General features: G+C 39.7%; 50 protein-coding genes, 2 pseudogenes and 1 other annotated feature (2 of these 53 running past the window's edge). Of the genes and pseudogenes, 21 read left to right on the top strand and 31 right to left on the bottom strand.

Annotation, left to right across the window (positions count from 1 at the left end):
• Positions 1-834 carry the 5' portion of an MDR family MFS transporter gene (locus I2F89_RS02915; RefSeq protein ID WP_195513430.1) on the bottom strand. Its footprint begins 639 nt before the window's first position, so 834 of the gene's 1,473 nt are visible here — the first part of the coding sequence; it begins with the start codon at positions 832-834; its stop codon lies beyond the left edge, outside the window.
• A 134-nt stretch (positions 835-968) separates the two neighbouring features.
• On the opposite strand from I2F89_RS02915, the gene I2F89_RS02910 reads away from it, so the two are divergent.
• Positions 969-1,436, top strand: coding sequence for a MerR family transcriptional regulator (locus I2F89_RS02910; RefSeq protein WP_010736380.1), 468 nt, complete (start codon positions 969-971; stop codon positions 1,434-1,436).
• A 189-nt stretch (positions 1,437-1,625) separates the two neighbouring features.
• Here I2F89_RS02910 and I2F89_RS02905 read toward each other — a convergent pair whose 3' ends face one another.
• On the bottom strand, positions 1,626-2,174 hold the full coding sequence (locus I2F89_RS02905) for a PadR family transcriptional regulator (protein WP_065096533.1): 549 nt from the start codon (positions 2,172-2,174) through the stop codon (positions 1,626-1,628).
• A 103-nt stretch (positions 2,175-2,277) separates the two neighbouring features.
• Between I2F89_RS02905 and I2F89_RS02900 the strand changes: the two genes are divergently transcribed.
• Both I2F89_RS02900 and I2F89_RS02895 read left to right on the top strand, forming a co-directional pair.
• Positions 2,278-2,811 carry a phenolic acid decarboxylase gene (locus I2F89_RS02900; RefSeq protein WP_023519065.1) on the top strand — a complete coding sequence of 178 codons (534 nt, stop codon included), beginning with the start codon at positions 2,278-2,280 and terminating at the stop codon, positions 2,809-2,811.
• Between the two features lie 264 nt (positions 2,812-3,075).
• A complete protein-coding gene (locus I2F89_RS02895) occupies positions 3,076-4,755 on the top strand; it encodes a hypothetical protein (protein WP_065096534.1) in 1,680 nt (559 codons plus the stop codon).
• Between the two features lie 144 nt (positions 4,756-4,899).
• Here the strand turns inward: I2F89_RS02895 and I2F89_RS02890 are convergent.
• From I2F89_RS02890 to I2F89_RS02860, 7 genes and pseudogenes are all read right to left on the bottom strand, one after another.
• Positions 4,900-5,126, bottom strand: a pseudogene (locus I2F89_RS02890) (Txe/YoeB family addiction module toxin).
• Positions 5,127-5,148: 22 nt separating this feature from the next.
• Positions 5,149-5,418: a type II toxin-antitoxin system Phd/YefM family antitoxin gene (locus I2F89_RS02885; RefSeq protein ID WP_065096535.1), complete on the bottom strand. Its 270-nt coding sequence runs from the start codon at positions 5,416-5,418 to the stop codon at positions 5,149-5,151.
• 194 nt (positions 5,419-5,612) lie between these two features.
• Positions 5,613-5,843 (bottom strand): annotated as a pseudogene (locus I2F89_RS02880) (DUF3788 family protein); the annotation flags it as partial.
• Positions 5,844-5,864: 21 nt separating this feature from the next.
• A complete protein-coding gene (locus I2F89_RS02875) occupies positions 5,865-6,032 on the bottom strand; it encodes a hypothetical protein (protein WP_161641511.1) in 168 nt (55 codons plus the stop codon).
• Positions 6,033-6,137: 105 nt separating this feature from the next.
• Complete coding sequence (locus I2F89_RS02870; protein ID WP_019723813.1) at positions 6,138-6,545, bottom strand: GNAT family N-acetyltransferase; 408 nt, start codon at positions 6,543-6,545, stop codon at positions 6,138-6,140.
• Between the two features lie 269 nt (positions 6,546-6,814).
• A complete protein-coding gene (locus I2F89_RS02865) occupies positions 6,815-7,645 on the bottom strand; it encodes an endonuclease/exonuclease/phosphatase family protein (RefSeq protein ID WP_161641513.1) in 831 nt (276 codons plus the stop codon).
• A 127-nt stretch (positions 7,646-7,772) separates the two neighbouring features.
• Positions 7,773-9,935, bottom strand: a complete 2,163-nt coding sequence (locus I2F89_RS02860) for a PTS transporter subunit IIBC (protein ID WP_195513428.1) — start codon at positions 9,933-9,935, stop codon at positions 7,773-7,775.
• Positions 9,936-10,219: 284 nt separating this feature from the next.
• Between I2F89_RS02860 and I2F89_RS02855 the strand changes: the two genes are divergently transcribed.
• From I2F89_RS02855 to I2F89_RS02840, 4 genes are all read left to right on the top strand, one after another.
• Entirely contained in the window at positions 10,220-12,514 is a 2,295-nt protein-coding gene (locus I2F89_RS02855) for a glycoside hydrolase family 65 protein (RefSeq protein ID WP_086335408.1), read from the top strand.
• The gene (gene pgmB / locus I2F89_RS02850; protein WP_074800418.1) at positions 12,507-13,172 is read left to right on the top strand and encodes a beta-phosphoglucomutase; all 666 of its coding nucleotides are present in this window, start codon (positions 12,507-12,509) and stop codon (positions 13,170-13,172) included. The genes I2F89_RS02855 and pgmB overlap by 8 nt, the downstream gene beginning before the upstream one ends.
• A complete protein-coding gene (locus tag I2F89_RS02845; RefSeq protein ID WP_086335407.1) occupies positions 13,165-14,175 on the top strand; it encodes an aldose epimerase family protein in 1,011 nt (336 codons plus the stop codon). The genes pgmB and I2F89_RS02845 overlap by 8 nt, the downstream gene beginning before the upstream one ends.
• A gap of 64 nt (positions 14,176-14,239) precedes the next feature.
• Complete coding sequence (locus I2F89_RS02840; RefSeq protein WP_074800424.1) at positions 14,240-15,256, top strand: LacI family DNA-binding transcriptional regulator; 1,017 nt, start codon at positions 14,240-14,242, stop codon at positions 15,254-15,256.
• Between the two features lie 626 nt (positions 15,257-15,882).
• On the opposite strand, the gene tyrP is transcribed toward I2F89_RS02840, so the two are convergent.
• The 3 genes from tyrP to tyrS all read right to left on the bottom strand — a co-directional run bounded on the left by tyrP (position 15,883) and on the right by tyrS (position 20,967).
• A complete protein-coding gene (gene tyrP / locus I2F89_RS02835) occupies positions 15,883-17,301 on the bottom strand; it encodes a tyrosine-tyramine antiporter (RefSeq protein ID WP_074800427.1) in 1,419 nt (472 codons plus the stop codon).
• A 244-nt stretch (positions 17,302-17,545) separates the two neighbouring features.
• Positions 17,546-19,420 carry a tyrosine decarboxylase gene (tdc, locus tag I2F89_RS02830; RefSeq protein ID WP_074800430.1) on the bottom strand — a complete coding sequence of 625 codons (1,875 nt, stop codon included), beginning with the start codon at positions 19,418-19,420 and terminating at the stop codon, positions 17,546-17,548.
• A 290-nt stretch (positions 19,421-19,710) separates the two neighbouring features.
• Entirely contained in the window at positions 19,711-20,967 is a 1,257-nt protein-coding gene (gene tyrS, locus I2F89_RS02825; protein ID WP_010736393.1) for a tyrosine--tRNA ligase, read from the bottom strand.
• A gap of 95 nt (positions 20,968-21,062) precedes the next feature.
• Positions 21,063-21,266 (bottom strand) — a binding site (T-box leader).
• 316 nt (positions 21,267-21,582) lie between these two features.
• Here tyrS and I2F89_RS02820 point away from each other — a divergent pair.
• On the top strand, positions 21,583-22,737 hold the full coding sequence (locus I2F89_RS02820) for a hypothetical protein (protein ID WP_086335405.1): 1,155 nt from the start codon (positions 21,583-21,585) through the stop codon (positions 22,735-22,737).
• 123 nt (positions 22,738-22,860) lie between these two features.
• Here the strand turns inward: I2F89_RS02820 and dhaL are convergent, their stop codons facing one another.
• From dhaL to dhaM, 3 genes are read right to left on the bottom strand one after another with little or no spacing between them, the layout of a single operon-like run.
• Positions 22,861-23,466: a dihydroxyacetone kinase subunit DhaL gene (gene dhaL / locus I2F89_RS02815; protein WP_074800552.1), complete on the bottom strand. Its 606-nt coding sequence runs from the start codon at positions 23,464-23,466 to the stop codon at positions 22,861-22,863.
• A 14-nt stretch (positions 23,467-23,480) separates the two neighbouring features.
• Positions 23,481-24,464 (bottom strand): dihydroxyacetone kinase subunit DhaK, encoded by a 984-nt coding sequence (gene dhaK / locus I2F89_RS02810; protein WP_074800438.1) that lies wholly within the window; start codon positions 24,462-24,464, stop codon positions 23,481-23,483.
• Position 24,465: 1 nt separating this feature from the next.
• The gene (dhaM, locus tag I2F89_RS02805; RefSeq protein WP_161641520.1) at positions 24,466-24,864 is read right to left on the bottom strand and encodes a dihydroxyacetone kinase phosphoryl donor subunit DhaM; all 399 of its coding nucleotides are present in this window, start codon (positions 24,862-24,864) and stop codon (positions 24,466-24,468) included.
• 193 nt (positions 24,865-25,057) lie between these two features.
• Here dhaM and I2F89_RS02800 point away from each other — a divergent pair, with 193 nt between their 5' ends.
• A complete protein-coding gene (locus I2F89_RS02800; protein WP_019722737.1) occupies positions 25,058-25,378 on the top strand; it encodes a heavy metal-binding domain-containing protein in 321 nt (106 codons plus the stop codon).
• Between the two features lie 74 nt (positions 25,379-25,452).
• Here I2F89_RS02800 and nagE read toward each other — a convergent pair whose 3' ends face one another.
• The 4 genes from nagE to I2F89_RS02780 all read right to left on the bottom strand — a co-directional run bounded on the left by nagE (position 25,453) and on the right by I2F89_RS02780 (position 30,713).
• Entirely contained in the window at positions 25,453-27,447 is a 1,995-nt protein-coding gene (nagE, locus tag I2F89_RS02795; protein ID WP_195513426.1) for an N-acetylglucosamine-specific PTS transporter subunit IIBC, read from the bottom strand.
• A 269-nt stretch (positions 27,448-27,716) separates the two neighbouring features.
• Entirely contained in the window at positions 27,717-28,499 is a 783-nt protein-coding gene (locus tag I2F89_RS02790; protein WP_195513424.1) for an LPXTG cell wall anchor domain-containing protein, read from the bottom strand.
• A gap of 237 nt (positions 28,500-28,736) precedes the next feature.
• On the bottom strand, positions 28,737-30,392 hold the full coding sequence (locus I2F89_RS02785) for an FAD-dependent oxidoreductase (RefSeq protein ID WP_195513422.1): 1,656 nt from the start codon (positions 30,390-30,392) through the stop codon (positions 28,737-28,739).
• A gap of 3 nt (positions 30,393-30,395) precedes the next feature.
• Complete coding sequence (locus tag I2F89_RS02780; RefSeq protein ID WP_195513420.1) at positions 30,396-30,713, bottom strand: rhodanese-like domain-containing protein; 318 nt, start codon at positions 30,711-30,713, stop codon at positions 30,396-30,398.
• A 165-nt stretch (positions 30,714-30,878) separates the two neighbouring features.
• Here I2F89_RS02780 and I2F89_RS02775 point away from each other — a divergent pair, with 165 nt between their 5' ends.
• On the top strand, positions 30,879-31,139 hold the full coding sequence (locus I2F89_RS02775; RefSeq protein WP_010736403.1) for a metal-sensitive transcriptional regulator: 261 nt from the start codon (positions 30,879-30,881) through the stop codon (positions 31,137-31,139).
• A gap of 166 nt (positions 31,140-31,305) precedes the next feature.
• Here I2F89_RS02775 and I2F89_RS02770 read toward each other — a convergent pair whose 3' ends face one another.
• A complete protein-coding gene (locus I2F89_RS02770) occupies positions 31,306-32,121 on the bottom strand; it encodes a Cof-type HAD-IIB family hydrolase (protein WP_195513418.1) in 816 nt (271 codons plus the stop codon).
• A gap of 73 nt (positions 32,122-32,194) precedes the next feature.
• On the opposite strand from I2F89_RS02770, the gene I2F89_RS02765 reads away from it, so the two are divergent.
• Positions 32,195-33,142: a LacI family DNA-binding transcriptional regulator gene (locus I2F89_RS02765; RefSeq protein WP_029593972.1), complete on the top strand. Its 948-nt coding sequence runs from the start codon at positions 32,195-32,197 to the stop codon at positions 33,140-33,142.
• 266 nt (positions 33,143-33,408) lie between these two features.
• Here the strand turns inward: I2F89_RS02765 and I2F89_RS02760 are convergent, their stop codons facing one another.
• The 3 genes from I2F89_RS02760 to I2F89_RS02750 all read right to left on the bottom strand — a co-directional run bounded on the left by I2F89_RS02760 (position 33,409) and on the right by I2F89_RS02750 (position 36,744).
• Complete coding sequence (locus I2F89_RS02760) at positions 33,409-33,780, bottom strand: DUF7006 family protein (RefSeq protein WP_074800460.1); 372 nt, start codon at positions 33,778-33,780, stop codon at positions 33,409-33,411.
• Between the two features lie 373 nt (positions 33,781-34,153).
• Entirely contained in the window at positions 34,154-34,705 is a 552-nt protein-coding gene (locus I2F89_RS02755) for a CDP-alcohol phosphatidyltransferase family protein (protein WP_019723866.1), read from the bottom strand.
• 119 nt (positions 34,706-34,824) lie between these two features.
• Entirely contained in the window at positions 34,825-36,744 is a 1,920-nt protein-coding gene (locus I2F89_RS02750; RefSeq protein ID WP_195513416.1) for an endonuclease MutS2, read from the bottom strand.
• A 415-nt stretch (positions 36,745-37,159) separates the two neighbouring features.
• On the opposite strand from I2F89_RS02750, the gene I2F89_RS02745 reads away from it, so the two are divergent.
• On the top strand, positions 37,160-37,537 hold the full coding sequence (locus I2F89_RS02745) for a DUF1093 domain-containing protein (RefSeq protein ID WP_195513414.1): 378 nt from the start codon (positions 37,160-37,162) through the stop codon (positions 37,535-37,537).
• Positions 37,538-37,768: 231 nt separating this feature from the next.
• Here the strand turns inward: I2F89_RS02745 and I2F89_RS02740 are convergent, their stop codons facing one another.
• The gene (locus I2F89_RS02740) at positions 37,769-38,749 is read right to left on the bottom strand and encodes an AraC family transcriptional regulator (RefSeq protein ID WP_074800472.1); all 981 of its coding nucleotides are present in this window, start codon (positions 38,747-38,749) and stop codon (positions 37,769-37,771) included.
• Between the two features lie 122 nt (positions 38,750-38,871).
• Between I2F89_RS02740 and I2F89_RS02735 the strand changes: the two genes are divergently transcribed.
• From I2F89_RS02735 to fucO, 6 genes are all read left to right on the top strand, one after another.
• Positions 38,872-40,050 (top strand): MFS transporter, encoded by a 1,179-nt coding sequence (locus I2F89_RS02735; protein WP_081355930.1) that lies wholly within the window; start codon positions 38,872-38,874, stop codon positions 40,048-40,050.
• Between the two features lie 40 nt (positions 40,051-40,090).
• Positions 40,091-41,539, top strand: a complete 1,449-nt coding sequence (rhaB, locus tag I2F89_RS02730) for a rhamnulokinase (RefSeq protein ID WP_195513412.1) — start codon at positions 40,091-40,093, stop codon at positions 41,537-41,539.
• A 15-nt stretch (positions 41,540-41,554) separates the two neighbouring features.
• Positions 41,555-42,811 carry an L-rhamnose isomerase gene (gene rhaA, locus I2F89_RS02725; protein WP_195513410.1) on the top strand — a complete coding sequence of 419 codons (1,257 nt, stop codon included), beginning with the start codon at positions 41,555-41,557 and terminating at the stop codon, positions 42,809-42,811.
• A gap of 609 nt (positions 42,812-43,420) precedes the next feature.
• Positions 43,421-44,245 carry a rhamnulose-1-phosphate aldolase gene (gene rhaD, locus I2F89_RS02720; protein ID WP_195513408.1) on the top strand — a complete coding sequence of 275 codons (825 nt, stop codon included), beginning with the start codon at positions 43,421-43,423 and terminating at the stop codon, positions 44,243-44,245.
• A gap of 17 nt (positions 44,246-44,262) precedes the next feature.
• The gene (locus tag I2F89_RS02715; protein ID WP_108145506.1) at positions 44,263-44,904 is read left to right on the top strand and encodes a sugar O-acetyltransferase; all 642 of its coding nucleotides are present in this window, start codon (positions 44,263-44,265) and stop codon (positions 44,902-44,904) included.
• 5 nt (positions 44,905-44,909) lie between these two features.
• Complete coding sequence (gene fucO, locus I2F89_RS02710) at positions 44,910-46,061, top strand: lactaldehyde reductase (RefSeq protein WP_195513407.1); 1,152 nt, start codon at positions 44,910-44,912, stop codon at positions 46,059-46,061.
• Positions 46,062-46,173: 112 nt separating this feature from the next.
• On the opposite strand, the gene I2F89_RS02705 is transcribed toward fucO, so the two are convergent.
• The 7 genes from I2F89_RS02705 to I2F89_RS02675 all read right to left on the bottom strand — a co-directional run bounded on the left by I2F89_RS02705 (position 46,174) and on the right by I2F89_RS02675 (position 55,205).
• Positions 46,174-46,890, bottom strand: a complete 717-nt coding sequence (locus I2F89_RS02705) for an MIP/aquaporin family protein (RefSeq protein ID WP_010736418.1) — start codon at positions 46,888-46,890, stop codon at positions 46,174-46,176.
• A 1-nt stretch (position 46,891) separates the two neighbouring features.
• On the bottom strand, positions 46,892-48,715 hold the full coding sequence (gene glpO / locus I2F89_RS02700) for a type 1 glycerol-3-phosphate oxidase (protein WP_071866587.1): 1,824 nt from the start codon (positions 48,713-48,715) through the stop codon (positions 46,892-46,894).
• 16 nt (positions 48,716-48,731) lie between these two features.
• The gene (gene glpK / locus I2F89_RS02695; protein ID WP_071866586.1) at positions 48,732-50,228 is read right to left on the bottom strand and encodes a glycerol kinase GlpK; all 1,497 of its coding nucleotides are present in this window, start codon (positions 50,226-50,228) and stop codon (positions 48,732-48,734) included.
• A 112-nt stretch (positions 50,229-50,340) separates the two neighbouring features.
• Positions 50,341-51,801 (bottom strand): helix-turn-helix domain-containing protein, encoded by a 1,461-nt coding sequence (locus I2F89_RS02690; protein WP_195513405.1) that lies wholly within the window; start codon positions 51,799-51,801, stop codon positions 50,341-50,343.
• Positions 51,791-53,089, bottom strand: coding sequence for an NAD(P)/FAD-dependent oxidoreductase (locus tag I2F89_RS02685; protein ID WP_195513403.1), 1,299 nt, complete (start codon positions 53,087-53,089; stop codon positions 51,791-51,793). The genes I2F89_RS02690 and I2F89_RS02685 overlap by 11 nt, the downstream gene beginning before the upstream one ends.
• Before the next feature lie 275 nt (positions 53,090-53,364).
• Positions 53,365-54,042 carry a response regulator transcription factor gene (locus I2F89_RS02680; protein WP_195513401.1) on the bottom strand — a complete coding sequence of 226 codons (678 nt, stop codon included), beginning with the start codon at positions 54,040-54,042 and terminating at the stop codon, positions 53,365-53,367.
• A gap of 23 nt (positions 54,043-54,065) precedes the next feature.
• Positions 54,066-55,205, bottom strand: coding sequence for a sensor histidine kinase (locus I2F89_RS02675; RefSeq protein WP_195513400.1), 1,140 nt, complete (start codon positions 55,203-55,205; stop codon positions 54,066-54,068).
• A 176-nt stretch (positions 55,206-55,381) separates the two neighbouring features.
• On the opposite strand from I2F89_RS02675, the gene I2F89_RS02670 reads away from it, so the two are divergent.
• The 3 genes in view from I2F89_RS02670 to I2F89_RS02660 are tightly spaced (each overlapping or abutting the next) and all read left to right on the top strand, a layout consistent with a single transcriptional unit that may run on beyond the window.
• Positions 55,382-56,632, top strand: coding sequence for an efflux RND transporter periplasmic adaptor subunit (locus I2F89_RS02670; protein WP_272017943.1), 1,251 nt, complete (start codon positions 55,382-55,384; stop codon positions 56,630-56,632).
• Positions 56,616-57,290, top strand: a complete 675-nt coding sequence (locus I2F89_RS02665; protein WP_195513396.1) for an ABC transporter ATP-binding protein — start codon at positions 56,616-56,618, stop codon at positions 57,288-57,290. Before I2F89_RS02670 ends, I2F89_RS02665 begins: the two co-directional genes overlap by 17 nt.
• Positions 57,287-57,671, top strand: partial view of an ABC transporter permease gene (locus tag I2F89_RS02660; protein ID WP_195513394.1) — the 5' end (the start) only. The gene runs 821 nt beyond the window's last position; 385 of the gene's 1,206 nt are visible here — the first part of the coding sequence; the start codon lies at positions 57,287-57,289; its stop codon lies off the right edge, out of view. The genes I2F89_RS02665 and I2F89_RS02660 overlap by 4 nt, the downstream gene beginning before the upstream one ends.

The following is a 57,671-nucleotide window of genomic DNA, read 5'->3' as shown; positions in this document are numbered from 1 at the left end:
TAGGATCGCTGCAATCGTAAAGGTTGGTGATTTAAAAACGCGCAACTCTAAGAATGGATGTTCTAAATGTAATTGGCGCCAAGCAAATGCGGCGATGAAAATCACACCAACGATCAAGAAGCTGATTACTTTCGTACTTCCCCAACCGGCGTCTCCTACGCTTGAAAATCCGTACAGCAAACTACCAAATCCAATTGTTGAAAGAATGGCAGAGAAAATATCGATACTTGGATTTGATAAAGGAATCACACTCTTCATCAAAAAGAACGCAAGTACTAAAACAAGAACGACGATTGGAATAACCATTCCAAATAAATCGCGCCAATGATAGTTATCAATGATATAACCAGATAGTGTTGGGCCTAATGCTGGGGCTAATCCGATAACGATCCCAGACATTCCCATAGCAGAACCTCTTTTTTCTGGTGGGAAGATCGATAGCATGATATTTTGCAATAATGGCATAGATACCCCTACTCCACACGCTTGGATCAATCGTCCAATCAATAATGTACTAAAGTTAGGAGCAGTAAAACAGGTGATCGTCCCAATCAAAAAAATCGTCATAGCAGACAGATATAATTTTCTAGAACTGAACTTATTAATCAACCAAGCAGTAATCGGAATCATGATCCCGTTCACTAGTAAAAAGCCTGTTGTCAACCATTGCACATCAGAAGCTGAAATATCAAAAGCTTTCATCAATGTTGGAAAAGCAGTTGTCAATAAGGTCTGATTCAAGACCGTACAAAATGTCCCAATCAATAACACGACAACTAATAGTGTACGATTATATGGTTTTCCGTAAATATCTACGGGTTGATTCTTACTCATATTTCTCCTTCTTTCTGAATGTTTTCTGAAATCACTAAGATACTTTATTCCTATTTTTAACTTTTGTCAACCTACTTGACACGATAGTCAACAAAAGTATAATTAAGGGAACGACCAACAAAGGAGTGTGACGAATGGTGGGAGCTTCACTTAAACAATTATTGGAAAATGACCATTTATTAGTAGGCATCAGTGAATTGAGTGAGATCGTCGGAGTTTCACCACGACAATTGAGATACTGGGAACAAAAAGGCTTTATCCAATCCGTTACTGCTGACGCGAATTGTTCAAGAAAATACCGATTACCGACAGTGGTCAAAGTTGAGATCATCAAAAAATTTTTAGATGAAGGGTACACGTTGACCAAAGCCGCTGAAAAAGCTCAGGAACGTTTAAACAAAATGCACCATGTCCGAAAAGTTTTCTCAAAGTCCATCAAGGACATCCAATTGATTGATGAACGTTATACACTCCTTTTAATTGGCGACTTCAATGATCTGGAACAGCTATGTATTATTCATGACGAAGAAACGGATGAACTATCTTATAAGATCCTTCCAGCAGATGAAACGATCGATCCTAAAAAAGTACTGGAAAAATAAGAAAAGATCGCAGGTTGATTTTTTTACTCCATTAAAACTTGTAGCCGACATGCTACAGTTAAATAAAAAGCCACCACGAGGTCTAGACAGAAGTGTTCATCCTCGAGAAATAAGGCGCCATCCACGAAAATTGTTTTTCAAATTTTTGTGGATGGCGCCTTTTTAAGTTGTTTGTCATAAACTTTCCATTTATTTTCTTATTTCTTGTTCCAATACTTGTGTCAACCAGTTGATATATTCGGTTTCTCGATTGATTGCGTGAGACAAGATCAGATAATGGCCATAATTTTCATGTTGGTCTTTTTCTGTCGGGAAAATCACTTGTTGTCGGACGAATAAATGCTGTCTTTTTTCTTCATGAAGCTCCTTTTGCTGTTCAAGAATCTCGATCCATGTTGGATCATTGATATCTTTCACAAAATACAGTTTCAAGACAAATTCGTCTCGATTGACTGGAAGTTCATTTGGCGAGGTATGGATCCATTCGTTTAACAAAACACGCCCTTCTTCAGTCAGCTGATAAATTTTCTTTTCTAGCTTGACTCCAGTGATCCCTACTTCATGTTTGATGATTCCTAGTTCTTCCATTTTGGCCAGTTCAGGATAGATCTGACTATGCTTTGCCTGCCAGAATTCACCGATTTCATTTTTGAATGCTTGATTCAATTCATACCCCGTTTGATTTTTTTTGCTCAGTAATCCCAGTAATATATAGCGTAATGTATTTTTTCTAGCCATCAAAATTTCCTCCTTGACATTCTCTCAAAATCATTCTATCATAATCACGTAATCAGAAACATGTAAATTATTACATGTTTTAATTTAAAGGGAGATGTTTTACATGAAACAATTCAAAAACTTAGAAGATTTTATTGGAACTCACTTTATCTATACGTATGACAATGGTTGGGAATATGAATGGTATGCAAAAAATGACCACACCGTTGACTATCGTATTCATGGCGGAATGGTCAAAGGGCGTTGGGTCAAAGATCAAGAAGCAGATATTGTAAAATTAACAGATGGTGTTTTTAAAATCACTTGGACTGAACCAACTGGTACAGACGTTGCTTTAGACTTTATGCCAAATGAGAAAAAACTCCATGGCACGATTTTCTTCCCTAAATGGGTCGAAGAACATCCAGAGATCACTGTCACTTTCCAAAACGAACATATTGCGGAAATGGAAGCTGCTCGTGAAAAATATGAAACATATCCAAAACTAGTCGTTCCAGAATTTGCGACAATTACTTATATGGGTGATGCGGGTGTTGATAATGAAGATGTCATTAGCGAAGAACCTTATGAAGGCATGCCAAAAGACATTCGTGAAGGCCGTTACTTCGACGAAAACTACCGTCGCATCAATAAATAATCACTCTACCTCACTCGTATAAAATCAAAAGCCACTCCTTCAATTGATGAAGACCAGTGGCTTTTTGATCATTATAAACGGAGGCTTTTGTTTCTACCCTTTATTTTATTGTAAATAAATGTGGTCATTTAACTTTTCCAATTGATTTCTTTATGATTTACATAAATAATTTCATGTTATTTTCAAATTTTTTCTAATTCCTTGCCTCTCTTTTCATTAACCTTTATGATAAGTTTAGTTATTATATGAAAAGGAGCCAAACAGTTGAAAAAATATAGACCATATTTTTTGATTTTTATTTTCGCAATTATTTTCGTATTGCCAAATATATTATCACACAAATTGATCATCGGGGCTGATGCGCCATTTCATTACAATCGTTTTTATGATGCAGCCCAACAAATTATTCACGGAGACTTACACTACTTCCCATCGATGTATGGCTTTCAACAAAGCGGTCGGATCGTCAATGCAATCTACGGTCCCTTATTCTCATACTTTCAAGGGTTGATCGTACTCGTTGCTAGAAGTTGGTATCATTACCAGATTTTATCGAATTTTATCCTCTTCCTTATCGCAGGTTGGTCCATGTTGACTTTGTTGCGTTATGTAAAAGTACGTGAATGGGTAAGTGTACCGGTTTCAGTCCTGTTCATGACGACCTATTCGATCCAATATTGGGCTGTTAATCAAGGTTTTACGAGCTGGGGAACAGTATTTTATCCTTTATGTATGATCCCGCTCGTTGATTTCATCGTGCATAAAAAATTCCCTGTACTTAAAGTAACTGCAGCGATTGCATTGATGACGCAGATCCATCTGCTATCTTCTGTGATGCTAGTATTGATGTATATTCCTTTTTATGGGTATTATTTCTTCACACAAACCAACAAGGGAAAAGCTCTTTTACAATTAGGGAAATCAATTTTGCTTTACTTTATCCTAACGGCAAACATCTGGGTAGGTATGGCGATGGTTTACAGTGGGAATGAGATTCTTCCACCTTTCGTCAATCGACGCATGACAGAGAAATCAATCAATCTTGAGGGAAGTTACTGGTTGAATTATCCGAAAATCCTACCTGTCGTTTTATTTGCTGGATTTTTATGTTTCTTATTGTTCCGAAAAAGAGAAGAACTGTTTCCAAAACTTTTGTTGCGCACAAGTGTTGTGTTCTTCTTACTTTCAACCAGCCTGATCCCTTGGAATACATTAGTTGAAAACGAAGTACCATTTATTAGCTTGATCCAGTTTCCGTTTCGTTTCTTTGTCCCATTTACCTTGCTTTTCTTACTTTACTTTGCGATTGTCGCCAATCGTTGGGAAAACAAAACCTGGTTACGGATAGCTGCGACCTTACTGATCCTGATCAGTTCTGTTCAGACCATCCAAAACTTATACCGTCACCTCGATAAATGGGAAGATGAAACCTTTGTCAGTCGTCATACGTATTTGTTCGATACACCTGATGAAGCAAGAAAAACCTTCTATAGTCGTGATATGTCGAAAAGTTTATTTGTTTTCCAAAAGACAACACCAGACTATTTGCCGATCTATAAACAAACGACAGCGAATAAATACGATCGCTACAATGAAGAAATTTTGGAAAATGAAACAACGTTTATCAAATCCCATCCTGATGGTCGGTTGAGCATCAAATGGAAAAACACTGGTGAACCAACTGTTCATGTACCAGTCATTGTTTATGATCGCACCGTCTTGATGCAAAATGGACAGAAATTAACGGATATTGAATTGACCGATATCGGGACACCGATCGTCAAGCAGCATAATGGCATCAACGAAATCATTCTCTATTATGACCTTCCAGTCTATTTCTACTTCGTTGTTGCTGCGACTATTGCCGGTTGGCTATCCTTTTTAGGCATCTATCTTTCACAAAAGTTTAATTTTAGAAAAGAAAAAAATGTGAAAATCAGCTAGACTATCATTTTTTTAGAACGTTCAAAACATATATGATAAATTGACGACTAAGCGGGGCTGTGACAGATTGACTACCACAGCCCCACTTATGTTTTAAAATTTGAAAGTATGAAAATCATCCTTTCTCTGCATACAATCGATTGGTTAGTAATGATCTATTGCAGAATAAATAAAGATCGTCTCATTCTCAACTCTATATATCAGACTGTGTTCATCTGTAATCCTTCTTGACCATTCCCCCGATAAATCATACTTTAGCGGTTCAGTTTTTCCTAATCCCGTAAAAGGAGAAAGAGCGATATCCTTTAGTAACTTATTAATTTTTTTATGATACTTTTGTTTCCTTGCTCATACCAATAAGGATAGTCCACCTAAGAATCATCAGATCAAGCATTAATCATCAGATTCAACCTCGATTAAATCATGTGTCTTAAACGAAACTCTAGAAAATTGTTCATCTCCTCGATGAATTTTTTCCATCACGTAACTATTAGAAAGTGTTCTTAATGTTTCTTGCATAGAGTCATAGTCTCTTTTTGACAAGACAACCACTGTGTCCTCCACATCTTTACTTGTTACAATCAGAGTTTCTGCGTCTTCATTGACTTTCTTCATGTAACTACGTAAATTTTGTCGGAAATTAGAATATGCGACTGCTTCCATGACTTTTCACTCCCCCTTAGTATTATCTGAATTAATTGTACAATTAATCAAATGAACATTCTTTTAAATTTTTATTTTAATAACTTTAAATTTCATTCTCTAGTACCCCGTAAGATATATTCTCCATATTTTCTATATGGTTACTCTGCCGCTTACTTATAAATACGTTTGTTTCTTCTTTATTTTTTAAATAGCTATCTGATCGCCACAATCTTCATCAAATCGTTGATGTCTGCTTCTGTCTTTAATTCAAATAGCAAGGGCCAACTAGATGGACCGAATTTTTTTCTTTTTTTCCAGTTTTCTTGGATCTCCGGTTGTAATTCGGCCTGTAGCCGTTCCATTTCACTCACTTTCTTATCGGTTATCGTCATTGTTACGATCAAGCCATTCTTTTTAAAAATAATATCAAATAGCCACTTTTTTTTATGCCAATAACCAAATTGTCAACTATCCCAAAATCTCAACTCACGTTTCACCTCATAACGATTATTTAATATCTCTTCTATCTTAGGTAGTCGTCCGTAAGCATCCTCACTAGTAAACATTTTTATTGATTCTTCTGTGGGTTCATTCTGTTTATCTGATAAAACTTCCGCTTTATTTCGTTTCATAACCTCATTCTCCTTAATCATAGTATTCATTGACAAACACTAAAACCATTTCTTTGAAATAGTTATCAAAATAGTGAAATACTTTAATTATCCTATCTTCAACAACTAAAACTCTTTGTAAAACGATACGAGATTACCTTTGTCGCAAGAAACAAATCCAAATCCCTCATAAAAGTGCCTTACATCTGGAGCATCTTCAGTCAAAAGAATTTTCTGTCTTACGTCTTTATATTCCTGTAAAATCTCAGCCAGTAAATAAGTTCCTATCTTTTTATTTTGGTAATCAGGATGAACTAAGAGATCTTGAATATATATAATTGTCTGACCATCACCAACCACTCTGATCAATCCTACTAATTTATCTTGATGCCAAGCAGTTATTACGGATAAGGAATGAGCGATTGCTTTTTCTAACCTATCTAAATCATTCGTATAACTAGTCCATCCCACACTGGCATATAGATTTTCAAGTTCACTTTTATGTATCTGTGCATTGGTCTGATAATTTATCATGGATTTTCACTCCTATTTATTTTAGCTTGCTCTTTTTATATCGTTACTTCGATTATATCAATATTCCTTCTAAACAGCTTGGTATAACTGCAAAGCAAGGCTACTTATCTCAATTTTTATCTGGCTATTCTAATATTGGTTTAAAAATGTTTTTCTAGACCACCAATAATAGTCAGCAATGCTATAAAAGCACATCTTTTTAAAACAGCTGACTGTTTTTAAAAGATGTGCTTTTTTATTATTCGCCTTTTTCTATTTTCACTCTCACTTTATAGATCCATTTCCACAGACACTCCAAAATGATCGCTCACGATCGGGCCATTCGTCCCATCAAAGACGCGCGTATACGTACTGACTTTACTCTCCGTTGGAACGAAAATATAGTCGATTCGCAGTGCTTCTGTATTGTTTTCCCAACCATCGATTTTTTTCTCGATCGTGGCTTCTTCAGATTTTTGTTCGGCTAAAACATATGAATCTTTGATCTTCAATTGGTTGTCTTCATTAACTAAGCGATACCCTTCCTCACCTGCTGGATTATTAAAATCACCCATCAACAAGCAAGGTATTTGATAAGTTAGGAGTTCTTTCTGTAGGAATTGCCACTCGTAGGCAAAGCCCGTTTCTATATCTGACCACCAAGAGAAATGACAGCTTGCGACAACGAGTGATTGATTGTCAATAACTGTTTCGGCAACAAGAATCATACGTGTACGGTAGTTTTCTTTTTCTTTTGTTTCAGACACTATGTATGCCCGACTATCCAAAGGAGCCTTCGATAAAATAGCGTTTCCTTCTTCGTACTTATCATAACCAATATGACTCATTTCCCAACTCCAAAAATAGGATTCTCCTGCTTCTGCCAGTCGTTGGATCAAGCAATAAGCGAAATTATCTTTGTGGATTGGTGTCTGATTCGTTACTGGACAAAAACCGACTAGCTCTTGTTCATTTACGATTTTTGTTTCAATCAGTTGATTGACCTCTTGCAAAGCAATGACATCATAGCGCTCAGTTAAAATCTTATCTGCAAGGTCTTGTAGTTTAGTTACTGGTTCTTCTTCCAACCAACTATGTGTATTCAACGTCATTATTTTCATTTTTTTGGAACCTCTTTTCTATTTTTACATAAAAATCAGAGAGTGTTACGTCAGCGCTGATCATTGAAGAAATCTCTCCTCAATCGTCTCGCTTTTCGTCACAATCTCTGATCACTTCTTTTATTTATTATAGCTTGATTTTTCCGATTTCTGTACCCATTTCAACAGAACCAAGTGTAGTGATCGCAATTTCTTTCACTTTATCATCCGTGAAAACAACCATGATCGTTGTATCTTTTCCTTGTTCTTTGACTTTTGCAAGATCCATGCGTGCAATCGGCATGCCTGGTGTGACTTCTTGTCCTTCTTTCACAGATACTTCAAATGCAGGTTGCGCCATTTGGACAGTATCGATTCCCATGTGGATCAGTACTTCTGCGCCTTCAGCTGTTTCCATCCCGATGGCGTGTTTCGTTGGGAATACGCTAACGATTTTACCTGCTACTGGAGCAGTGATCGCATCTGTTTCAGGAATGACAGCAAAACCGTCACCCATCATTTTTTGTGAGAATACTGGATCATTGACCGCTGCTAAAGCAATCACTTCTCCTTTGGCTACTGCGTACAATTCTTTTTCGATTCCTAATGCTGCTGTCGCTGTTTCTTTTTCCATCACGACTTCTTTGACTTGTGGTTCAGGAATATCTGCCCCTGATTGCAACAAATCTTCAATATCTGATTTTAACACATCTGCTTTTGGCCCATAAACTGCTTGGACACCATTGTCTTTGACGATCAAGCCCATTGCACCAGCACGTTTCCACGCGTCTTCTGAACCAACTCTGCCTCGATCTGCCACTGTTACACGTAAACGCGTCATACAAGCATCCACGTCTTTGATATTTTCTTTTCCACCTAATAAATGGATGATTTGGATAACTTGTTGATCCGCAGCTCCTGTTGTCGTGCCAGCGGTTGTTTCTTCACTATCATTGTCATAGTTTCCGTTACGTCCTGGTGTCGCAAAGTTGAATTTCTTGATCAAGAAGTTTGCTAAGAAATAAGTGACTACGCCAAAGAGAATAACACAGATGACGAAGTTGATCAAATCGCCGCCAAGTCCTGCTTTGATCCCTAATGGTGTTCGCGTCAATAATTCGATATTCCCGAAGGAGTGGACACGTAATGGTAAGATATCCGCCATCGCAAAAGCTGCCCCTTGGATCACTGCATAGATCGCATACAGTGGAACTGCCGCAAACATAAACATAAATTCTAGTGGTTCTGTTACCCCTGTTAAAAAGACAGCTAAAGCAGCGGAGAAATACATGGATTTGTATTTTGCTTTTTTGTCTGGATCGACATTGCGATACATCGCAAGCGCCATCCCCATCAAAATACCAGAAGAACCAATCATCTGACCGACTTTGAAACGTGCCGGTGTCCAATTATTCAAGACGAATTCATATTGTGCCATGTCTCCTGCACCTCGCAGGTTCACTAAGTCAGTTGCCCATGCTAACCATAATGGATCTTGACCAAATACCTGTGTACCGGCTTGTGCGCCAGATAGAATCTCATATGTTCCACCTAATTGCGTATAGTTGATTGGAATCGTCAACATGTGGTGTAAACCAAAAGGTAGTAATAACCGTTCTAATGTTCCATATAAAAATGGTGCTAAAATTGGTGCGCTATCTTGCGATTGTGCAATCCATAAACCAAAGTTGTTGATTCCTGCTTGAATGGCTGGCCAGACAGCTGCCAAAATAAGAGCTACAATCGTTGACCAAAGAATCACTACAAAAGGAACAAATCGTTTCCCATTAAAGAAAGAAAGTGCATCTGGTAATTTACGGTAGTTATAGTATTTGTTATAAGCCATCGCACCGACGAACCCAGCGATGATCCCTACGAATACCCCCATATTCAATGCAGGAGCTTCTAAGACACTCGTAAAGAATCCTTTCACCATGATTCGTGTACCGAACAACGTATGTGTGAAGGCATCTTCGTTTGCTAACATCTCTGTTGTGACACCGAAGATCGCTCCTGTGATCCGATTGATCAAAACAAACGAGATTCCGGCAGCGAATGCACCACCCGCTCGTTCTTTTGCCCAACTACCACCTATCGCTAATGCAAATAATAAATGCAAGTTCCCAATAATTGCCCAACCAATACTTTCAAGAACGCCACCCGTAGTGACAAGTGCTGCCATGTTCGGGTTGATCAATGGGATCGATTTCCCGATACTGATCATTAAACCAGCAGCTGGCATAACTGCTACAACGACCATTAAAGCCTTTCCAAATTTCTGCCAAAAATCAAAACTAAACATTTTCTTCAATTTCTATCTCTCCTTTACGCAATCGGTTTCGTTAATCCGTATTATAGAGGTAATTCCTTTTTTTGTAAATGCTTTATTTTTATTTTATTTATTTTTTTATCCAAAAGCATGATACATCTAATATATTAAGAATGATATAGATAAACTATGACAAGTATGCTTTCCATCCCCTTGCGAAGTGTTCGCCAATAAAAAAGATTGAGTATTTATCAGTTTACTATTGACTGACGCAACCGGTTGCGTTTATTATAAACCTAAGAAATGAAACATTTAGGAGGAGAATCATGAAACAAATCAAACGCTTATTCCAAATCGACCCTTGGAAAATCAGCACGACAACATTAGATAAAGAAAACTTGCGTTTACAAGAGTCATTGACAAGTATCGGAAACGGCTACATGGGAATGCGTGGAAACTTTGAAGAAACGTACTCTGGGGATCATCACCAAGGCACTTATTTAGCAGGTATCTGGTATCCTGACAAAACTCGTGTGGGTTGGTGGAAAAACGGCTATCCTGAATACTTCGGCAAAGTCATCAATGCAGTAAATTTTATTGCAATGGATATTTACATCAACGACCAATTGATTGACTTAGCTTCACTAGATCCAGAAGATTTCTCTTGGGAATTAGATATGAAAAACGGGGTCTTATCTCGTCAATTTACGATTACGACAGGTACAAATAAAGTTCGTTTCTCATTTGAACGTTTCTTGAGTATTGTTAAAAGCGAAGCGGCCTATATTCGTGTAAAGGTTGAATTAATCGCCGGCTCTGCCACTGTAAAATTTGTTTCGAAACTAGATGGAAATGTTCAAAATGAAGATAGTAACTACGATGAGCATTTCTGGAATCAGATCGACCGTGGCACAAAAGACTCGATCGGTTATTTGACAACAAAGACCATTCCTAATGCATTTGACATTGAGCAATTCACCGTCACTGCGGGCATGCGTCATTTTATCAATGGAGAAGCAGCGACACCTATATTTGAAGAACAAACATTAGCGTTACAAGGTGTATTCTCGTATGATCTAACAAAAAATGATCCTGTGGTCGTGGATAAAGAAGTCTTGATTTTGACAAGTCGTGATATCCCTGAAGCACAACAAGTGGCAACACTTATGGATGAATTTGATCAGTTAACTACTCATTATGATGAAGCAAAAAAAGAACAAACAACCGCTTGGGCAAAACGTTGGGAATTGGCTGACGTAGTGATCGAAGGCGACGATGAAGCGCAACAAGGAATTCGTTTCAATCTTTTCCAATTGTTCTCTACTTATTACGGAGAAGACGAACGGTTGAACATTGGACCAAAAGGCTTTACTGGTGAAAAATACGGCGGTGCGACGTACTGGGATACAGAAGCTTACGCTGTGCCATTATATCTGGCATTAGCTGACCCAGAAGTCACAAAAAATTTATTGAAATACCGTCACAATCAATTACCACAAGCCATCCACAATGCCCAACAACAAGGATTGAAAGGCGCACTTTATCCAATGGTGACCTTTACAGGTGTCGAGTGCCACAATGAGTGGGAAATCACCTTTGAAGAAATCCATCGTAACGGTGCGATTGCTTACGCGATCTACAATTATACAAATTATACTGGCGATACGTCTTATCTGAAAAAGGAAGGACTTGAAGTATTGGCTGAGATTGCTCGTTTCTGGGCGGATCGTGTCCATTACTCCAAACGTCAAAACAAGTATATGATCCACGGCGTGACTGGTCCGAACGAATACGAAAACAATATCAATAACAATTGGTACACGAATACGATTGCTGCTTGGGTCCTTCGTTATACTCGTGAAAATTATTTAGCGTTCAAAGAAGAAACAACAATTGAAATCAGCGAAGAAGAATTAGCAAAATGGGCAGATATTGTCGAAAACATGTACTACCCGATCGATGAGGAACAAGGAATTTTTGTCCAACATGATACATTCCTAGACAAAGATTTGATGCCAGTTTCGGATTTACCACTTAGCGAATTGCCATTGAACCAAAAATGGTCTTGGGATAAGATCTTGCGTTCTTGCTTCATTAAACAAGCGGATGTGTTACAAGGCATCTATTTCTTCAATGAAGAATTTACAAAAGAGGAAAAACAACGGAACTTTGATTTCTATGAGCCGATGACGGTTCATGAGTCTTCTCTTTCTCCAAGTATCCACGCGATTTTAGCTGCTGAACTTGGCTTGGAAGAAAAAGCGGTCGAAATGTACCAACGTACTGCTCGCTTAGATTTGGATAACTATAACAACGATACAGAAGATGGATTGCATATCACGTCAATGACAGGTAGTTGGTTAGCGATCGTTCAAGGTTTTGCACAAATGAAAACCGCCCATGGCGAATTATCTTTTGCACCATTTTTACCAAACACATGGAATGCCTATTCTTTCCATATCAATTACCGCGGTCGCTTGATTTTCATCGCTGTTTCTGAGGAACAAGTCACATTTACATTACTGAATGGTGAGTCACTGGAATTGACTGTGTATGGACAAACACAAGAGCTAACAGATCAATTGACGATTCCATTAAGAAAGGACGATGCACATGTTTAAAGGTGTCCTATTTGATTTAGACGGTGTCATCACCGACACAGCAGAATTCCATTATCGCGCCTGGAAAAAACTTGGTGAAGAAATCGGGATTTCAATCGACCGAAACTTCAACGAACAATTAAAAGGGGTCAGCCGAGAAGATTCATTAACATTGCTTCTTGCTTATGGCAAGAAAGAAAATGACTTTTCAAACGAAGAATTCGCTGCTTTAGCTAAACGTAAAAATGAGTATTATCTAGAAATGATCCAAGAAATCACGCCAGCAGACGTATTTCCGGGTATCGTTCCTTTATTATCAGAATTAAAGGACACTGGCATCAAGATCGCCTTAGCTTCTGCTAGTAAAAACGGGCCATTGTTACTAGATAAAATGCAATTGACGGATTACTTTGATGCGATTGCTGATCCTAGCAAAGTAGCAAGTGGCAAACCCGCCCCTGATATCTTTTTATTAGCAGCCAAAGAAATCGGATTAGAGGCGACTGATTGTTTAGGTATTGAAGATGCAAAAGCAGGCATCCAAGCGATCATCGCAAGTGGTGCTTATCCTGTAGGAGTTGGACGCAAGGAAGATCTTGGGGAGGACATTCCGATCGTCGCTGATACGTCTTCGTTAACACTCGACTATCTACAACACGTTTGGCGCAAAGATGTCTGAACCAAGCATCTCTGTCCTCCCCATCAAACAAACAAATCTAAAAAAAATCACATTGAAGAACGACGAGCTAGAAGTCGTTCTTCTCAATTATGGCGCTCGCTTGCATCAAATATTCACAGCAGATAGAGTTGGACAAAGGGAAAATATCTTACTCTCTTACGACAATCTTCAAGATGTTTTATCTGATCATAGTTTTTTCGGTGCAACGGTTGGTCCAGTGGCAGGTAGGATCAGAAATGGTGAATGGGGCCCTCACCAACTAGAAAAAAATAATGGCAACCATCATATCCACGGCGGAACAAACGGCTGGTCCTTTCAGTTTTGGGAGGTAGAAGTATTCAAATCACCTCAAGCAGTGGGTGTCGTCTTTTATTTAAAAGATACATTTTCAGGTTATCCTGGACCAATCACCGCGACTGTGACCTATCAATTAGAAGGAAATAGATTAGTGATGATCACTAAAGCCAACAGTGTAGTAGAAACGATTTGCAACCCGACAAACCATGCCTATTTCAATCTATCTGGAAATGGAAAACGTGATATCGATTCCCATCAACTCCAGATTCAATTAGATAGCTTGTTACTTTTGGATCATGACAAATTACCTACAGGGAAAACACTAGACAAAGCGGACTTACCAATCAATTTTCAAGAACCAAATACACTGACAGAGATTTTATCCAAGTATCCTTCCGGTCTTGATGACGTTTTTTTATTAAATACGCCTAAACTCACCAAAAATAGCTTAACTTTATCAGAAGAAGCTTCCGGTCGCCAAATGAATATAGCAACTACGAACAAAAGTATGGTATTATTTTCTACAACTGGGTTTGATGCAGATTTACAGATCAACGGTCAAAACATGCATTCTCATTTTGGCTTAGCAATCGAACCACAAGAAATACCAGATATCGTTCATTTTCCGGAGTTTGGCTCGATTACGCTACGCCCTGGACAAGAACGTGTCAGCCAAACAACTTATGAATTTAGTACATTCACTTAACCAGTTTTATTTAACTTGGTTTCAACAAGACGATGGACGATGAAAAAGAAAGGTGATTTAACTTATGGCAATTACAGTGAAAGATGTTGCAAAAAAAGCAGGCGTAGCGACATCTACTGTTTCTCGCGTGATCAATGACCATCCAAGTATTTCCGAAACAACGAAAAAGAAAGTACGAAAAATCATGGATGAACTAGGATATGTCCCCAATATCACAGCGAGAAATCTTGGTAAACGTGTATCAAGTGCTGTAGGTGTCATTCTTCCACCACTCGATTCCAAAGAGCGTCTTGGCAACCCGTTTTATTTAGAAATCATGGAAGCAATCAACGAAGAAGCACGACATCACGGTGTGACAACAGCTATTGCTACCGCAAAAAGTTTCGACGTCTTATTAGAGAACGTTCAGCGGATGCATTTACAAAAACAAGTTGATGGTTTTATCCTAGTCTACTCCGATAGTGACGATCCAGTCATCGATTATCTTTATGAACAACAGATTCCGTTCACACTGATCGGACAACCGTACCATCATGAGAACGAAATCATCTACATTGATAACGACAATCAACTGTTAGGAAAGCAAGCCACCGAATTTTTGATCGATAATGGCCATAAAAATATTCTTTTCGTGACCAATACAACACATGAAAGTTTATACTTTGAACGCTATTTCGGTTATCAAAAAGCGATGATGTTAGCAGGACTGAACGCCCAACCAAGTGTGACCTTGGAACAGGCTGAAGATTACTTAGATTTTGACACGATCTTAAAAAAAGCTGAAGCGACAGCGCTAGTTGTTATCGATGATATTTTTGCTTTACGCACGATGCAACTCGCCCAAATGTATGGCTATATCATCCCGGAAACCCTTTCGATGATCAGTTTCAATAACTCGATTTTTTCTACATTGATGCATCCTTACTTAACAAGTATCGACATCGATATCTCTGAGTTAGGTCGAGTCGCGATGCAAAAATTGCAAGAACTGATCCATGAAGAAGTGAGCAATGGTGTACGTTTAGTGATCCCCCATCGTTTGATCAAACGCGAAACGGTCGTTCCATTGAAAGAAAAATAGGGCATCCATTCCTAGGCAGATCAAACAAAAATAGCAAAGCATCTTGTCTTCGGACAAAAGATACTTTGCTATTTATTTTACTAGTAATCAACTGATCCACTAACGATAAGTCCACATTTGTATTTGACTAGAAAAGAAATCTCTTCCATTCTTTCTAAAAATCCCTAATAACGTGGGTAAAGAGGCATGCGTTAACATGCCCCCTGTAGTCCGTTCAAAGCGGATGGCATTGATAGAGCATTAGAGCACGTCTACTTCGCCAAAAGTTGGGACGGCTCTATTTTTTTTGCTCTTGATTTTTTAAGAAAAACAACGAGCCCGGGATATTAGTCACCTTGCATCCCCTAGAACCGAATAAACGGTGTTCCAGAAGCAACACTTCAATAATAAGCCAAAAAAATCAAAAATGAAAAAGCCATTTTCAATTTTTCTGTCTTATTACTCAGTGCTGACCGCTCCTTTCACAACCTAGACAAACGGTGTTCCAGAAGTAACTCCTTCAGAAATAAGCGTGAAACCCCAAAAATTTGAAGAACAATTTTCGGGGTTTCACGCTTATTTCTCGGAGCTGAACACTTCTGTCACAACCTCGTTGTTTTATATCCTCTAATAGGGAGTTTCCCCCACTATTCTTTTAAGTCTGCTTCAACATCAGTCAACCAGGTTGTTTTCTTCACGCGATTGATGATCAGCGGAATAACGAACATCACGATCGCGATGACCGCAACAAGCAATGCATCCGCTAATGTTGAAGTTCCTAACGTTGAAACAACAACGGCGATAATTGCCAACATCAGCATACAGCTAACCAGCCACGCAAAGCCATTTCCTTTTTTACCGATCCGATAAGGGCGAGGCAATTCTGGATGGCTAGTTCTCATTTTCACTAAAGATATGGCAATCAAGAGATATACGATACAATAAATCACTGTTGTTGCATTCGTCAATGTAAGAAAGACCGCACTTACATCATCCATGACACCATAAAGTAACGCAAAGAGGGAAATAACTACTGATTGCGTCAATACCACATTTCTTGAAACACCATATTCATTTTCTTTATGGAAGCCAAATTTTGGTGGTAAGAATCCTTCACGTGCTACTTGGATGATCGTTTTAGAAGGTCCAGTTACCCAAGCAGACAATTGTAATAACACACCAATGAAGACCATAAAGCTGAAGATATTACCGATGATCGTTGGCAATCCTAAAATATCACAATAGATCAATACTGGTTGTGTGATGTTTGCCAATTCCATTGTTCCTTCTGGTACGACATTTGCAACAAACAAGGCGTTGATGACATTCAATAAAACTAGTCCGATCAATGCAATAAAGACCCCTTTAGTATAGTTCTTCGTTGCATCTTTCAAACGAGGCATATACACTGAGCTCATTTCGATCCCTACAAAGATAAATGTGATCCCTGCCAAATATTTCAATGAATCACTGTGTTGTAGATCAGGCAGTGCTTTCGACCATGAAAAATCCCCTAAATAGCCATTTGAAACAAGTCCCACTTTGAAAAACGCTAAGATCCCCAAAACAAACATGATCACCACAGGAATATAAACGCCCAACCAAACACCAATATTCCCGCCGACTTTCGCCATGTCAAACTTCAAGTTGAGCAAGGTGATGATCCAGTAGATGACCAAGATACACCCTAAAACGAAGTAGTGATTGTTGCCAAGAGCGGCGTTCCCAAACGTATTCCCTAACAATGGACCTAAGGTAGAAGCGACCATGACCATTCCTGGGAACATTTGCACCCAGAGCAACCATGCAACGACAAATCCCCATTTACTACCTAGAGCTGTTTTGACCCAAAGTTGCGGGCCGCCTTCTTGTGGCAGCATCGTTGATAATTCACCAGAAATCATTGAAATGGGTCCAGCAAAAAACAAGACGGCAAAAATCGTGTAAAAAATCAATGTCCAACCAACAGCTGACAATGTTGGGATACTACGAACAGTGGCACATAGCGCCATGGTCAAACCAATAAATGTTCCTAGCCCCATTTTACTTACTTGAGCTTTACTCAATTTTGACACTCTCCTTATTAATAAATAAATAGGCGTGTCTTTGAAACTTTTCATTAACAGCAAATAAAAGCAAACGTATGGCCAACTTGTGCTTTGAGTATTTTTTGCTTGGATCATCAAGCTTCAAAGGCACTCCAACATGAAAGATTCGATAAGAGAAAGGAGGCTCATTCTTTATTCGTTTCGAACGAGAAATGAGCGCTCATTCTACTTGCTTTCTCTTCGCTCATCATAATATTTACGTTTATTTTGTTTCGTTTGCCACTAACTGATCTGCATAGATTTTTTCCAATTTACTTTGAAGCGCTGCTTTGATTTTTTCCGCATATTCTTCAAAATGTTCTGCTTTATTCATATACGGCGTCATGACACTGGCACGTAAGACTGTGACTTTTCCAGCACGTTCCCATTCTTCTTCTGTAAATCCTAATTGTTTTACAAATTGAAGTGGGCTATTGCCATAATCTGGAATTGCAAAGTCTGTATGAGATGTCAAGAATTCATTGCCATAGATGCTTCCTTTGACATAAGAAGAATAGTCATACACATCATGGTTCAACTGATTCATTGCTACCAGATCATCATTTCCTTTTTCTTTGAATACATAATCAACCATATTGAAATCTGGATAAGTCAATGGATGAACTTCGATTTCTTTATCTCCCACTTTGAAGGTTAAATTGTTCAAGAAGTGGAAGAAACGATGTGCGCCTTCAATCGATGCGCCCATCAATTTACCATAACCAGTCACATTAAGCGGTAGTACATGATGCGCTGCCCAAACACTTGCAGCAGTTGCTCCGGCTTTTGATCCTTCCAAAATATAGGCACCAAGCAACGCTGGGATATCTGCTCCTTTTTCAAATACATAGGTTGCAAAGTAAGAGATCACATCGCGCATACGGATGTCTTGGATCACGATACCTCCAGCAGAGTAAGGGACATAGCCCATTTTATGCGGATCGATCGTCACTGATTCTGCTTCTTCAATTGCTTGATATGCACGGTGTACTTCTTCTAAAAGATAATCTTTATTTTCTGTGAAGACATGATGTTTTGCGTGTACTTCTTTTAATTGATCAAATGGGATGAATTGATTGTTCTCATCAAGGAAGATCGCACGTCCGTAACCACCATAAGCAGCATCTACGTGTAGGTAGAAATAAATCCCTTCTTTTTCTAGGACGCGACGTAATTCAACGATCTTGTCGATTTCATCGATTGCCCCTTCTTCTGTAGAACCAACGACACCAACGACACCTAAAACTGGTGTGTGTTCTGCTGCTAATTCACGAATGATTGTTTCAAGTTCCTTGATGTCCATGCGGTAGTTGTGATCAACAGGCACTGGAATCACTTGATCTAGACCGACACCGATAATGTCTGCTGCTTTCAACCATGAATAGTGTTTTGTTTGTGGGACTAACCATTTACCTAATTGTTGTAGATGTTTTCCACTGCGTGCAGAATGTGCTTTGATCTCATCGATTTTTTCTGGCACTTGATCTAACAGATCAATGATTTCCCGAGTTGAAAGATTCATCAATTCCCAATCTGTCTTGCCTGAAACCAATTCAGGTGCCACTTCTTTCATCGCAAGTGGCAATGATTTGATGTTGCGCGCATACCAAAGACCTTCTAAGTTTGCTAATGAGCCATCTGCAACGATATGGCCCCAGCCATTTTTGTACCCCATCAATGTAGCAAATTCCATTCCGACTTCTTCTTCCATTTGACTTGTTGCTGGAGAAGATTCATATGCGACGTTATTTCCATTCCATAGCATCGCAAAATTATAGGCTAATAATGATGGCATCAATGTTTCAGAGTTCATATGACCCCAATAACGACCTGCATTATGCCATGGGACAGAGTGTGTACGCATCCGCGTAGAGATTTCAGCTAACACATCTTTTGTTTTATTGATCGTGTGCGCGAAGCTTTCACTGCTTTTTTCTTCCGGCGTAATGATCGGCATATCTTGTGGCATATAATTTTGACGCCATCCTAAGTGTTCGTCCACTAATTCATTCAACAAAGCTTTATAGATTTGGCCATTCTCTGCTTTGTCTCCAATGAATAGTGCATTCAAATTTAAATCATTTCCCTTTGATTCCATTTGAAACCCTCCTAAAAAAAATTAATTAAATTTTGTCGAGGCTTAGATTACACCTGTTTTTTATTTCTGTAAATATCACTTTTTCTATTTTCCTCATTTCATTTTAATGTTTTTAATTGTTTGAATTGTTGGCACAATTGATAAAAATTAAAAAAAGGAGGGAATTTACAAATGTAAATTCTCTCCTCGTGATTGTATTAACGACAACCGGCGTAACTATTAGGATAAGTTTCAAAAATTGGAATTTTGTAATGGAATAGACCTTTTACAAGGTAAAAAATTACTAAATTCTAATCAACTACTTTGGCCAAAAAGTAGCGTTTTTTCCCTTTTCTGATCACTACGAATTTACCATCAAATTCTGTAGCTGGATCAATGACAAAATTTAAATCGGTTACGCGATCACCGTTAATACTTATAGCTCCGTTCGACACATCTTCACGTGCTTGACGTTTTGATGGCTCGATTTTTGTGGAAACAAGTAGTTCCACGATATTTTCAGGGGTACTTGAAATCTCTACATTCGGCATGTTTCCAAATCCTTGTTCGATTTCTGACGCATTTAGTTCTTTGATATTTCCAGAGAACAATGCAGCTGTGATTTTTTGTGCTTCTTGTAAGTCTTCTTCGCTGTGGACAAAACGTGTCACTTCTTCTGCCAAACGGCGTTGTGCTTCACGTTTTTCAGGTTCTGTCTCCACTTTTTTCGCTAATTCATTGATTTCTTCTTGCGATAAGAAAGTAAAGAATTTCAAGTATTTCACAACATCCCGATCATCTTGATTCAACCAGAATTGGTAGAATTCGTAAGGGGATGTTTTTTCAGGGTCTAGCCAGATTGCACCACCGGCAGTTTTTCCGAACTTTGTTCCATCTGCTTTCAGCATCAATGGAATCGTCAACCCAAAGGCTTCCGCTTCTGGTCCTTCTAATTTACGGATCAGATCTAAACCAGCAGTGATGTTTCCCCATTGGTCAGCTCCACCGATCTGTAATTGCACATCGTATGTTCTGTGTAAGTGCAAGAAGTCGATCGATTGCAAGATTTGGTAAGTAAATTCGGTAAATGAAATCCCGACTTCCAAACGGCTTGCCACGATATCTTTCGCTAACATCGTATTGATGTTGAAGTTTTTTCCGTAGTCTCTTAAAAATTCTAATAAAGAAATATTTGATAACCAGTCATAGTTGTTCACAAATGTGATATTGGCATCTTTCCCAAAAAGTTTGCGCATTTGGTTCGATAGTGCATCTACATTATGTTGGACTTGTTCCATCGTTTGTAAAACACGTTCGCTTGTCCGTCCACTTGGATCACCGATCGTTCCAGTTCCTCCACCAATCAGGATGTATGGATGATGCCCTGCTAATTGGAATCTTTTCATCATCATGAATGGGATCAAATGCCCAATATGCATCGAATCTCCTGTTGGATCGACACCACAGTAAAGCGAGATACTCTTTTCTTCAACAAGCTCGCGAAGTCTTTCTTCGTTGGTTTGTTGGTTAATGGCATCACGCCAAGTTAATTCATCAATAATATTCATAACATTTCCCTCCATATCTTTTTTTATGAAAGCAGGTCCCTGCCAGCATGTCATTTATTAACGGGTAGACAACAAAAAATCCCTTGACAATCAAGTCAAGGGACGAAATTTCGCGGTACCACCCAAATTATATGCTTGTTTCCCAAACATATCTCTCTAACATTTAACGCTGTCGCGTGGCTTCATGCCATAGACTCCTAAAATGTAATTCGCGCTAAAGCATGTACTAGTTCACAGCAACCACTAGCTTTCTGAAACATTGGCTTTACCCACTACTTCGTTTTATTCATCGTCTAATTCCTTATTCATCTATCTCCTATCTTAGAACGCACTGTTTTTTTTGTCAACAAAAAAATTTTTCTTGATCAATCGAACAATAAAAAATAACGTCGCTTTTGAATCTTGAGATAGACGAAGATTGATTGAATTGGATAAGCCTTTATTGATTCTACTGCTAGAATATTGAATCATTTACTGCTCGATCTGTTGAAAAATATTATTCACATTGCACGCACCAATTTTTCTTTAATTACATAATTGTCGTTACGTTAATAACTCAAACGGCTGTTATATTGTTATAGATAATAAAATTATTTTAGAAAGAAGGAATAAAAAATGAAATCGATGATTTTGAAAATTGCTTTATCTGCTAGTGCGATTTTATGTGCAGTATCATACTTGAACGTCTCTCAACCTGTTGGCGCTGAGGAAATACATCCAACAGCTGGCGAAACTGATTTCATTGGTGCTTTTGCCATTAGCGGGACAGATGTTACATTGGAAGTTGGTGAAGCCTCTAACGAGAATATTTTAACAGCTTCTCATGCCCGCATCACAAATTCAATTGGCGTAGAAGTCCCTCCGATCATCAAGTCGGCCAATGTACAAAACGCGCCAGGTGTCTATCGTGCAACAATTGGTACAACGATCATGTCTTCAGTAGAAAAAGAAATCACAGTCACTGTCGTCGATAACCTTGAAGACTGTCCGACTTACGGTATTTATCAATTAACTGCTGACGCTGGAACGGTTCAGGTGGGGCAAGTAGATGAAACAGCAATCCTTCAAGCAACAAATGCGCAAGCGACGACTTCTAGCGGCTATCCAGTAGATGTCGTGATCAAGAAATCAAATATAGTGAGTGATACCCCTGGTACGTATCAAATCGTTTTAGGGATCAAAGAAGAACCAAAGATCCGCAAGACAGTCCAAGTCACAGTTACTAATGACGCAGGGAACGAGCAAGAAAGTCTTTACTTTGTCGACGCATCTGATGCTACTGTCTCGATCGACCAATTGGACGAACAAACGTTGATTGTCATGACTGATGCCAAGGTAACTGATATTTTAGGACATTCTTTGCCTGTAGAAATCAAACACTCCACAATCAAGTCTGAGCCAGGAAATTACACTGTTACATTCGGTCTCAAAGGAGACTCAAGTTTATTTACTAAAACTGTCAATCTTACCGTCACTTCAGATAACACTATTCCTTCTAGATTCTTTTTACAAGCATTCGATGCAACGGTCCAGTTAGGTCAAACGGATGACCTCTCGCTGATCCAAGCAACCGGCGCGAATGCAGTGACTCTCCTTGGTCAAAAGGCAAATGTTTACGTGAAGCATTCCTCGATTGAAGCAAACAAAACTGGCGAATTTGCCGTGACATTTGGCGTAACAGAAGATCCAAGAGTGGAAAAAACGGTTACAGTCTCAGTTGTTGATGAAATCAATCACCCAGAAGTGGGCGGGGGTATTGGGAATATCTAGCAAGTAACCACTTATCTTTCCTTAATTGGGATAAACGACAGAACAAATAAAGCGTCATCCACATAAGTTAACACTGTGGATGACGCTTTATTTGTCGAAGCTAAATACTTCTTTCCAACCTTTTTATATTTCGTCGATTATTTCTAATAACGTAGTAAACAAGATGGCACTAGATGCCGCACCAGGATCAATATGTCCGACTGAACGTTCACCTAAATAAGAAGCACGTCCTTTTTTCGCGACTAATCCTGCTGTGTGTTCTTTTGCCTGTTCAATTACTTCCTTCGTAAGATTTCCTGCGGTTAATGCGTCAGCCACAGGGAACCAAACATCTAACATGGTTTTATCTTCTTGTTCCGCTTTTCCTCTTGCTTGGATGCCGTTCGCTCCTTCACGGATGATTTCACCTAATTGTTCCTGTGAGTCGATCTGCTCTACTCCTTTTGTTGCTTTCATCAAATTCATAAACGCAGAACCGTAAAGAGGACCCGAGGCGCCTCCTACTTTGGAAATCATTGCCATAGAAAACATCTTGAAGGTATCACTGATAGTGTCAGGTGCCCCCTGTTGAAAAGATGCTTCATAGGCTGTCACACCTCTTCCCATATTATTCCCATGATCCCCATCGCCAATGGGGGTATCTAAATCACTTAGGTACGCTTTTTTCTCTTTGATCTCTTCAGCAAAGCGAGTCAGCCATGCTTGGATCTCTTTTACCGTCAACTTCATCTTTTCATCATCCTTTACCATGCAATCGTTTCTACGTGACTTGTTAAAGCTTCTTTCCAAGTGGTTTCTGTTAAGTCAACCATTGTTAACGATAGTCCCTGCATATCCAATGAAGTCATCAAATCACCGACTTTATGGAAAGTAACATCCACTTGTTCTTCACTCAACAACGTCAACACATCATTCATGAATACAAATTGTTCCATCAACGGTGTGCCGCCCATCCCATTCACTAAGACACCGACTTCTTTTGGTTTTTCAGTATACTCACTCAAAATTTTCGTGACTAACTCTTTCGCTAACAATTTAGAGGGTTGAAGTTTTTCTCGACGATAACCTGGTTCGCCATGAATCCCTACGCCGTATTCGATTTCATCTTCATTTAGGTCAAAGCCAGGCTTCCCTACTTCTGGGACAGTCGCAGCCCGTAATGCGACACCAATTGTTTTGGTCGCAGCAACTACTTGCTCTCCTAATTCCTTCAGTTGAGTCAAGCTCGCGCCATTTTTGGCAGCATCTCCTAAAATCTTATGAACCAGAATGGTCCCCGCTACGCCACGTTTTCCTGCCGTATACGTGCTGTTTTCTACCGCGATATCATCATCGACCACTACTTCTTCGACGTCAATTTCATCCATAGCAGCTAACTCTTTTGCCATTTCAAAATTCAATATATCTCCAGTATAGTTTTTGATGATCAATAACACACCTTTTCCTTGATCTGCTTCTTTGATCGCTAGTTGGATTTGATCAGGTGTCGGTGAGGTAAAAACATCCCCCAAAACTGCTGCACTTAACATGCCATCTCCGACAAAACCTGCGTGAGCTGGTTCATGTCCACTACCACCTCCAGAAACTAACCCGACTTGTTCGTTCAACTGATTTTTAGCAATTACACGAGAATCTGCTACACGATGTACTAGCTCTGGATAACTCTTTACGATTCCTTCTAGCATTTCTTCTACGATATTCCCTGGTTCATTCATGATTTTTTTCAATTTACAGCCACCCTTTCTTCCCTGCTTGTTGCGCTTCTTCTATGATTTGTTCGATATTGTCGGTTGTTCCTGCTGTAATAGCAGCCGCAAAGGCTCCTTCTACTAAGGGGGCGTCCACCAAGTAGTAGTTTTTTTGTTGGGCTTCCTCCAATAAATCTTTTGCCAATTCTGAATTCATCACTGCGCTACCAAGATCAGCAAAGACAAAATAAGCAGATGAATCGGCTGATTGATTGACGGCATCAACGATCTTCATCGGATCAGAACCGAGTTCTCCGTCTTCGCTTCCGCCAAGTGATAATACTTCTACGTCATCCGTCTGTTGCATTTGTTCAATCATCTCTTTGATGCCGTCTGTGACCTTCTTACTATGAGAAAGCAATAAGATACTTTTCTTCAACGAATTCCCCTCCTTCAGTTTAGCACCCTTTTTGTAAGGGTTTTCTTGATTCTGTATTAAGTATATATCAACTCCTATGGGTAATGGAAATAATGCGATATACCGAACGATAGTTTTTTTATTCACGTGAAGATAAAGATAGGACTAAAAAGAGATATTTGCTATACTTTCCTTAAAGAAAGGAGTGATCAAAATGATCATTACAACAACAAATAGCGTAGAACACCAAGTCATTGAGTCTTATGAGGGAATTGTTTTTGGTGAAGTCATTACGGGGATCAACGTCTTAAAAGATTTGGGTGCAGGGATTCGTAACGTTTTTGGTGGACGCTCAAAAAGTTATGAAGGGGAATTATTAACAGCAAGAGAAGAAGCATTAGCTGAAATGGCGCAACGCGCAGAAGCACTTGGCGCAAATGCGATCATCGGGATGAAGATGGATTATGAAGTCTTAGGTTCAGATAATGGGATGTTGATGGTCACTTGTAGCGGGACGGCTGTTCGATTGATTTAACAAAAACGAAACAAAAAAACGAGTGAAGACCTGCCATATTTCTAGGGTCTCCACTCGTTTTTTTCACATACGCTTCACAATGACTGGACTTGTCCAATCACCTCATTTGCCTCAACCATCGCTCTTTTTTCTATGGTTAGACTTTCAACTTTCTCACTATTTGTAAATACAACGATCATATCTGTTTGTTTGCCTGCTTTTTCTAGCATCGCTAAGTCAACAACTGCCAATAATTGACCTCGTTCCACTCGTTGTGCTTGTTTGACATAAAGAGTGAAGGGTTCTCCTTGTAAATCAACGGTGTTGATTCCCATATGCACCAACACTTCAAGCCCATTGTCTGTTTCGATCCCCAGTGCATGTTTCGTCGGAAAAATACTAGTGATCGTTCCACTGATTGGTGCAAATATTTCTTTTGCTTCCGGCAGGACTGCATAGCCATCACCCATCATTTTTTCTGCAAAAACAGGATCGCCGACTTCAGTGATCGGAATGATTTTACCGAGCGCCGGTGCATAGAGTTCAACTGTTTCCTTACTTGTCTTTGAAGCAGAAACCGGCACATCTGGGTGAGGAATTGATTGAGCGGTCTCTCGCTCTCCCTTACTACCTTGTTGGAGTTTCGTCATTTCGTCTGCCACAAATTGGACCTGTGTACCTACAATGACTTGGATATTTGTTTGATCAATTGCTTTTACCCCTGGGACGCCAGTTTGTTTAATCGCTTCTTGATTTACTTTTGCTGTGTCTTTTACCTGTAGACGCAAACGTGTCGTACAATTATCGATTGCTTTTACATTTTCTTTTCCACCTAGTGCATCATAGATCACCGCAGCTAGTTGGCTAAATTCATTAGTTCCCGTAGCAATATCAGGTGTCTCTTCGCCAATTTCTGTTTCTCTTCCTGGCGTCATCAAATTGAACTTGTTGATGGCAAAGCGGAAGCCAAAATAATAGATAGCTGCAAAAAATACTCCTTGAACAAGCAACATCAATGGTTGATTGGCGACTGGATTCTGCAACGACAAAAAGTAATCCACAAAACCAGCGCTAAAAGCAAAACCAGCTGTCCAATGGAAAAAGGCACTGATTGCTAATGAAATTCCTGTAAAAATGGCATGGATAACATACAACGGCCACGCCACAAACATAAATGAAAATTCTAATGGTTCAGTCACACCTGTAAAGAACGCAGCAAAACCAGCTGCTAGCATCAAGGAAGCGACTTGTTTTTTCTTTTCTGGACGTGCACTTTGATAAATAGCAAAGGCCCCAGCAGGTAAACCGAACATCATGACTGGGAAAAAACCAGCTTGATACATACCGGTTTGTCCAATTATTGCTTTTCCACTATCTAACGCTTGTTGTCCAGCTAAAAAGTTCCCAATATCATTGATACCTGCCACATCGAACCAAAAAACAGAATTCAATGCATGATGTAAGCCTGTTGGAATCAATAAACGATTAAAGAAACCGTATAGCCCTGCACCGACAAACCCTAATTGAGAAATTCCCTTCCCAAAGGAAACCAGCACATCATAAACAGTTGGCCAAATAAATAATAATATCGCAGAAATAACCAACATGCTCAAGGCAGACATGATCGGAACTAAGCGTTTCCCACTAAAAAATGATAAGGCCATAGGTAATTTCACTTGGCTAAACCGATTATACATCGCAGCAGCGACTAATCCTGCCACGATTCCAACAAATACATTGTTATCCATTGTATTGAAAGCCGGATTGACTTCAGTGAGATCTCCCAGATGCAATAATCCTTGTACTGAATCCGCAGATAAAACGGTTTGAGGGATCAAGTAAGCGACCAATCCTGCCAAAGCAGCTGATCCATCTTTGTCTTTTGACATTCCCAATGCCAAACCCACCGCAAACAATAAGGCAAGATGGTTAAGAATCGCTAGCCCCGCATTCATTAAGAAGGTCGTTCCCGCATTACTGATGCCTACTCCTACGAACCAATTCGCAAGACCAACCAGTAAAGAAGCCGCTGGTAAGACTGCTACTGGCAACATCAATGAGCGACCCATTCGTTGCATATATGCTTTCATTCTTTCCACTCCTATTTTCTCTCCGCTCGTGAAAGAGCGTTTATCGTTATTTTTGTAAATTTTCTAGAAAATATCTAAAAACAATAAAACGAGTATACCATTTATCCAAAAAAATAGGAAGCATTGATTGAATACATTCAAAAAACCAGTAAAAACAACGAAAACGAACGAAAAAATCTATTATCCGACTATTTATTTTTCAAAATAAATATAGACCAATAATCAATCCGTTGTTTTCAAACAACAAAAAAGAGTTTGAGATGTCATTCTCAAACTCTTTTTTGATACACAGCACCGACAAAAACAACCAGCAAGCACAAGCTACCGATCACCGACAAATAAATTGACCGACGATCGCCCGTTTTTGGTAATGTCTTCGCGGGTTGTTCTTCCACTACTTTTGTTTCTGTTTCAGTAACTGTCTTCGCTTCTACCGGCTGTTCCCCAGCAGAACGCAAGGTCGCCTTGATTCGTTGGATACTAGCAGACAAATCCGCTTTTCTTGCTTCGAAATCGGCCATTGCCGCTTGAGCTTCTGCTGCTTTTTCATGGATTTCCGTACGAGCTGCTTGAATATCCGCTTGTGTCTGATCCACTGACGCAACCGTAGACGTCGCTAAATCTTGCAATTCCGTTTGTACTTCGGTTGCCCGTTGGGTCGCAGATGCTATTTTTTGTTTTGCTAATTCGGCTTTTTCTCGCTCTTCAGCTATTTTCTCAGCTAACTCATCGCGATCACTCGCTGCTTGATTTGCTAAATCGTTCACTGTTTGATCGATTTCCCTTTGTTTTTCGATAAGTTGTTGTTTCGCTTGTTCCAACGTATCTTCCACTTCTTTACGTTGTTGCTCCAACTTCTCCCAGCGAGTCGAATCTGATGGATCAGTTTCGTTAAGAGGTGTATGTGACGAGTCTAGTGGCTCCTGACTCTCCTGCATCTGTGACTCACTGGTTTCTGATGCTAGTTGACTTGAATCTGCCCGGACTGTCTGACAAAGAAAGAAACTGCTGGCGATCAGTGCAGTAAAAAGTACTTTTTTCATTTTGTGCATCTCTGCCATCCCCTTTCATTTTCACTAGTTGTTCATTATAGAAAAAAACTGAGGAATCGCCTATAAACAATTGACGTATTCTGTCTAGTTGTATCGATGAAAGGTTGGAGTTTTGTCATTCGTCAGCTCCTATCCTTCAAAAAAACAGCCTAAAAAAGCGCCAAGTTCTAAAATAGAAAAACGATCATCCAAGCTTACTACTTCCCTTACAAAGAACGTCGGTCACACCCTCAAGTTCTACCCTTGAGGATAGCATAATTCATCTGGTCTGACGGCTTGGTACAGAGAAAAAGCGCCATCTAAATTTTTCACAGTGAATCCCGCTTGTTTCAAGATTCTTTCTGCTAAGTAGCTACGTAATCCACTATGACAACTGACGATATATTCTTGTTCTTTATTCAATTCGTCCAATCGTTGACGCAATTCAGATAAAGGGATATGGCTAGCTTTTGGGAAATAACCTTTTTGCAATTCCTCCTTATTCCGAACATCAAGCAATTGTTTCCCATGTGCTAATTCTTCTGGCAATTCATGCCACTGTATCATCTCACTCAATCCTTCGATGACATTCATCGCAATATAACCTAGCATATTTACTGGATCTTTCGCTGAACCAAACGGCGGTGCATAAGTCAGTTCTAACTCTGGCAGGTCGAAGACTGTCAAATGCCCTTTAATGGCTGTCGCAAGAATATCGATTCGTTTATCTACTCCTTTTTGACCGATTCCTTGAGCTCCATAGATTTCCCCAGTTTCCGGATGGAAGATCAATTTCAACAACAAGTCCGTTGCACCAGGGTAATAGCCAGCATGATCTTTACCTGAAGCATGGAGGACTTGAAAAGATAAACCTGCTTTTTTTGCTTGTCGTTCTGTGATACCTGTGGAGGCAGCTGTCTGACCAAATGCTCGAACAATAGCCGTTCCAAGGCTGCCTTGATTCAGGCGTGGCCGCCCAGCCATGTTATCAGCAGCTTGTCGTCCTTGTCGATTCGCAGGTGAAGCTAAAGAAATCAATGCAGGTTCCTTCGTGATTTGATGTTTCACGACAATCGCATCTCCTACTGCAAAGATTGCCGGATCACTCGTTTGATAATGCTCATCCACAACGATACCGCCACGTAATCCCAACGTTAAACCTGCCATCTCAGCTAAGCGACTATCTGGTTGGACTCCCACCGAAAGAATCGTCAAATCTGACTCTAACATTTCGCCATTTTCTAGACGAAGCATGTTTCCTTGTTCTTCAAAACTAGTAACAGCACAATTTGTTAAAACTTGAACATCATTATTTTCTAATTCTTTTTGTATAAAAGAAGCCATCTCTTCATCAAACGTCGGTACGACTTGCGGAGTCCGTTCGACGATCGTTACATCCAATCCACGTTTTTTTAGATTTTCCGCTACTTCGATCCCAATAAAACCGGCGCCAATAACTACTGCTTTACGAGGTTGTTCCTCTAATTTTTCCATGATAGCATCAACATCTGGAACATTTCTCACAGTAAATACATTTTTTGCCTCAGACAAGCCTGTGATCTCAGGTATAAAGGGTTTAGCTCCTGGAGAAAGCAAAAGGGCATCATACGTTTCTTTGCGAGATTCCCCTCCATGAGAAACTTCCACTTCTTTTGTTTCTGGAAAAATCGCTGTGACTTCATGCTCCACTCGAACGTCCAAACGAAAGCGTGCAGCTAAACTTTCAGGTGTTTGGATCAAGAGCTTTTCTCTTTCATCTATTTCACCAGAAAGATAGTAAGGAAGGCCACAATTAGCAAAAGAAACATTGGGCCCTTTTTCAAAAACAACGATTTCTGCATCTTCTTGCAGTCGTCTTAAACGAGTAGCCGCAGACATCCCTCCAGCAACACCGCCAATTATCACAAATTTCATTTTTTATCTTCCTCCAATCTTTTCCCCAAACCATTGATTCATCCCGCCACGAATATTGATTGCCTGATAACCAAGATTTTTTAATTCTTTCGTCGCTTGCTTACTACGCATTCCTGACTGACAAATAACGTATACTGGCGCTTGTTTATCCCCATTATACGTACTAATACGGTGTAAAGGAATATTTTCCGCTTGCTTAATATGCCCACCTCGGTATTCAGCCGGTGTTCTAACATCGATCAATTGGATGTTTTCTTTTAATTTATCTTGCAAATCCTTTACTGTTATTGTTTGACTAAGTTGAAATAATCCCATGTTCATTCTCTCCTCTTTTTTTAGAAAAATATACCTACCGGGGTATATTCAACACGATAAATGTGATTATGTCAACCATTAAAACTTTTAATTTCAAAAAGTTGCAGTTTTCATTTGCAAATAATACCTATATAGGGTATTATTTGCAAAAAAAGAGTAGGAGGTTCTATGATGACTATTGACAACAAAACAATTCTAAATCGCTTGAGACGTACAGAAGGACAAATTCGTGGTATTCAAAAAATGATTGACGAGGAAAAAGAGTGTATGGATATCATTACACAATTAAGCGCTGTTCGTTCAAGTATTGATCGTGTCATGGGGATGATCGTTGCCGAAAATTTAAAAAACTGCTTGGAGCATCCAGAAAACAGTGTGGAGGAACAAGCAAAAAAAATGGAACAAGCCATCAATATGATCATCAAAAAATAAACGCAGCAAGTTTCTGTCTCGCACTACTTAAAACTGAATAAACGGCGGAAACAAATGGAACCTCTTTGAAAAATAAGGCATCATCCACAAAAATTTGAAAAACAATTTTCGTGGATGATGCCTTATTTCTTATAGCTCAATGTTTCGGTAATTTGCCACCACTAAGTTACGTATATTTCTCTTCTACAATTGCTTGGATTGTATCGAGTACAGCCTCTGTATTATTTGATCCGATAATCGTCGTAGCTGCTTCTTTGATCTTGGGCTGTCCATTTTCCATAGCAAAACTGTGCTTGATCTGTTGGATCATTTCAAAGTCATTCCCGCTATCGCCAAACGTAGCAATCTCATCCTCACTGATTCCCCATTTTTTGCCTAACAAGCGTAACCCGTTTAGTTTGTGAACACCAGGGATGATCAAATCGATATCTCCATGACCACTAGAGACCGGTATCAATCCCTCTCCTAAAGAATGCTTTAAGGCAGTTAGTTTTTCTGCCGCTTCTTGCTCATCGAAGGATAAAGCAAACTTGAAAATCGTTTCTTCTCCCTTAGCTAACGTATACAGGTCTTCTACCTTTTCAAGCTTAGGGTAGTAAAAACTTGCACGTTCAAACAATTCCTTAGAAACCGTATTAGAGAGATAGGCACTCTGTTTCCCACATAAGATCAAGTTCATGGGCGCTAACTCTTCCAATACATCTAACGTCTGAACGATTTTTTCAGGACGTAATTCTGCATTGTACACATGGTCTTCACCAATTAAAATATTTGCCCCATTTTCTGCTACGAATGCTATACTTTTATAAAGATCAGGGAAGAATGAACGCAACTGGAAATATTGATTTCCACTTGCTACAACAAACTTTATTTCTTTTTCCTGTAGTAAGTCAAAAAGTTTCTTAAAGCGTTCTTCATTGTATTTCTTTTGATCATTCAAAAATGTACCATCCATATCTACAGCGATCATTTTGATTGTCATTCCATTACCACCTTTCAGAAAAAGTATACCTACTGGGACGCGTCCCAAGTCAAGAGAAAAGGAGGAAAATCCCATCGTTACGATTCGAGAGATCGCAAAAATGTCAGGAGTATCCAAATCTACCGTTTCCAGAGTGATAAATAACGACCGTTACGTATCCGATGATTTACGAAAAAAAGTCCAATCCGTTATTGAAGAGACGAACTATGTGGTGAACGGCAATGCTGTAAAATTGAGTAAAGGAGAAACCTATACTTTAGGTGTTACCTTGCCTAACAATAGTTCTTGCTATAATCAATTGGTGGATAGTATCTTGTATCAGGCAAAAAGTAAAGGGTATCAAGTATTATTACTCCCTACTTATTACGAAAAGGAGACGGAGAGTCACTATTACACACTACTAGAGCAAAAAATGATCGACGGTCTTATTCTGACGTCACGAACAAAAAATGATGAACTACTTGAACCTCTTCGCTTCAAAGGAAAAATCGTCTCAACTGAAAAGATGGACAATGACGACCTTGCCATGATTTATCCGGATCGAAAAAAAGCGTATGATCAATTGTTTCTTACCCTGCATACCCGTGGTATTTCCAGAGTCATCTTTACTACTAAACGCAGTGCCTCACAAAGCCAGACCACAAAAAACAAATTAACTGCTTATGAAACGTATTTTGGAAAGGCGATTGAAGGAAAAAACTATTTCACTGGTATCGAAACCTATGCAGATGGCTATGCGTTCGCAATAGAGATTACAACTCACGCCTCTATTCCAGAGGTAATCTATGTCAATGGCGATGATACAGCAGCCGGTGTAATTTCAGGAATGAAACAGGCAGGATTCATTCATAAAAAAGATTTCACTGTCATAGGTGAAGGAAATCTACCATATAGTGAGATATTAGCCTTTTCGACTATTGATTTCTCCCCTAAAAAAATCGGCGCCTCCGCAGTAGATTTTCTCTTATCCCAGAGTGACAGGATCGTGCAAGCAGAAGATCCAGTAATTATTTGGCGATAATGTGAAGTAGCTCCTTCAGAAATAAGCGTGAGACCTCAAAAATTCCAAGAGGAATTTTCTGGGTTTCACGCTTTTTTCTCAGAGCTGAACACTTAGGTCACAGCTTTTCTGTATATTAAAATCTAATCCATACTAGAATACATGATAATTATCACAAGAATAGGACAAAAGAGATGTTCTACTAGACAAACAGTCGCTGATCATGTGTATTAAAAACTATGTCGAACCTTTTCCCTTGATAGAGAAATAGCTGTAAAATTGACTAGCTATTTTTCACTCAGATAGATCAATCCGCGTGGAATAGGATCTTTCTTCGTTAACCCAATCCGTTCTCTATAAAAAGAGAAGCTATCTCTCTTGATCATTTCAATGATTTTCTCTTCATTCATTTCTAATTTCAACGATTCGATACATTCCGCCATTTCGTAAAGTATCTGTAACTGCGCATCGATCCCTAACAGCTCTTGTAATTGCTCAAACACTGGTCCGTCCTTTTGAGAGACGACCTCTAAAAAACGATGATGAAGTTCTTTGTAAAAAGAAGCTAAAAGTGGATAGTTGATGGAAAAACAGTCTTCCATAAATTCTCTATAATGTTTTAAGTATTCTTCGCTAGATTGAATATTCGATAGATTCATAAATTACCTCTCCTTCTGATTATTGATAGTAAAACCTAAAATATGTACTTGCGACTGATTGAATCGACCTTATTTTTTGTGAACTACCTGCTTCTCGAATAGATTATAATAAAATCATATAGTCTTCTCTGTGTAATTTCAACTTCACATATTGCCTAACTCCTTGAAATATTTACTCTTGAATCATTGCTACGTCTATGCTTTGGCCTATTACCAGCTATTTTTTTGCATTAAGTTCGCTTTTTCTATCTTAAACTAAAAAAAATCAATCTCAGCCAGTTTTGACTTCGATTGATTTTCGATAAATTCTTCACATAAATTGCAACGGTGCTCTTCTCATTCGCTGTGACAACAATAAGATACACCAATCTACCTAGCGCTTCAGTAGTTTACGATACTCCAAAGCATATAAAACAAAGGACTGAGCCAGACTGTAGGTAATGATTGCAAATATCACCATGACCCATCCTTCAGGAATCGCCGGGAAAAGTAACAGCAGGATCATCCCTACATAAATCACAGCTGTCGCCCATTTACCATACCACTTTGCTCCATCTAATTTGACCTGTTTACGCAAAGCAACGATCCCAGCAATCAGCATAAATGCTTCTTTCACAATAAATAAAGCTAAAACGAGCCAGATATACGGACGTTCCCATGCCATGGAGATGATCAAGACCAATTGGGTCAACTTATCACCGATTGGATCAAGAACTTTTCCAAGTTCGGTGATCTGATTGAATCTTCGGGCGATGTATCCATCTAAAAAGTCTGTGACTCCTGAAAAGAGGATGATCGATCCAGCCAGATAGAAAGCTTGCTTACTCATAAAATACAAATAAAAAGGCAATAAAAGAATTCTTATAATCGATAGTAGATTCGGAATCGTGCGAATTTCTTTTCGCCAATCAGATGCTCCATTCATTACTTAACAACTCCCAAAATGTCATTTCATCTATTTTACCGTACTTTCCACGTGGAACCAATTAATTGTCGGTTTTTATTGCGAGCTCTTCCAATCCTTCGTATGCCATTGTGAATCTGTTATTCTTTTTTTTCGGCGTTTCCATTTCGTGCAGCCTGACGCTGACGGGTTTCTTTTAATAATTTTTTGTGGGCTTTTTTTGAGCCGCGTTCGATATCTCTTTCCCATTTTCTCGTTTTAAAATCTGTAAATAGATGATCGATCTCATAGCCTACAGGATAAAGTTCTTCTGCTCTCATTTTTAAAAGGACACGCTGTCGAAGGACGGTTTCTTTTTGGTTATCGACAAAAATCACGATCGTCTCTTCTCCAGTATCTTCAAAGACTAATGCTTCTTTTTTGTATTGGGTGGCATATACCCGGTCCCCTTTTGAAAATAAAACCTTTTCTTCATTCTTGACCTCTTGCTTCTTCACTTGTTGTTTGAATAAGCGTTTTTCACTTGAATAGTCTTTCGTAGAAAGATACTGCTGAGCTTGTTGGATCAAGTCCTCTGACATTTGCATTTTTTTAGCGATCCACAATGCTTGGCTTTCCCCTGTTTTTCCTACCTGTAATTGATACTTTGGTTGTAAGGCTTCTCGGTCAAAGGCCATCGCTGCTGGCACGAAATCTTCATGTCGTTCCGCAAACTCTTTGATTTCTCCATAATGGGTCGTCGCCACCATCAACGCCCCTTTTTCGTACATCGCAGACATGATGGCAATTGCTAAAGCTGCCCCTTCTGTTGGTTCTGTCCCACTACCGATCTCATCAAGTAAAACTAGGGTATTTCTACCCACTTTATTCAAAATCTGTGCGATATTTTGCATATGCCCAGAAAAAGTACTCAATGCATTCGCTAAATCTTGTTGGTCACCGACATCGACAAAGACTTCGTCGAATACGGCAAGCTCTGTCCCATCTTTTGCTGGTACTTGCAGACCAAACATGGCCATCAACGTCAGCAATCCGACTGTTTTCAAAACAACTGTTTTCCCACCAGCATTTGCACCTGTGATCACTAATCCACGATATTCTGCACCCAAATCAAAATCTAAGGGCACAGCTTTTTCTGATAACAGTGGATGTCTCGCTTGTTTCAGATGGATGCGTTCTGATTTATTGATGATAGGTGTGATGCCATTGATCTCTCTACTGTATTTCCCACGTGCGAAAATAATATCGAAAACGGTGACCGTTTCGATGATTTGATCGATTGCCTGTTCATTTTCAGCTAATGCCCCAGTCAAACTTGCTAGAATCTGATATTCTTCAGCAATTTCCTCTGCTTTCAATAATTGATGTTGTGCGCTTGCTTTAGCGACTGCTGTTGGTTCGATGAATACCGTCGTACCTTTATTCGACTGTTCAATGATCGTTCCGGCTACTTTATTTTTATAACTCGCTTTGATCGGGATCGTTGCGTGTTCCCCTTTTTGAACGATCATCGCTTCTTGGATCATTTCTTTATTCCCAGGATGTCGCAAGAATTTTAGCAAACGATCTTGGATTTCTTTTTCTACCGTTTGGATTTGTTTTCGTACTTTACGCAGATTTTTCGATGCTTCATCTGCGACTTGTTGGTTCTTGATTTGTTCATAAACTAAGTCCTCCACCGCTTGCAGATCCGGTAGATTTTTACTGTACGCATACAGTAATGGCGTTTGATATTGGTTTTTTTCAAAGAAGCGAGTGATCATTCGACTACTTCTTAAAAAATCGGCGTATTCCATCAATTCAGCGGGTTTTAAGATCAAGCCTTTTTTCACTTGGTCAGTTAATGCCACAATTCGTGTCAGCCCCATAAAGGGCACGTGCTGGCTACTTTCTAAAATCGTACGGGCTTCTTTCGTTTCTGTTTGTCTTGTTTCTACGGTCTGAAGATTTGTCGGGATCGACATTTCTGCCAGACGTTCTTTCGTATGATCTCCGATTGCTCGGGCAATCACTTCTTTTCTGATTTGTTCAAATTGTAATTGTTTGATTGTATGATTCATATTCTCTCCTTTTCTTGAAGAGATACCTGTCCCCAAAATAAATAAAGACCTAAAATAGAATAAAAGGGCAGGACACAGCTAAAATAAGACATGTCCTCCCCTTGATTTGATTACAAGAAATGTTTCAGACAGGTACCATCTATAAGCACACCAAATAAGCCTACTGCTTTATTGGTTATTCAACTTACTCGATTAGATACCTACTACACTCATCAAAATACCTCGTTCATCTAGGTTTTATTTATTTTTCCTTTTTACTATAGCAAGCGGTTGCCAGAATGTCAAACGAATACTAAACCACCTGAATTGTGCTCTTTTGCACAACATTTCAAAATTGTCACGTTTTTCGATTTTCAAACGATGAGTAAATCGGCGATAATCTTGATAATCAAGTAAATAGAAAAGGATGGATAAGATGAAAAAATTGATTGGAGCTATTGCTCTTTTACTGTTATTGTTTGGTGGCTACAAAGGGTATGAATATTACGATCAGACCTACAAAAGTCAAGTAGCTTACGCAAAAGTACCAGAAGCAGTACCACCATTGACTGATACACTGGATGGCAGCGGTGAGAAAGTTCGGGGGTTGAAGTCGTATGACTATGACTTGAACTTTGTGACGAAAGATGGCAAAACGATCCAGTTAGGTTACACGATCTCCTCAGAAAATCCAACGCCATTCGAACCAAATAGTTATGTCAAAGCAGAAGTAAGTCAAAAACGAGTGACCTCTGGACCCACGGCGATCGATGAAAACCAAGTTCCAGAAGATGTTTTAACTAAGTTGAAATAAGTAGCTTCTAGCAAATGAAAAAAGTCAAACGCAATCTAAGAGCGGGACCTTAATCCTCTCGTACCACCCAAAACCAAATAATCGGCGAGAACAGAAGGAATCTCTTCGGAAAATAAGGCGCCATCCACAAAAATTTGAAAAACAATTTTCGTGGATGGGCCTTATTTCTCGAGGAAAAATGATTCAGCCCCGGCCTCTTCGCAGTTGGCTTTGTATGTATAAATAACTATTTCAGCGTCGTTTGCGAACGGCGATCGGCGTATCCCCAAAGTATTCTCGATACTTTTTATAAAAATGGGTCTTATTGGAAAACCCTACACTGGTTGCAATCTCCTCGATCGAAAAGCGAGTAGATAAAATCAAATCATGTGCTTCATGTAATCGTTGGTTCGTAATCAATTGTTTGAAGGATTTACCTGTCTGCTGCTTGATTAAATTAGATAGATAATTCGGATTATACCCTAACTCATCTGCCAATGTTTTTAGGTTCAATGTTCGATAATCACTTTCGATCCGTTGCAGAATTTTGATCATCAAGTTGCTTTGTCCATCTTTTTTGTATATTTTTGCTAATTGTGAGTGATAGACTCTAGAAAGCTGTAAAAATAATACTTGTGAAAAAGCGTTCATGATTTCATTCCCTAGATGTTTTTTTGAAAAGTATTCGAGGATCATCTGATCCAACGTGACTTGGATCTCTGGTTCTTTTGCTAAGTGTAACAAAAGATGTGTTTCATTATAACCGGGTTCTAAAATGGCATTCATTAAAAAATTATAGGTCAATCCCCCACTGCGATTATCGATTTTTTTCAGAAGATTGATGTTGATATCATTTGTTTTGAATAAGAAATTCAACAAAATATCTTTTTCACCCAAAGGCATTAATTCATGGCGACTATTTGTATCTAAAAGTAATAATTGTCCTTCTTTCAAAGTGATTGGCAGACCGTTGACGATCTGTTCTGAAGTACCGCAATACATATAATTGAATTCTAAAAAATGGTGGGAATGTAGTGGATAATGAGCGAAGCGGCGATGTTGGCGAATCAAAATATTATTTTCTTGAAAAAGATGGTGATCGTCTAATTTGAATTGCTGGTCTTGTTCGTCTAAGTTTTCTCCTTCAAATTCCTTGATCCATTGCCCCGTCTTTCGCTGTTCTAACTCTTCGGGTGTATACGGCAGAAAGATCTTTTGTACAAACGGATTCATAGCTTTACTCCCCCTTGATATGTAAATTTGACACCAATATAGTAACATACTGACATTGTTGTGAAAAGGGTTACAAGATATGATGAGTGCAACAAATACATCTTCATCTGGAGGAACAAGCTATGAGAAAGACTTGGTTGATGAAACTGTCGCTGTTATCCATTTCTTTAGTTTTAACGTCAAATACTGCTATTGCATCCGCTTTACCGATGATGTTAGGTTACTTCAATGATCAATCCGCTTCATCCGTCGAGCTACTGATGACCATCCCTCAACTGACTGTCGTTATTTTCATTGCTTTGAGCAGTTTGATCGCAAAAACCATCGGACAGAAAAAAACTGTCTTACTTGGATTATTGCTGGCTGGAGTTGCTGGCGTGTTACCCGTCTTCACCGCCAATTTCTATTTGCTGATGATCTCCCGCGCCGCATTAGGCGCCGGCTTTGGTCTCTTCAATTCTTTGGCAGTTAGTATGATCAGCGAATTTTTTGAAGGTGAAGAAGCAGCCACATTGATTGGCTTTCAATCCGCCTTTCAAGGTTTAGGGGCTGCAGTCATGACCTTCACTGCCGGACGTCTCCTCACTTTTGGCTGGCAAAAAGCATTTTTAGTTTACTTGATCACCATTCCAATCATCTTCTTATTTATGGCTTTTGTCCCTGAACCACCCAAGAAAAAAGAGAATACCACTTCTAAAAAAGAAGTATCAACAAAAGGGACACTCCGTCCTACCACTGTCATGTATGGCATTTTGATTTTCTTTCTCTGCATTTTCTACATGATCGTTGTCGTCAAGCTTTCGACTTTCATCGTGACTGAAAATCTAGGAACAGAATCAGATGCCGGAACGCTTCTTTCTTTTATGCAGATCGCTAACATGGTTGCTGGTTTCTTATTCGGGTTGATTTACAAAGGATTGAAACGCTGGACGTTGCCTATTTCTTTTTTCATCATGGCAGCAAGCTTGTTCCTCATCTTGACAGCCAATCATTTATTTATGATCGGTATAGGGGCTGCACTGAACGGTATCGCCTTCGCTTTGTTCGTTCCTTACATCTTCAATGATGCCACTCGTTCAGTCCCGCAGGCAGCAAAAGCAAGTACCACTTCCTTTATTCTCGTTCTAGCAAACATCGGTAATTTTGTTTCACCCTACGGACATCAACTTTTGGAAAGATTCGGTATCGGTTCTGATGCTTTACAAAATATTTTTATCAATGGCTGCATTTTGATGACCATTTTAGGTATTCTTTTTCTTCTCCTTACTTTTAAAAAGAAGCCACTCCCAAATGAAGTCTAGTTTTCATTGATACAAGCAAAAACAAATTGGAGGAATTTTGATGAATTATCTTGCTATCGACATTGGCGCTTCAAGTGGTCGTTTGATCCATGCCAATCTTAATGAATTAGGCCGTTTTGACTTACAGGAAGTCCATCGCTTCAAAAATGGATTTGAAAAAATCGATGGTGTCGCAAAGTGGCCGCTCACACACCTAGTCACTGAAATCTTAAAAGGTTTGGAAAAAGCCAAGCAACAAGGTATCGCAGAATGTTATGTCGGCATCGATACGTGGGGTGTCGATTATGGCTTGCTTGATGTTGATGGTCATTTGATCGACGCCCCGACAAGCTATCGTGATGAGCGAACGAAAGATGCCATCCCACAATTTGAACAAAACATGCCACTAGATGAACTTTACCAAAAAACAGGTATCCAACTGCAACCATTCAACACGGTGTTTCAATTACTTGTTGAAGAAAAAGAAACTTTAACAAATGCCCATCGCTTGCTATTGATGCCTGATCTACTCGGTTACCTCTTCACTGGAGAAGCAGTCACTGAAAAGACTAATGCATCTACTATGCAGCTTCTGAACTTAGAAACACGGAAATGGGATCCTGATATTTTAGCAGTTCTAGGCATCGACGCGACCCTTTTTCCACGAATCACCGAACCCGGACAGATTCTAGGCGAATTACAAACCACCCAATTCCCGACCTATGATCTGCCAAAAGCGACCTTCATCACGATTGCTTCTCACGACACTGCTTCAGCAGTCGTCGGCACACCCGCGACTGGCAAAGATTGGGCATATATCAGTTCTGGCACTTGGTCATTGATGGGCGTGGAGATTCCTGAAGGGATTTCTACGAAAGAAGCTTTTGATGCTAATTTTACAAATGAATGGGGCGTCCAAGGAACCATTCGCTTCTTAAAAAATATCATGGGGATGTGGTTGATCCAAGAAGTAGCTCGCCTACAAGATGGCACCTACAGCTTTGCTGAATTAGCAGAAATGGCCGCACAAGAAGCGCCTTTCCAACAACTGATCAATGTCAACGACCCACGTTTCTTGAATCCCCAAAATATGATTCAAGAATTACAAGATTATTGTAAAGAAACAAACCAATCTATCCCTCAAACCCCTGGTCAGCTGGCTCGCTGTATCTATGACAATTTAGCTCTATGCTACGCTGTCGAACTAGAGAACTTAGCACGGATCACCGGAAAAGAATTTCATCATTTACACATCGTCGGTGGGGGTTCAAACAATACCTTCCTTAATCAGCTGACAGCCGATATTTGCAATATCGAAGTCGAAGCAGGACCAGATGAAGCGACCGCTATTGGCAATCTAATGGTCCAAATGATTGCTACGAACGGCTACGGTACGTTGCAACTGGCGCGTGAAGCAATCAGAGATTCCGTTTCATTAGCCACTTTTCACCCTCGACATACCGAGGAAATGACACAAGCACTTGCTAGATACAAAGAATTTTTAATATAAAAGGAGAGATTCAATATGATGAATGTCAAAGAACGTTACGAAGAAGCCAAAGCAAAATATGCGAGTATCGGTGTTGATACCGAGGAAGTCTTGCAGAAACTCGCAGAAGTGAAGATTTCAATGCATTGTTGGCAAGGCGATGATGTCAAAGGATTCTTGACACCAGATGGAGAACTGACTGGTGGCATCATGGCTACAGGGAACTATCCTGGAGCCGCACATACGCCGGATCAATTACGCCAAGATTTAGAAAAAGCCTTCTCATTGATCCCTGGGAATCATAAATTGAATTTACATGCCATGTATCTAGATACAGATGAACCAGTCGATTTAAATGAGATCGAACCAAAACATTTCGAGAAATGGGTCGCATGGGCAAAAGAACAAGGTATCGGTCTTGATTTCAACCCGACCTTCTTCTCTCATCCAATGATGAAAGATGGCTTGACACTTGCTCATCCAGACAAAGAAGTACGGGATTACTGGATCGAACATGGGAAACGCGCTCGTAAAATCGCCGAGTATATGGGAAAAGAAATCGGACAAACCTGTATCGATAATTTTTGGATGCCTGATGGAATGAAAGACAATCCAATCGACCGCCTATCTCCACGCCATCGGTTGATGGAATCTTTAGATGAGATTTTCTCAGAAGAACTCAATGAAGAATATACGCAAGATGCCGTGGAATCCAAACTATTCGGACTTGGTGCCGAAGCTTACACAGTAGGTTCACACGAATTTTATATGGGCTATGGCTTGACACGTAACAAATTGATCTGTCTAGACGCAGGACACTTCCATCCAACTGAAGTCATCTCCAACAAACTTTCGTCTTTAGCCTTATTCTCAAAAGGGATCATGCTTCACGTCTCTCGTCCTGTGCGTTGGGATTCAGACCATGTGGTGATCATGGATGATGAATTACAAGAAATCGGCAAAGAATTAGTCCGCAATCAGTTACTTGAAAAAACAGCGATCGGTCTCGATTTCTTTGACGCAACCATCAACCGAATCGCCGCATGGGCAATCGGTACAAGAAACACCCAAAAAGCATTGTTAAAAGCCATGCTTGAACCAATCGAAGAATTAAAAGAAGCCGAACTAAACTTCGACTTCACCAAACGCTTAGCCTTCACTGAAGAATTAAAAGACTTCCCATACGCCGACGTTTGGAATTACTTCTGTGAAATCAACAACGTCCCAGTAGGCATGGACTGGTACCAAGAAGTCCTACAATACGAAAAAGACGTACAAAGTAAGAGGTCGTGAAAGAAGCGTTCTGACCTGAGCAGTAAGATAGAAAATCGAAAAATAGCTTCTCATATTTTACGATTTTTTAGCTTAATGTTGAAGGTCAGCTTCTTGAACACCGTTTATCAGAGGTTGTAAGAAAGCCGTTCAGCTCCGAGTATTAAGACGAAAATCGAGAAAATAGTTCCTCATATTTTTTCAATTTTTGACTTAATATTGAAGGAGCTGGCTTTCGAACACCGTTTATCATAGGTCGTGAAAGAAGCGTTCTGACCTGAGCAGTAAGATAGAAAATCAAAAAATAGCTCCTCATATTTTATGATTTTTTAGCTTAATGTTGAAGGTCAGCTTCTTGAACACCGTTTATCAGATCGTGAAAGAAGCGTTCAGCACTAAGGCATAAGCCAGGAAAAGCGAAAATGGCTGTTTCATTTTTGATTTTTCTGGCTTATGACCGAAGTGTTGCTTCATGAACACTATCTATCAAGTTGTAAAAAAGCCCCTCACCTATCAACAGAAGCCTTCGAGAATCCGTCTAACTGATTTTGAGGTTCTTTCTGTTTATTTACAAAATAACCATACTACATGTTCCTTCTATTCATCAGAAAAAGAAAAGAGGTCTCACTCGTGAAAAAATTAGCGATGCTCACTGCTCCATTTGTACAAGAGATGATTCAAGCAACAACCAATATGTACCGCCTAGGATGGGATGAACGTAATGGTGGGAATATCACCTATTTATTAGAAGAAGCGCAAGTCTTACCTTTTATCGACCCTGTGAAAGTCTTACGAACACTGCCGTTGCCATTTGATGCCCAACAATTAGCCGGAAGATATTTCTTAGTGACAGGGTCTGGAAAATATTTTAAAAATGTACAGGCAGCACCAGAAGAAAATCTTGGATTGATCCGTGTGACCGGAGATGGTCACGCAATCGATATTTTGTGGGGATTAGCCCCTGACGCTGTTCCCACTTCTGAATTGCCAAGTCATTTTATGAGCCATATCGCTCGATTGAGTGTCGATCCAGATAACCGCATCGTCATGCATTGTCACGCAACACACTTGTTAGCCATGACTTTTAGCCATCCACTTTCTGAACGCGAATTTACACGTACATTATGGCAAATGTGTACAGAGTGCCTAGTTGTCTTCCCAGAAGGTATCTCGGTCATTCCATGGTTAGTTCCCGGTTCGAATGAAATCGGCGAAGCAACTGCTGTAAAAATGAAAGAAACGCGTTTGGTCGTTTGGCCACAACATGGGATCTATGGCTCTGGAAAAGACATGGATGAAACATTTGGATTGATTGAAACAGCTGAAAAAGCCGCACAAGTCTATACGATCGTTATGGCCCAAGGTGGCATCAAACAAACGTTAGAAGATGACAATTTGAAATTACTGGCTGATGCGTTTGGGGTTGTCCCCCGTGCTGGTTATTTGAACGATTAGCAATCATGAGGTGCAAAATGAAATCCAATGTCGAAAAAATGATTGCTGGTGAGGTCTATCGTCAAGATGAAGAATTATTGCAGCTTCGTTTGGTCACGAGAGATCTCCTTTATGAATTCAATCATATCCATCCTCGAAAATTATCTGAACGTCAGCAATTGATCAAAAAAATGTTCAAGCAAACTGGGGACAAACTCTTTGTTGAACAACCCTTTCATTGCGACTATGGAATCAACATCACCGTTGGAGAAAACTTTTTAGCCAATAATAATTGCACGTTACTTGATGTTGCTCCGATCACGATTGGTAAGGATGTCTTACTTGCCCCAAATGTTGGGATCTACACAGCCGGCCATGCCTTAGATCCTGTTTTACGACAAGAGCACCAAGCAGAATTTGGGGCGCCTGTTACGATCGGCGACAACGTCTGGATCGGAGCAAATACATCCATACTGCCCGGGGTGACAATCGGTGATCATGTAGTGATTGGGGCAGGAAGTGTCGTCACGAAGGATATTCCAGCTAATTCTTTAGCAGTAGGAAATCCTTGCCGTGTGGTGCGGACATTCAATAAAAAAGATCGCACCTATTATTTCAAAAAACTGCGTTATCCACCAGAATATATAATTTCTGAAACCGACCTACCTAAAGGAGAGTAAACCAAATGGCAAATCGAATGATTTTAAATGAAACATCCTATCATGGAAAAGGGGCTATTGCAGCTATCCCAACGGAATTTCATGCCAGAAATTTCAAAAAAGCAGTGGTGATCACTGATAAAGAGCTGCATAAAATCGGTGTCGTAGCAAAAGTCACCACCTTATTAGATGAGGCAGAGATTGCTTATGAAATCTACGACGGTATCGTACCTAATCCAACGATCGAGAATGTCAAAGAGGGCGTGACTTTCGTTCAAGAAGCAAAAGCGGATGTGATCCTGGCAATTGGCGGAGGTTCGCCGATCGACACAGCCAAAGCCATTGGAATCATCGTAACGAATCCAGAGTTTTCTGATGTCCGTAGTCTAGAAGGTGTGGCAGATACAAAACATCCAAGCTTGCCGATCTTAGCTGTTCCAACTACTTCTGGTACGGCGGCTGAAGTCACGATCAATTATGTGATCACAGACAAAGAGCGTTCACGTAAATTTGTCTGTGTCGACCCCCATGATATTCCAATCGTTGCCTTTGTTGATAGCGATCTGATGATGGGGATGCCGAAAGCCTTATGTGCGGCAACTGGGATGGATGCGATGACTCATGCTATCGAGGGGTTGATCACGAAAGGCGCATGGGAAATGAGTGACATGTTCCATCTCAAAGCCATTGAGATCATCGGTCGTAGTTTAGCCGATTCCGTGAATGGTGATCCAAAAGGCCGAGAAGATATGGCTTTAGGACAGTACCTGGCAGGAATGGGTTTTTCAAATGTTGGGTTAGGCCTTGTCCATGGAATGGCGCATCCTTTATCCGCATGGTATGACATCCCCCACGGTGTCGCTTGCGCTGCCTTATTACCAACAGTCATGAAATACAATAAAGAGTTTACAGGCAATAAATATCGAGAAATCGCGAAGGCGTTGAACATCAAAGACGCAGAATCTCGTTCCATCGAGGACATTCGTGATGCCGCTTGCGAAGCGATTGATGCTTTGTCGAAAAAAGTTGGTATTCCTGCGACGATCTCCGAACTAGGAGTCAAAGAAGCGGATATTGCAAAAATTGCTGAAGATGCGTTCAATGATGTCTGTACCCCAGGAAATCCAAGAGAAACGAACGTGTTAGAGATCATCGACATCTATCAAAGCTTGATGTAAGTTTATCGACTCTCTTGTTATTATGACTTGACTGATCAATTAAAAATGGTTCTCTTGGTTTGTGAATAACGACCAAGAGAACCATTTATTTTAATATAGAAAATTTATTTCATTAAACCATCAACGTGTACATGCCTACTGCGACGATTGCCCCAACCATTGGTCCTGCAATCGGTACCCATGAATAACCCCAGTCAGAACCACCTTTATTAGCGATTGGTAAAATCGCATGAGCGATACGTGGACCTAGATCACGAGCTGGATTGATCGCATATCCTGTTGAACCACCTAGTGATAACCCGATAGCTAAAATCAATCCTCCAACAGCAAAGACATTTGTTCCACCCGCAAATTCTGTTTGGCCAAATGCCAATAGTCCTAAGACTAAAACGAACGTACCGATCAACTCTGTAATAAAGTTAGCAGGATAGTTGCGGATGGCTGGTCCAGTCGCAAAGGTTCCTAAGATTGCCCCTTGATCCTTTGTCGCTGACCAATGTGGCAAATAAGATAACCAAACAAGTACCGCACCGACGATCGCACCTAGTAATTGCGCGATGATGAATGGGAAAACCAAATTCCAACCGATTGCCCCTGTCATTGCCATCCCAAGTGTTACCGCAGGATTTAAATGAGCGGGTCCCATGAATCCTGAAATAAATACTGCCATCGTCACAGCCATTGCCCAACCAAATGCAATGACGATCCAACCGGAGGCTTGCGCTTTACTTTTGTTTAAATTAACTGCCGCACATACGCCGTCCCCTAAAAGGATCAAAATCATCGTTCCAATAAATTCTCCCATGATTTGGGTCATGTCTGCATTCATTTTATTTTTCTCCTTTCAGGTCACGTAAGTCTGACTCAGCGATCAGTTGCTCTAAATGTTGCGTTTCACGTTCTTTTTCTTCATCTGTCCATTCAAAGTATGCAGCAATCGCATCAATGATCGGTTGTTTGATGGCATCTAACTGATCTCTTTCAAAAAGTAGATGGTTGGTACGGCGAATCAAATAGTCACCTGGAACTAAGACCATTTCGTTTTCTAAACCGTAACGCAAACGTGCAGATTCTGCCAAAGTCAATCCTGGATAAGGACTCATTTCTTTCGCTAATTCAAAGATGTGTTTCGCATTTGTTCCGTAGAAATCTGCGATATATGCAGCATCTTTTTCATCAAGACCTGCTTCCACACCGATTTTTGTATATTCTTCGACCATTTCTTCTTGTTTCGTCGGATCAAAATCGCCGCCTGAGATCGAATAAGTCTTGGAATCAATCTCTTTTACAGTTACACCATACTCTTCTTGTAACAGTTGACGGATCAATTTCATCGCGCCTTCTGCCATTTTGCGATAATCGGTGATTTTACCACCAGATAAAGTAACTAGTCCATCTGGTTCACGTTCTAATGAACTACCGCGAGAAACAGTGGATGGTGCTTTTTCATCACGACTACTTTCTAAATGATTCAACACATCTTCGACTTCTACTCGTGATACCTTACTTTCTTTGTAATCCGTCACCGTATCAACAACTTTACGGAAACTTTTATCTGAGATCGAACCGTTGTCACCACCGTTGTAGTCAGAACCGGCATTGCCGATCAATAACGGACGTAATCCTGCCCAACTTGATTCGATATCAGCCAAAGTGATATTTGCTTCTGGATAACGATGATTGATCACATCTAGTAAGTAATCCACATCTTCCTGTGTTACTTGTGGGTCTGTAAAATCGCCTTGGTAATCGGTATCTGTTGTCCCAAAATACGTTTTGTTTTCACGAGGAATCGCAAAGACCATCCGACCATCTTGTTTTCCTGTATCGAAATAAGTAGGCTGTGGCACAGGCAGTTTCTTCGCGTCTACTACTAAATGGACGCCTTTTGTCGGACGCATTTTTGGTGAGATCGCACGCTTGAAGTTCAGGTTACGGATCTTGTCCACCCATGGTCCACTTGTGTTGATCACTACTTTTGCTCGGATCTCAATGACTTCATCACTTAACAAATCACGCGCTTTGACTCCGATGATCTGGTCACCTTCATAGATAAAACCGGTAGCTTTCATTTTGCTGACCAGATATGCTCCGTCTTCTGCCGCTTTTTTGATATTATCGATCACTAAACGGGAATCATTATTCCGGAAATCCAAGTAAACACCGGCACCTGTTAAGCCATCTTTTTTAAGAAACGGCTCACGTTCAAGAACTTCTTCAGGTGTCAACGTATAGTTTTCATACTTCGTTCCAGTTACTTTTGCTAATTTATCATAAAGATCCATCGCTACTTTTACAGAAAACATATTGAATGTCGTTGCGCCTTCTCCTTCATAAATCGGCAATAACATCGGATCTGGTTTAGGGATATGCGGTGCCACTTGTTGTACCACTGCACGTTCTCCTACTGTATCTGCTACCACTTCAACGTCAAACGTTTTTAGGTAACGAATCCCCCCATGAACTAACTTGGTTGAGCGTGAAGACGTTCCTTCTGCAAAATCCTGCATTTCGATCAAACCGGTTTTAATACCTGAAGCAGCTGCTTGGATTGCTACACCTGCACCAGTGATTCCGCCCCCGATAATCAAAAGATCTAATTCTTCTTGTTTCATGTGGTCAATGTTATCTTGTCTTGTTTTTTTTGAAAACATCTTGTGTTCCCTCCCTTTACTCAAATGCTTGAGTTGCTTTCACGGCTTTTTTCCAACCAGTGTAAAGTTTTTCTCTACGCTCTTCTGGCATTTCCGCCTCGAAGATTTTACCAGCTTCGTAAAACTCACGAATTTCATCCGTATCTTTCCAATAACCAACTGCTAATCCTGCAAGAAAGGCAGCACCTAATGCAGTGGTCTCCAAGTTACCGGCACGTTGGATCGGTACATTCAAGATATCGGTTTGGAACTGCATCAAGTATTCATTATTGGCTGCACCTCCATCGACTTTTAACACAGGAATCTGGATGCCTGTATCATCTTGCATCGTATCGATGATATCTCGAACTTGGTAGGCAATGGATTGTAGTGTCGCCTTGATGATATCCTCTTTTGTTGTTCCTCGAGTAAGACCAAACATAGAGCCACGTGCTGCTTGATCCCAGTAAGGAGCGCCAAGTCCAACAAAAGCAGGTACGACGTAAACTTCGTCATCACTAGTCGAACGCTTCGCTGCATCTTCTGAATCACTCGCTTTTTGTAGCATTTGCAGACCATCACGTAACCATTGGATCGAGGAACCGGCTACGAAGATACTACCTTCTAGCGCATAGTAAACCTTTCCATTTATTCCGTAACCAATCGTCGTCAACAGATTGTTTTTAGATAATTGTGGCTTTTCACCTGTGTTCATCACAATAAATGAACCTGTACCATACGTATTTTTGACCATTCCTGGCTCAAAAGCCATTTGACCGAATAAGGCTGCTTGTTGGTCTCCTGCCATACCAGAAATCGGTGCTTCACTACCATAGAAATGGTACCCTTGTGTATAACCGTAAACCTCTGAATTTGAGGTTACTTTCGGTAACATCACTCGTGGAATATTCAGTAGATCTAAGATTTCTTGATCCCAATCCAATTCATGGATATTGAACAACATTGTACGACTCGCATTCGAGTAATCGGTTACATGAGCTTGTCCATCTGTCAACTTCCAAACAAGCCATGAATCGATCGTTCCAAACATCAACTCGCCTTTTTCTGCTCGCTCTTGTGCACCTTCTACATGGTCTAAGATCCAGCGAATCTTAGTAGCAGAGAAATACGCATCAATGACTAAACCAGTTTTTTCATGGAAAAACTCTTGGTGTCCGTCTTCTTTTAATTTGTTAGCAATACTAGCGGATTGACGCGATTGCCACACTACAGCATGATAAATCGGGCGTCCTGTATCTTTTTCCCAAATCACTGTTGTTTCACGTTGGTTCGTGATACCGATACCGGCGATTTGTGTTGGCTTGATACCAGATTCAATAAACGCACCTGCGATAACTGATTGTACGGAGTTCCAGATTTCATTCGCATCATGTTCTACCCAGCTTTCCCGGGGAAAATATTGTGTGAATTCCTTTTGGGAACTACCGATGTGTCTTCCTTTTTTATCAAAGATAATCGCTCGTGAGCTTGTTGTCCCTTGGTCAATCGCCATGATATACGTTGATTCTGTCATTATGATCTCCTCCATTTTTGCAAACGCTTTCTTTAACTACTTTTATGGTACACCTATTTAAGGAGTAGAAACTGCCAAAAAAATAGCAATTCACTTTTTTTTTGACAGTTTTTTAATTTTTGGCTTTTTTTTCTTGCTCGATTTTTTGCTTTAACCTTAAAATATCATAACTTGAAGCAAACTCCGATAGATAATAGTACTCTTGACCTTTTTTATCCTGATTGAAGGTGATCACAAAATCATAACTTTTTTCTGGTTGGACTTCTTCGATCACGATCCCGCTGATCCCCTTTAACTCTCGAATCAAGAACTGTTGGAAAGCAACTCGATAGATCGGCAAGGAGTGTAGATCAATGCCAATAACCACAGATTTTTCAATATAGAAATCGATCATCATCAAAATATTCGCGTATTGACTCATCAGATTATCCAAAACTTGATTGGTCAATTTTTTCATAGGAAGCTGTTCGACTGTCGTTTTTTTCAATCGTTCAAGTAATTGAGTCAACGAATCACCCAACATGCGTTGTTGTTGGATGAGTAGGTGTGGCGGATCATAGATTGTTAAATAGCCAGAAAAAAAGTATAACTCATTATTGATTTGTGCCAAGTGGTACCCAATTGTTTTCTCTTCCTTGATTTTTAGACGCCTTGGTCGATAATGCCACAGCATGGTTTCTCGAATATACGTATCCAACACCGCTGTAGGTAACTTTTTGCTACGAGTCAACTCGTATTGATAAAATGTCTCTTCCTCCAGTACCGAGAAAGTAACGAGAAAACTATAAAACATCATCGACTCATACGCCGTAACATCAGCTGCTGTTCGACTAAGATATATGGAAATCACCGGATGGATGGTCTGGTACAGTTGATCCTCTTGGTATATTTCTTTTTTCTCTTTTGTACTAGAAAACTTTATCTTATCTGACAGTAACCTTTTCCGTGTAATACCGATCCATGTCGCAATTTTTGTCGATGATTGTGGGGAAAAAGTTGTATTCAACACATGCGCCAATCCTACTATCAACGGACGCTTATCTGGAGTATCTTGTAAATACTGTGGTCTTTGTGCCTCTGGGAAAAATTGAAATAAGGAATAATAAAAATAACGGATCTGGAGTTCTTCTCCTTGGATTTGTCCATTCTTTATCTGTAGAGAGAACTCTTTCAATAGCTGATTCAATTCTTTGGTTTTTCTAAAGACAGAGGATTCACTGATCGTAAAAGCTGTTGCCAAACGAACACTTGAAGCTTGTTGGTGTTCAAGAAGATACGTCAAGATCTGATATTTCACGCTTTGTTGTACCAAAAAAAGCATGATTTTTTCTAAACTCGTATGCTCATCTAATTCAAGGACGACTTGAAATTCATTTTTTCGGACAGAAATCTTTGTTTTCATCATACGACCGATCAATTCAAGGTCTTCGATATATTGGTCGAAGGCAGATTTTGATAATTTCACAGAGGAGCGCAACTCATTGATTGAAGCGGAACCACCTTCTAATACAAGCATTCGTAAAATCTCAATTTGGATTTGCTCTTTTTTTTCTAAAAATTCTTCAATCTTCATCGAAAGAATCAACCACCTTTACAAGAGCTGTTGGCGCTCGATACTCTGGTTGAAAGAAGAATTCGCGCGCTTCCAGATCTGCGAGTGTCCATCCTTCCTCAACTGCTAAAGTCAGTCGATCTAAAAGATAGAAAATCACTGCTTGGCTATGACATTGCGCGCCAATCAGTTTTCCTTCTTCCGTCAATAGCACTTTTATTTGGATTAACTCCTGATTCGCAGCAGAAGCTCTGGTCGTTAAATATTGTGTGTTGATTTCCCCAGCATAAAAGATACTTTCGCTTTCTGTTAAACCGACACTCCCAAAATAATGTCCGAACCAGTGATTACCGATGGGACGATACGTACCTAAATCCTTCTTTTGTTGCCCACTGATATTTTTACTGGCGATCTTCGCTGTTCGAATCGCATTGTTGACTAAAGACACGTACATCTTTTCTTGCGTTGGTCGATAGGTTACTTGGATGGCATCGCCGATCGCATAAATATTTTCCTGCGATGTTTGCAGGTAGTCATTTACCCAGATCGTCCCATCATCATTCAATTGCAAGGATTCTTCCCATAATTGATTATCTGGTCGTGTGTAATTTGCTAACAAGACTAAATCATACGTCTCACTTCTTTTTTCCGTGAAGATCTTTGTTTGTTCTGCTTCAATGATTTCTTGTACTTGTTCATTTAAGAAATATCGAATACCTCGATTGTTCAGCTCGCGATACAACGGCTTGATCATCTCTGGATCAAAATATCGAAATAAAACTGTCGATTGGCTTTCATACAGATGAAGTTCTTTTCCCAAGTTCGCTAATCCTTCGATGAGTTCCAAGCCAACTTGCCCTGCACCGATCACTGCGATTTTTTTTGCATTTCCAATACGTTGTTGAAATTGTTGCGAAGTTTTAGGATCTTTGATTGTCCAAATCGTGTCGTTTTCTTGTGTACTAAAACGGAAGCGTTGTTGTGAGCCTGTCGCAATCACAAGAAAATCGAAAGACAATATTTCCCCATCATTTAATTGGATTTGGTTTTTATCGCTGTTTAGCGCAGTCACTTCTGTTTCTACCCGTACTGCTATCTGATGTTCTTGAGTCAATTGCTCTTTCGTCATCCAATAATGATGCGCTTCTTCATGAAATTCCCCTTTTAAGATCAAATTGACACTATTCGGAATAAAGCCTATCCGCGCTTGCTTCTCAATAATGATTATCTCACTTTCTGGACAGTCGTTGCGCAAAGAAATAGCTGTCTGAATGCCCGCAAATGAGCCACCGACGATTACGATCCTCATATGTTATTCTCCTCTTTTTCATCTGTTATCCTTAGAGTATCATTTCTTAGAAAACGTTTCAATCAGTAAAGGGCATCGTAGTGGACGCGCGCTGGAAATAAGCAGACAATCCCGTTCACTAAGCCACGCTATTGAGCTAAACGAACGAAAAAAATCAGTTGAAACATCGAAGATAAAAATACAAGGAGCACTCGAAATTTGTTGGTTTTCGAATGTCCCTTGTGTTTTTGTGCGTATAAACTGCCTGACTTATGCCACGCTTTCTGATCTTAGCTTTAAATTTTATAGCCAATGCCCCAAACCGTTTTAATATAGGAAGACTGCTTGTGCGTGTCATGCATTTTTTCTCTTAAATTTCGAATGTGGACCATGATGGTATTATTGGAGGAAGTATAATATTTTTCGCCCCAAATTTCTTGAAACATTTCCTCAGAGCTAATGACTTGTCCCTGTCGTTCCATCAATAATTTTAAGATGGAAAATTCGATTGGTGTCAGAAAAAGCTCTTCTTCCTGTAAAAAACATTTTCGTTTATCAACATCTAATACCAAATCTTTAACGATCAATTTGTGTTTATCAAATCCATTGTACTGAGTGGATCGCCGAATCTGGGCCTTCACTCGGGCAATTACTTCTAATGGGCGAAAGGGCTTCGTAATATAATCGTCTGCGCCAATCGTCAATCCTGTAATCTTATCGATTTCCTCGGTTTTTGCGGTCAACATGATGATCGGATAGTTATGATTTTTTCGGATTTCTTTACAAAGTTCGAACCCAGAGATGTCCGGTAGCATCACGTCAAGAATTGCCAGTGAAAATGTATTTTGTTCAATTTGTGTTTGAGCAGATTTCCCATCAGAGCAAGTCGTTACTAAAAAATTCTCGTTCTGCAAATAAAAGAGAATTAGGTCTGAAATTTCTTTTTCATCTTCAACTAAAAGTATTTTTTCCAATCGTATCGACCGTCCTTTTCAACTTAGTTGCTTTCTGAACCCTTCATTTTTGCATTACCCAAAGGCAAAGTAACAAACATCTGGATCTCATTATTTTTGCTGGCAGCTTGAATGGTTCCTTGATGAGCCAGAATGATTTCTTTGGCGATCGCTAGACCTAGTCCCGCACCGCCGGTTTTTGTTGAACGGGCTTGATCAAGGCGATAAAACTTTTCAAATAATGCTTCTAGCTGCTCTTGTTCGATGGGCTCACTTTGATTGGCAAGAATAAAGGTTGCTTGGTGCTCAGAAACCGATAGTTCCATTGTGATCATTGTATGTTCAGGTGCGTAGGCGATCGCGTTTTTCAACAGATTATTCAATACTCTGGCTAACTGTTCACTATCAGCTTCAATTTTCAAGCTTTCCGGTCCGATATACCGAACCTCTTGTCCTTTTTCTTTCAGCAACGGGTAAAATTCTTCCTGGATTTGTTTTAATAAGAACACAAAATCAAGTTCTCGTTTAAACAATTGGATATCTTGAAGATTGAATCGAGTAATATCGAAAAATTCATTCATCAGTGTTTCCAACCGTTCAGACTTTTCAAGAGCGATAGTCAGAGACTGAGTCATTTGTTCGTTCGTTAAGTTCTTTGTATCCAATAATAAGTTGAGGTAGCCGATCACGGAGGCTAAAGGTGTCTTCAAGTCGTGAGCCAAATAAGTGATCAAGTCCTTTGTTCGTTGAGTTTCTTCCTTTAGGAGGATTTCATTTCGGTTCATCGTATTTTTTATTTTTAACAATTCATTATCGATTGGCATACTTCTAGTCGAAGCTTCCGTAGACCCAGAGAAAAAAGGCTGAATGCCTTCAGCGATTTGTGTAATCTTTTTTCTTGAGTAGTAGCGATAGATAAAATAGTTGATTAAGGAAACGATAAAAATAAGAAAGAGAGAGAATGCTAATAGGAGTTGCTTGATCATCGTCCAATCAACAAAATTGCCAATAATCGTCCCCCCTTCCCCGTCACTCGTTCCAACAACTTCTTGCATGACAAATTTTGAAAAAAAATCGTCGATGACCATGTGAATGATTCTTGTCTCCTTTATTAGCCAAACGATTCCTAATAATAAGCAGATGCCTAAAAAAGAAAAAACGAAGCGAGGATGTTTAATATGCATGAAAAGTTCCTTTCAAATAAATAGTCTTCATTCATTCTTGATTATAACAAAGCGAGGATACAACGAATAGAGAATATCTCTTAAGAAATCTTCAGAATATATTAAGAGAATCATTCAAAACGTTTGTAGGTGAAGTGCTTAAATAAAGGTAGTCATCCAATTAATCGATGAGGAAGGTGAGAGGTTTGAGAAAACATAAAAAAAATTTTAAAAAAGCCATCATGGTCACTGGTGCTCTACTGGTTATCGGGAGTATAGCTGGGGCAAGTACTTTAAGGCGTGATCGCCGAGAAGCCCCATCTATCACGCGTGTATCTTTACAAGATCTGCAACCTAGAAATGACTTTCACTTGGTGGGGGTCATTGAACCGGCGAGAACCATTGAAGTGAAGGTAGATAGCGGGCGAGGCTCAGTCGTCGAAAAAAAAGTTGCGGCGGGAGATCAAGTGAAAGCCGGACAAGCACTGTTTGTTTATTCTAATCCTGAAGGATCTTTAGCTATTAAGGAAGCAGAGCAAACTACTGCAAACCGTAGGAGTGCAGTAGAACAAGCCCAGCGACAAACAAACCAGAAATGGGAACAATACAACAAGGTAACTACTCAATTGGAAGAGACCAAACAAAAAATCACTACCGCAAAGGATGAAGATAAAGAAGCGCTAGAAGATCGCAAAAATGAATTAGAAATACAACAAAGTCAACTATTGATGGAAGCTCAAAATTCAGAGAATAGTATAGGCGATGCAACCTTAGAACTAGAACGAGCAGAATTGGAGTTGAACTCCGTCAAAGAACAACATGGTTCAGATGTCGTGGAGGCTGGTATTGACGGAATCGTCAAAGATATTGATGAACGACAAATGAATATGAGTGCGAGTGAAACCGCCCCAGAGTCCCCTTTCATGACTATCGTTGACACAAGCCGGCTGTTTTTAAAAGGGACCGTAGATGAATTCCGTCGCAGTCAGCTGGAACCGGGACAAAAAGTTCAACTAAAGGATCGCAATGGCGGTAGTCAGCAATGGACTGGACAGATCACACGAGTTGGTGATATGAAAGAACCTTCAGTAGTTGTGGAAGAACAAGGTGCAAACCCAAATTTATCTCAATTCAGCTTTGAAGTCGCTTTGGATAAAAGTGAAACCCCACCAAGCATTGGTACTCATTGTTTTGTGGAACTGATCGAAGAAAACCAAACGGAAATCAAACTGCCAAAATCATTCGTTTTCTATGAAGAAGACAAGCCTTTTATTTATGTTGTTGAAAATCATAAAATCAGCAAAAAACAAGTAGAGTTGTCCGAAGATGAAATGGATGAAGCAATGTATTTGCTAGAAAGTGAGCTAGACTTGGACAGCGAGCTTGTCTTTCCCACAAATGATGTCAAAGTAGGAATGGATGTGAGAACAAATGATCCAACTAATTGATGTCTGTAAAACGTTCCAACAAGGGCTTGGTGAAATCCATGTCTTGAATCAAATCAATCTAACAATTGACAATGGGGAGTTTGTTTCTATTATGGGACGATCAGGTTCCGGCAAATCGACCTTGATGAATATTATCGGCTGCTTAGATACACCGACAAAAGGAAGCTATCTAATTGATGGCAAGATAACCAGTCAAATGGACGAAGACGATCTTTCTGAAATTCGCAATCAAAAAATTGGTTTTGTTTTTCAAAATTTTGAACTATTGCCAAAATTGCCCGTTTTACAAAATGTTGCTTTACCACTTTTGTATGCCGGTGTCATGCAAGAGGAACGAACATGTCGAGCTATTCATGCCTTAGAAAGTGTCGGTTTGGCTGACCGAATCGATTTTAGGATCAATCAATTATCTGGTGGTCAAAAACAGCGGGTAGCCATTGCTCGAGCACTGGTTGGAGAGGCAAATGTGATTTTAGCTGATGAACCGACCGGCTCCTTAGACACTGCCAATAGTCATGAAATCATGTCCCTATTCGCAAATCTAAATGATATGGGAAAGACAGTTGTGTTGATTACACATGAACAAGAGGTTGCTGACTATGCCAAACGTCAAATTCTTTTAAAAGATGGTTTGATTGTTGAGGAGGTCAAAGAATGAAAGAAAATATTCGGTTAGCGATTCAATCGATTTACCAGCATCGTTTACGCTCTCTGTTGACGATGTTAGGAATCATTGTTGGGATTGCTTCAATCATTTCTATTGTGAGTATTATCAATGGAAATACTGAAAATATGAAAAAGCAGATGATTGGCGGTTCTACTAATTCAATGCGTATCGAATATGACGCCAGAAGTGCCTTTCTTGCCGGAGAAAATGGTAGAAATGATCGGCTGCCTGACTATTCTCCTCAGATATCAGATGGTGAACTCCAAAAATTACTGACTATCGATCATGCCAAGAATGTCAGCTTATTCTATGAAGCTAATTTGCCGGTCTTTCAAAGAGAGCGACAGACCGATGCCGTAGTATTAGGAATGG

The sequence above is a fragment of the Enterococcus sp. 1001283B150225_161107_E12 genome (assembly GCF_015556925.1).
GTDB lineage: Bacteria > Bacillota > Bacilli > Lactobacillales > Enterococcaceae > Enterococcus_B > Enterococcus_B mundtii.
Note: the sequence above shows the minus strand (reverse complement) of the source record. Positions and strands in the feature narration are given on the sequence as shown.

What these genes read in the sequence shown, in the direction of transcription:
- I2F89_RS02800 (WP_019722737.1), top strand. Translation starts at nt 25,058, where the DNA reads ATGATCATTACAACAACAAATAGCGTAGAACACCAAGTCATTGAGTCT.
- I2F89_RS02665 (WP_195513396.1), top strand. Translation starts at nt 56,616, where the DNA reads ATGATCCAACTAATTGATGTCTGTAAAACGTTCCAACAAGGGCTTGGT.
- rhaA (WP_195513410.1), top strand. Translation starts at nt 41,555, where the DNA reads ATGATGAATGTCAAAGAACGTTACGAAGAAGCCAAAGCAAAATATGCG.
- I2F89_RS02740 (WP_074800472.1), bottom strand. Translation starts at nt 38,749, where the DNA reads ATGAATCCGTTTGTACAAAAGATCTTTCTGCCGTATACACCCGAAGAG.
- I2F89_RS02865 (WP_161641513.1), bottom strand. Translation starts at nt 7,645, where the DNA reads ATGAAAATAATGACGTTGAATACACATAGTTGGTTGGAAGAAGAACCA.
- nagE (WP_195513426.1), bottom strand. Translation starts at nt 27,447, where the DNA reads ATGAAAGCATATATGCAACGAATGGGTCGCTCATTGATGTTGCCAGTA.
- I2F89_RS02905 (WP_065096533.1), bottom strand. Translation starts at nt 2,174, where the DNA reads ATGGCTAGAAAAAATACATTACGCTATATATTACTGGGATTACTGAGC.
- I2F89_RS02875 (WP_161641511.1), bottom strand. Translation starts at nt 6,032, where the DNA reads ATGAAACGAAATAAAGCGGAAGTTTTATCAGATAAACAGAATGAACCC.
- rhaB (WP_195513412.1), top strand. Translation starts at nt 40,091, where the DNA reads ATGAATTATCTTGCTATCGACATTGGCGCTTCAAGTGGTCGTTTGATC.
- I2F89_RS02900 (WP_023519065.1), top strand. Translation starts at nt 2,278, where the DNA reads ATGAAACAATTCAAAAACTTAGAAGATTTTATTGGAACTCACTTTATC.
- fucO (WP_195513407.1), top strand. Translation starts at nt 44,910, where the DNA reads ATGGCAAATCGAATGATTTTAAATGAAACATCCTATCATGGAAAAGGG.
- I2F89_RS02770 (WP_195513418.1), bottom strand. Translation starts at nt 32,121, where the DNA reads ATGACAATCAAAATGATCGCTGTAGATATGGATGGTACATTTTTGAAT.
- tdc (WP_074800430.1), bottom strand. Translation starts at nt 19,420, where the DNA reads ATGGAATCAAAGGGAAATGATTTAAATTTGAATGCACTATTCATTGGA.
- I2F89_RS02735 (WP_081355930.1), top strand. Translation starts at nt 38,872, where the DNA reads ATGAGAAAGACTTGGTTGATGAAACTGTCGCTGTTATCCATTTCTTTA.
- I2F89_RS02775 (WP_010736403.1), top strand. Translation starts at nt 30,879, where the DNA reads ATGACTATTGACAACAAAACAATTCTAAATCGCTTGAGACGTACAGAA.
- I2F89_RS02745 (WP_195513414.1), top strand. Translation starts at nt 37,160, where the DNA reads ATGAAAAAATTGATTGGAGCTATTGCTCTTTTACTGTTATTGTTTGGT.
- I2F89_RS02755 (WP_019723866.1), bottom strand. Translation starts at nt 34,705, where the DNA reads ATGAATGGAGCATCTGATTGGCGAAAAGAAATTCGCACGATTCCGAAT.
- I2F89_RS02785 (WP_195513422.1), bottom strand. Translation starts at nt 30,392, where the DNA reads ATGAAATTTGTGATAATTGGCGGTGTTGCTGGAGGGATGTCTGCGGCT.
- I2F89_RS02840 (WP_074800424.1), top strand. Translation starts at nt 14,240, where the DNA reads ATGGCAATTACAGTGAAAGATGTTGCAAAAAAAGCAGGCGTAGCGACA.
- dhaL (WP_074800552.1), bottom strand. Translation starts at nt 23,466, where the DNA reads ATGAAGTTGACGGTAAAAGAGATCCAAGCATGGCTGACTCGCTTTGCT.
- I2F89_RS02855 (WP_086335408.1), top strand. Translation starts at nt 10,220, where the DNA reads ATGAAACAAATCAAACGCTTATTCCAAATCGACCCTTGGAAAATCAGC.
- I2F89_RS02790 (WP_195513424.1), bottom strand. Translation starts at nt 28,499, where the DNA reads ATGCACAAAATGAAAAAAGTACTTTTTACTGCACTGATCGCCAGCAGT.
- I2F89_RS02780 (WP_195513420.1), bottom strand. Translation starts at nt 30,713, where the DNA reads ATGAACATGGGATTATTTCAACTTAGTCAAACAATAACAGTAAAGGAT.
- I2F89_RS02910 (WP_010736380.1), top strand. Translation starts at nt 969, where the DNA reads ATGGTGGGAGCTTCACTTAAACAATTATTGGAAAATGACCATTTATTA.
- I2F89_RS02705 (WP_010736418.1), bottom strand. Translation starts at nt 46,890, where the DNA reads ATGAATGCAGACATGACCCAAATCATGGGAGAATTTATTGGAACGATG.
- I2F89_RS02760 (WP_074800460.1), bottom strand. Translation starts at nt 33,780, where the DNA reads ATGAATCTATCGAATATTCAATCTAGCGAAGAATACTTAAAACATTAT.
- I2F89_RS02675 (WP_195513400.1), bottom strand. Translation starts at nt 55,205, where the DNA reads ATGCATATTAAACATCCTCGCTTCGTTTTTTCTTTTTTAGGCATCTGC.
- tyrS (WP_010736393.1), bottom strand. Translation starts at nt 20,967, where the DNA reads ATGAATATTATTGATGAATTAACTTGGCGTGATGCCATTAACCAACAA.
- glpO (WP_071866587.1), bottom strand. Translation starts at nt 48,715, where the DNA reads ATGTTTTCAAAAAAAACAAGACAAGATAACATTGACCACATGAAACAA.
- I2F89_RS02820 (WP_086335405.1), top strand. Translation starts at nt 21,583, where the DNA reads ATGAAATCGATGATTTTGAAAATTGCTTTATCTGCTAGTGCGATTTTA.
- I2F89_RS02845 (WP_086335407.1), top strand. Translation starts at nt 13,165, where the DNA reads ATGTCTGAACCAAGCATCTCTGTCCTCCCCATCAAACAAACAAATCTA.
- I2F89_RS02870 (WP_019723813.1), bottom strand. Translation starts at nt 6,545, where the DNA reads ATGATAAATTATCAGACCAATGCACAGATACATAAAAGTGAACTTGAA.
- I2F89_RS02690 (WP_195513405.1), bottom strand. Translation starts at nt 51,801, where the DNA reads ATGAAGATTGAAGAATTTTTAGAAAAAAAAGAGCAAATCCAAATTGAG.
- I2F89_RS02750 (WP_195513416.1), bottom strand. Translation starts at nt 36,744, where the DNA reads ATGAATCATACAATCAAACAATTACAATTTGAACAAATCAGAAAAGAA.
- glpK (WP_071866586.1), bottom strand. Translation starts at nt 50,228, where the DNA reads ATGACAGAATCAACGTATATCATGGCGATTGACCAAGGGACAACAAGC.
- I2F89_RS02885 (WP_065096535.1), bottom strand. Translation starts at nt 5,418, where the DNA reads ATGGAAGCAGTCGCATATTCTAATTTCCGACAAAATTTACGTAGTTAC.
- I2F89_RS02715 (WP_108145506.1), top strand. Translation starts at nt 44,263, where the DNA reads ATGAAATCCAATGTCGAAAAAATGATTGCTGGTGAGGTCTATCGTCAA.
- I2F89_RS02685 (WP_195513403.1), bottom strand. Translation starts at nt 53,089, where the DNA reads ATGAGGATCGTAATCGTCGGTGGCTCATTTGCGGGCATTCAGACAGCT.
- pgmB (WP_074800418.1), top strand. Translation starts at nt 12,507, where the DNA reads ATGTTTAAAGGTGTCCTATTTGATTTAGACGGTGTCATCACCGACACA.